The sequence below is a fragment of the Rhodobacter sp. NSM genome (genome assembly GCF_052244495.1).
Lineage (GTDB): Bacteria > Pseudomonadota > Alphaproteobacteria > Rhodobacterales > Rhodobacteraceae > Cereibacter_A.
In genome coordinates this window covers 497,986-539,309 of the sequence record NZ_JBQPXH010000002.1, presented here as the reverse complement: position 1 = coordinate 539,309, position 41,324 = coordinate 497,986, and the positions used below count along the sequence as shown (strand labels likewise).

Below are 41,324 nucleotides of genomic sequence, written 5' to 3'. Positions count from 1 at the left end.
CCAGTTCTGCGAGCTTGCCGCCCACTGGCCTCCGTCTCGACGCAGCGCTTCAGGCGCTGCCCCGGCTGCTGAACACTTGCTCTCACCTCCGTCGGGGAGTCGTCACGCGCGAGCTCGCGCTGCACCGTGATCAGCGCCCGGCGCCTCGTGGGAGATGGAGGCCAAGATGCGGATCCTCTGCTTGGTCGAGCACCACGGCGGGTGGGCGGCTGGTCTTTGGAGGATTATGCTGACGGCTCGTCCATGCAGGCGCATGCGCTGCTGGCCTGAGTGCCCGGAAAATTTTTTTGTGGCTCTATAAGGCCCGCCCAAAGAGTTCCCCTTCTTAGGGGATCTCAATCATCGCTCACCTTGAAAGGGCGTCGCGGCACCTCAAGGCAAGCCTCTGCAGTGGAGAGTCGCCTGCCAGGAGGCGGCACAAACTCACGACGGAAGCGGGGAGCGGCCTCGACTAGGGCTGTGGAGTTCTGTACTTATCGGGCACAGTAATCGTCGCCCCCGCAGTGACATACGTCTCGTTGAGGCGCGCCTCGCGGATCCTGCCCTTGGAAAGTTGGAACAGCGGCTTCAGGGCGCGCGCCCTGCCCATGCGACCAGGAGGTGCAACGACATCAATCGATTTCGTGCCGCGGATCTGCCTAGCCATGTTTACGGCGGTCGTCAGATCCGAATCCGCTGTAATGACGATGGCGCGGTCAAAGCTGTCCTCAAACGTGTCGCGGATCAGGTGAATCGCAATGTTGACGTCGGTCTCCTTTTCTTCGTGCGTCTCGTACTGCGCCTTGCAGATCCGGCACCTGCAGAACTTCTTCTTGAATTGGCCCGCGATGAACTTCACGCCTTCTGCCTCTAGCGCCTGCACGTACGTTCGGTGCCGGGCATATGCGTCAGCATGCCATGTCGCGTAGGCAGAGAAGTACTTCACGGACCTCAGCGTCTCGTGTTCACCAATGATGCTCTGGCTAAGTCTTCGCAGACACAGCCACTTGAGGCTGTCTTCTCCAAGTTCGTCAATCGAATGGTAGAGGTTGAAGCCATCGACGTAGACGTTCACTCGACGCATGGGTCACCTGCACATGGAAAAGCCGCGCCTTTCGGCGCGGCCTATCTCGCAGGGCAAGCCATACGAGGTGGATGAGTCAAATATGGTCTCGGGCTCAGAGATGTCAACACCATTTCCTCGCCCGGACGGTGCGTCAACGTGTCGGTGAACTCGGGTCATCGTTGTGGTCCGGGTAACTCTTTCCCTTCCAGAATCACCGCTTGTTCCGCATGTGTTCTCGCATGCCCATCCGCGTACGAGACCTCGCGCACGAGCGAGTCAACCTGCTTGTCCGCTGCCGCCAGTGCGGCAGCGTCGTCCTATACTTCCCCGAGTTGCTCGAGAAGCGCTTCGGCGCGGACGCCCTGATCGGCGACCTGATGAGGCGGTTCCGGTGCCAGCGCGACGGGATGATTCCGGACGGGGTGATCGTGCTGGACTCGTCGGAGGCGAGCGCTGGGGCGGCCCGGCGTCAGCATCCATCAGCCGATGGTGAAGTGGTTGGACTGAAGAGTTGCGCGGCAGTGAACTACCTGGTTGCCGCCTCGAAGGCCGTGGCAAGCTGTCTGGCAAGCATGTTGCCGAGCAGATCTTCCATTTCGGGCAAGAGGTCGGCTGAGAACGTCCCACTCTCTGCAAATCGCGCATCAGCCGCTTCAAGCGCCTCATAGTACGGTACGCGGTTGCGCTGGATCTGCTCCGGGATCGTCTCTCGTCCCGGAAGCCAAGACTCGCTGTGGGCGCAAAGGACAAGATAGGAGGCCGCTCGGGATGTCCTGCCGTTGCCGTCGGTGAACGGGTGGATCCAGTTCAGTCGCCACATGACGAAAGAGGAGAGATGCACGGCGCACCTCGTCCTCCAGTTCTCGTTCACGTAGTCACACATCTCCTCAAGGAGGCTGTGCACAATCCCCGCTTCCGGCGGCTGATGCCGGCTCTCGCCGATCTGCACCGCCCCGGGCCTCGTAGTCCCAGCATAGGCGGTAAGCCCTTGGACGGCACAGCGGTTGAGTTCGAGGATGGCCGAAGGCCGCAAGCGGAATGGACGTCCGTCCAAGACGTCCATCACCATCTGGCGCACGCGTTCCGCCTGAACAAGCGCATTAGCCGCTTCCTGACGGGCGACTGCATCAGCGCCTTCGACTAGTACCGCTTCGTCAGCCTTGCTGTGGCGGACGGAAAACTCGTCACTCATGAACGTTCTCTCAGAGGCCCAGACGGTCGCCCTCTTCCTCAACCATACGCATCGTGATGGCCGGGTTCTCGAAGGCAGAGTTCCCGTAGGCAAAGCTGCGACGCTGCGCGGTCGCCTGTTCGGCGGTCATGGTAACCTTCTTCGCGCGCTCAATCAGCGCGTCGAGGTGCATGCTCTCTGTCTTCGTCATCGCCTGTCTCCCGTGGTCTCTGTCCGCCACCTGCGTTCGGAACCCTAACCTGATTTGTCGAAATCACACAGCGGTCTTTGCGCTGCAAAAAGTCGCTGTCGCGGCGGCCTACTACAAAATGCCTCCCGCAAGCCACACCAAATCGCGCTGTAACTTAACCAACGGATCGTGGCTCGGGTTCCTTAGAGGGCCAGACGGCTGCCGCCTGAGCCACATCTAGGGATCGCGCGAAGGTTCACTGAACCTTGCGAGACCGAGAAAGCGTGGTCAAAGCGGGAACATCTACCCATCTAGGGACAGCGCGCTTGGCTGAAAATCAACAGCTTGGGCGGAGCGCGCTGTCCTCCTAAGGGACCGCGCTAAGGTTCGGCGGCGAAGGTCGCCGCCGAACGGATCCATCACATGAGGCAGCGCCCCGAGTACGACCAGTTCAACGCGCATCGCACAAGTTGATCGTGGTCGAGCAGGCCAGCCTCCTCGATGTCAGTCCCTTCCACCTGGTAGGCCAAGGTGGGGTCCATGAACATGACGGCGAGAGGTCCAGGGATCTGGCACGTCAGAACAGGACCATCCAGATTGTCGCCGCGAGGGCGCCAAGCGGTGAGCAACGGCATGTTGCTTCTCCTTATGTGGATGAAGTTGCTTTGCGCGCGGGAGCCGAATCCGCGCCCCGGCGTCCGGGTTCATCGGCGTTTTCTGTTATCAGATATATGATGTCCTGAAAAGCAAAGGCACAAAAGGGCGCAAGCGAGCGCCGACCGACGATCGGATTGCCGAGCGGATCATCGGCTCTGCGTTTACATCGCCACTCGCAACCCATTGATCAGCGGTGCGTCCGCCCTCGGGTCGTTTACCTCGCAAGTGCCTGCATTGCCTCGGGTTGCGGCGTCCTGCCGGGGTCACCATCGGTCAAGGCGGAACCTGCCGGAAAACCCCATGACAGCTCGCGGGCATCCTGCTGCCCGGTACATGGCGCAAGTCGCTCTTCTTCCGGCTTGACCGAAGGCCCCGGAGATGCGTGCTCACCGCCCGACGGGAAAGGGGCGGCGTAGCCCTGCCGCTCACGGCAGCAGCAACGTCGGCCACCTCGCCACACTTCCTGGCCACTTCCCGCGCAGGCTCCTCGGCGCCGAATGGCGCGGCAGCGCACGGTCAGGTTCGGGAATCTCAATGTCCGGAAGCGATCACGCTTTGACGGAGGGCGCCGCTCGGGCGGCGTCCGATCCATCAGAGGAACCGCAATGGCAATCGATCCCGACATCACACCCCTGCTCGACGCGCTCTCCAACAAGGTCGCCGCCCTCGAAGGGCATCTGGCAACCTACATCCAGACCTCCGGCCAGCAGGCCGCGGATCTCGTGGCGCGGATCGACGGTCTGAAGGCCGAGGTCCTGACGCTGGAGACTCACGCCTCCGAGGAAAGCGCCCTCCTGCTGACGCGCCTCCTCGCGCTGGAGACGGCGCTACCGGGCATTGCCGAAAGCAGCACCTGCAGCGACACCGCGCTTTCCGCGCGCATCGACACCGTGAGCGGCAGCAGCATCGCGGGCGATGCGGCGCTCGACCTACGGCTGCAAGGGATGCAGTCAGCGGTGGATCAGCTCGGCAACAGCCTCACCGCGGCTCTCGGTCGGATTGCCGAACTCGAAGGGGGTGCGGTGGAGACACCGGTGACGGCGGCCTTCTTTGACGCGGACACGGGTGAAGCGCCGGCCGGCTGGACACCGGCGTGGAATGCGCTTGCCTGGATCGAAACGGGCGGCTGCCTGCAATCGCAACCGACGAGCACCGCCCGCTCGCTGCTCGCCTGCGATGCGCTGAACGGAACGACCGACGTCGAGGCGCTGGCGCTCTTCACCTTTTCCGAATCGGCAGGGTATGCCGGCATCGCCCTGCGCGCATCCGGCGGCGCCGGCACCGAAAGCGGCTATCGGGTGATGTTCAACAACAACGGAGCGGGACCCTCGATGCAGGTGGTCCGGTTCAACGCGGGCACTGCGACGATTCTGTCGAACCTCGCCTTCCCCCGCGCGGCATCGGGCGACTACTGGCTGCGCGTCCGGCTCATCGGGGCGGAGTTGTCCTGGAAGGCCTGGGCGCCGAGCACGGACGAGCCCGCAGCATGGACCGGCACCCTGGCGGATGCGACCCCCATCACGACCGGCGGATTGGCAGGGATCTGCGGTGGCTCGGGCGGCGGCACCGCCACCGTCCGGTGCCAGCAGTTCTCGTGGGCGTTCGGCGGCAGTTCCGCCGCGCCGGTTGCGGTCGCCGCGACGCCGGTGGAGACGACGGTCGAACCCAACCCGTGGGACCTTCTCGGCACGCTTCCCATGCCCGTCATCGCCTACGACGACCTGGCAACGAAGACCGTCTTCGTCCCGCCGGGGCAGCGCTACGCCTATATCAAGGTGACCGCCGACCAGCCGATCCGCATGACCGCGATCGGGCGCCCCACCGTCACGAATGTAAGCGGCGGAGGCATCAACGTCGGCGCCAACCAGCTTCTCTGGCTCGGCGACTACTGGCCGGTGTGGCGGCCGGGCGACGATCAGGAGCTCTGGCTGACGGTGGACATGCAGTATGGCCGGATCGCAGGCAACAAGGTCGCCTTCGCGATCGCCACGGACATGGGCGGCTGGCGCAGCGCCGTGCCGGTATCCGGCTACATCGAGATCAGGGACGGAGCGGTGAACGCGCTGCCTTCGATCCTGCCCCGCCACCGGCCGCCGATGCGCCTGACGGTCACGGGCAGCCCGAGGGCCAGTCTCGACGCCTCCACAGTGCAATGGTCCGACACCGGCTTCGTGGGCAATGCCGGGTCGGGCACGCGCTGCTGGCGCTCGAGGCTCGCCCATGGCTACACGCAGGACGGCAATGGCGAGGTCGGCCTCTACATGAATGCCGACGTCTGGCCCGTCCAATGCTGCGAGCCGCACGCCCGCGTCACAGACCAGCAGGGCCGGACGGCGATCCGCCTGCGCTCGTGCCGTCTGCCCGAGCCGGTGCAGGTCACGGTGAGCAATGTCGACCGGATCTTCTACCATCAGGCCTCGGCGCTCATCGCGCAGGACCTTCCTGAATGGCGCGGCAAGACCGGCGTCTGGACGGCGAAATGCGTCACGGCCAGCCGCCAGTTCTCCTGGCCGGCCTTCTGGCTGCTCGCGGACGGCTGGCCGCCGGAGTTCGACATCTTCGAGCATTTCAACGGGATCTACGGCACCTGGCCCGACGGCGGCTGGTCGACCTGCACCGGACACTCGGGCGCCTATGGCTCACTCTCGGTCCAGACCCGCGCGCCGCTGAAGTTCGACCTGCGCAGGCTGGGCTTCGAGAGCTTCGACGCCTATTCGCAGATCCACGAATACGCGGCCTACGTCGACCGCGACTGGATCTATGCCTTCATCGACGGGATCGAGGTCTACTGCGCGCCGAACATCGCGAAGCACCAGAACTGGGATGCCGCGTGGTCGCTCTACCCGATGTTCGACGTGGCGGCGAAGTTCTCGAACCCGTCCACCCATGCCTATGCGGACGGCTCCGGCGACATGCACATCTATGGCGCAGAGCACTATGAAACGTCGGCCGTGGCGCTCGCGCCCTGTACGGATGCGCGGCCGTGGCCCAACGTCCGGCTGCTGCCGGATCCGAGCTACTGACCGGCTGCCGCGGGCTCCGTGGCAGCAGGTTTGCGGCCTGCCGACGATGAACCGGCAAGGGTTCTTCCGGATCCTCCGGGCAGAGCATGAAGGAGCGCGGCGGCCGAAAGGTCGCCGCGTTCTGCTTGCGCCTCTCTCCTCCGGGCGGCTATGGCGAGGCTGCGCGAGGCGGAACGGAACGGCAGATGGACGCACTGGTGATCGGCGGAGGCCCCGCAGGCCTCATGGCGGCCGAGGAACTGGCGCGCGCCGGTCGCCGGACGGTGGTCTGCGAGGCAAAGCCCAGCCTCGGCCGGAAGCTGCTGATGGCAGGCCGGTCGGGCCTGAACATCACCAAGGATGAAGCGCGGGAGACCTTCCTCACCCGGTACGAGGAAGCCTCCGAGTGGCTGTCGCCGATGATCGGCGCCTTCGGCCCACAGGAAGTGCAGGACTGGTGCCGAGCGCTCGGCCAGCCGGTCTTCACCGGCTCGTCGGGCAGGATCTTCCCCGAAACGATGAAAGCCTCTCCGCTCCTGCGGGCATGGGTCGCGCGACTTGCGGGACTGGGTGTCGAGTTCCGCAGGCGCTGGCGTTGGGAAGGGTTCGGCGAGGGGCTGCGGTTCGCCACTCCCGACGGGCCGGTCGAGCTCGCGCCGCGCGTGGCGGTGCTGGCTCTCGGCGGAGCGAGCTGGTCCCGGCTCGGCTCGGACGGGGCCTGGGCGCCGTGGCTTGCTGCCCGCGGCGTCGGCATCGCCCCGTTTCGCCCTGCCAACATGGGGTTCCAGGTTGCCTGGACGCCGCACATGGCGCGGCATTTCGGCTCGCCCGTGAAGGGTGTTGCGCTTCTTGCCGGCGGTCGTCGCGAGCGGGGAGAGTTCGTCGTTTCGGAACGCGGACTCGAGGGCGGCGGGATCTATGCCGTCTCGCGGCTTCTTCGGGACGGTGCGCCGCTGTCGCTGGATCTGCTGCCGGATCTGCCCCTTGCCGAGGTCGAGGCCCGACTCGGGCGGGGCAAATCCGGCGACAGCCTCGTGAACCGGCTGAGGAAACTCGGCCTCGCGCCGGTGGCGGTGGCGCTGGTGCAGGAGTTCGGCCGCCCGATGCCGGAAGGCGCGGCGCTGGCGGCGCGGCTCAAGTCGCTGCCGGTTCCTCTGGAAGGTCCCCGGCCCCTCGACGAAGCGATCTCGACCGCCGGTGGCATCACCCGCACAAGCGTTACCGACGCTCTCGAACTCCGCGCGCTGCCCGGCATCTTCGCCTGCGGCGAGATGCTCGACTGGGAGGCGCCGACGGGCGGCTACCTCCTCACCGCCTGCCTCGCGACCGGCCGCCATGCCGGCCGCGCGGCGGCCTGCGTCACAGGCCCGGAGCGACAGCCGTCAGGTTCCGGCGGCTGAACATCGACCCGCGGCCGAAGTCGAAGCGCGCGCCGACGCCGACATAGGGCTCCGATCCGTCCAGACCGAGGTCGTCGGCATTGACCGTCCCGACCTCAGCCGTCAGCGCGAGGCCGTTCGGCAGCGTGTAGTCACCCGTCAGACCGACGCGGGTCGTGTCGAGTCCCTCGATGTCCAGATGATCGAGCTTGCCGCCCACGCCGAAGCCGCTCGAAAGCGCCACGCGTCCCTCGAGCCCCATCATCGAGCCGGTGAGACCCGAATTGTCGGCGCGGCCGACATAGGCCTCGACATCGAACAGGTCGCTTTTCTGGCCGACCTCGAAGCCGTAGAAGTCCACGCTGTCGCCGGCCAGTTCCTCGATGCCGTAGAAGGCACCGATGGCGGTTTCCGGGTTCACGTAGACCATGCCGTGCAGGGCAACCGATGTCGCATCGTCCTCGATGCCGTGCAGCTTCGCATAGCCAAGGTCGCCCTGAAGCCCGAAGCTCGGCCCCAGCGCATATTCGGCACTGCCGCCGAGGCTCGTCTTGGCCACGTCGCCGTCCTCGGTAAAGAAGGAGTGGCCGAAATCGAGGGTCGCGCCTGTCATCTGAGCCGCTGCCGGAGATGCCGCCAGCGCCGCCCCGAGGGCGAGCAGGAAAAGCCTGTTCATTGTCTGCTCCGAGTTTCTTGTTCTGCCTGACACAGGATCTAGCACGTTCCTGCGGCCGATTCACCCCCGGTGGTGGCTTTACCGGCGGAACCTGCGATAGCCGGACGTCAGCGGACGGTGCAGAGCCGGATGAGCGTGCGTTCCATGACCGCCATGGCCGGCGCACGGCTGGCCGAGCGCAGCGAAAGATCCGTCTCGACCAGCAGCGCCAGAGCGTCCTCGAGGCGGTTGACCCCCCATTGCCGGGCCTGACGCTGCATCCGCTCCTGCCGCGGGTTGAAGCCCCCGCGCGCGGCCTCCGCTCCGGCCGCCATCCGGTGCAGGCTGCGGAAATGCCGCATCGCGCCGATGCACAGCGCGACGGCGTTCACCCCCTGCGCCTCGAGGCGGCGCACGAGGGGCGCGACCTCGGTCCGCCGCCCCTCGGCCACGGCATGAACGACTTCGTCGACCTCGGCCTCGATCGAGGCGGGCGCCATCGCGGCGAGGTCTGCGACCGAAAGCGGGGTGGCGTCGCCCAGCTTGTAGAGAGCGAGCTTGTCGACCGTCTGCCGGAAATCACCGGGGTCGAGATCGCGCGAAAGCGCCGTGAGCCCGGCCATTGCCGCCGGTTCGACCTGCCCGAGACCGGCCTGCCGCAGCATCGTGTCGATCTCTTCCCGCGTCGGGGGATCGTCGTAGAGGCCGATGCAGACCGCGTTCGGATGCGCCTCGAAGAGCTTTTTCAGCGACGACCGGCCGGTGAGGCCCCCTGCGGTCACCACCACCTGCGCATCGCCGGGCCGCCACTCCTTCAGGACGCGTCCGATCAGGTCGGAGAGCCCGTCGGCCGCCTCTTCGACCAGCACGGCACGAGGTCCGTCGAAAAAGCCTTTTGCCGTCATGGCATCCATGAGAGCTGCCGGATCGCGTCGAAGGTCGGATGCCGGCAGTCGGCTGAGACGCATCTCGGCCGCGCCCTCGGGGCCAATCAGCCCCAGCACCGCTTCCTGCCGCTTCAGCGCTACGCGCATGGCATCCTGCCCGAAGATCAGCAGACCCGCGCGCGAGGGATCGGGCTTTGCAAGATAGCGCACGGCCTCGGCGCCGCGGAGGATCATGCGAGCCAGCGCCCGGAGGTCGCGATCAGCTGGGTCACGATCTGGTCGGCAAGGATGCGCATCAGCCGGTATTTCGCATCCTCTTCGGCCACCAGCGCCGCCACGGTCGATCCTGTCGCCGACCAGGAGGTAAAGTTGGCGACCGTTCCGCTTTCGACCACCTCGCCCGTGGTGCGATCTTCGACCGTAAAGGCGATTCGGCCGGTCAGGTTGTAGCGGGTGATCGAGTTTGCGCTCGTGATACCCACGCTGTCGATGTCGGTCAAAATCCGGTATCGCAGATCGAAACGCGGAGCCTCGGGGCGGCCGATCCGTTCCTCGAGCCGTTCGACGAGGTCGAATCCGTTCTTGTCGGTCGGATCGGCGACGCGGATCGCACCCTGCAGCGTCTCGGCCGGCCCGCCCGGACCGTAGGCCGGGCGGAAGCCGCAGCCGGCCAGCGCCAGGGCTGCGAAAACGAAGGTGCGGCGGTCAGAGGACGACATTGACGATGCGACCCGGCACGACGATGAGCTTCTTCGGAGCGGCGCCCCCGAGCGCCCGCTGCACAGCTTCGTCCGCCAGCACCAGCTTTTCAACCTCGGAAGCGGCCATCTCCTTCGGCACCGTGATTTCGGCGCGCCGCTTGCCGTTGACCTGGATCGGCAGCGTCACCGTGTCGTCCACGAGCAGCGCGGGATCGGCCACGGGCCAGGCCGCCTGCGCCACCAGCCCCTCGCCGCCGAGCATGGCCCAGACCTCCTCGGCCAGGTGCGGCACCATCGGCGACATGAGCTGCGCCATGACCCGCATGGCGGCCTTCTTTGCCTCGGCGCCCGCCGCCGAGCGCGACAGCGTGTTGGTGAATTCGTAGAGCTTGGCGATGGCCTTGTTGAAGGCGAAGCCCTCGATACCCTGGGTCACCTCGGCGATGGCCCGCGCCTGCGCCTTTTGCAGCGCCCCGTCCTCGGCCGTCGCAGCTCCGTCAGCCCGAGAGATCTCGTCGGCGAGACGCCAGACCCGCGCAAGGTGCTTCGAGGCCGCCTCGGCACCCGAGGCCGTCCATTCCACGTCCCGCTCGGGCGGGCTGTCCGACATCACGAACCAGCGCGCCGTGTCGGCGCCGAACTGGGCGATGATGTTCATCGGGTCGACGACGTTCTTCTTCGATTTCGACATCTTGGCCGAGGGGATGATCTCGACCGGCGTGCCGTCGGCCAGCTTCCCTTCGGTCACGTCCTCGGGCAGGTGATAGACCGGCCGACCCGCCGCGTCGCGGGTCAGGTAGATCTCGTGCGTGACCATGCCTTGCGTGAACAGCGCATTGAACGGCTCGATCGCCTTCGCGGGCAGGTGCCCCGTCTTCTGCATCGCGCGCGCGAAGAAGCGCGAATAGAGCAGGTGCAGGATCGCGTGCTCGATGCCGCCGATATACTGGTCGACGTTCATCCAGTAATCGGCTTCCTCGGCATCGGTGGGCGTCGCCGCCCGCGGCGCGGTAAAGCGCGCGTAGTACCAGCTCGAATCGACAAAGGTGTCCATCGTGTCGGTCTCGCGCCGGGCCTTCGCGCCGCACTTCGGGCAGGTGCAGTCGCGCCACGTCGGATGGCGGTCGAGCGGGTTGCCGGGAACGTCGAAGGTCACATCATCGGGCAGGCGGACCGGCAGGTTCTCCTTGGACTCGGCCACCACGCCGCAGGTCTCGCAGTGGATGACCGGGATCGGGCAGCCCCAGTAGCGCTGGCGGCTGATGCCCCAGTCGCGCAGGCGGTAGTTGGTGACGCCCCGGCCCACGCCCTGCGATTCGCAGAAGTCGATGGCGGCGGCGACGCCTTCCTCGCCGGTCTGGACCTCGGCGCCCGCGAATCCGCGGATGTAGCGCACGCGCTCGGATTTCATCGGCACGAAGGCCTCGGCCAGCGGCGCCTCCTCTGCGCCTTCGGCCACGAAGACCGGAGGGATCGGCAGGCCATACTTCGTGGCGAATTCGAAGTCGCGCTGGTCATGGGCCGGGCAGCCGAAGATCGCGCCGGTGCCGTAGTCCATCAGGATGAAGTTCGCGATGTAGACCGGCAGCTCCCACGCGGTATCGAAGGGATGGCGCACGCGGATGCCCGTGTCGAAACCCTTTTTCTCCGCCTTCTCCAGCGCCTCTTCCGAAGTGCCGACGCGGCGGCACTCGGCCACGAACTCGGCGACGCCGGCATCGTGCCGCTCCAGGTGCTTCGCCAGCGGGTGATCGGGAGAGATGGCGGCGAAGGACGCGCCCATCAGCGTGTCGGGCCGCGTCGTGTAGACCTCGAGCCGGTCGAAGCCGTCCGGCGCGCCAACGGTCGAGAAGGCGAACTGCAAGCCCCGCGACTTGCCGATCCAGTTGGCCTGCATCAGCCGCACCTTCTCGGGCCAATCCTTCAGCCCGTCCAGCGCCTCCAGCAGCTCGCCCGCATAATCAGAGATCCGGAAGAACCACTGCGTGAGTTCCCGCCGCTCGACCGGCGCGTTCGACCGCCAGCCCTTGCCGTCGATCACCTGCTCGTTCGCCAGCACCGTCATGTCGACCGGGTCCCAGTTCACCACCGCATTCTTGCGGTAGATGAGGCCCGCCTCCATCATGTCGATGAACATGGCCTGCTGCTGCCCGTAGTATTCCGGATCGCAGGTCGCGAACTCGCGGCTCCAGTCGATCGACAGGCCCAGCGGCTTCATCTGCGCGCGCATGTCGGCGATGTTGCCGTAGGTCCAGTCCTTGGGATGGCCGCCCCGTTCCATCGCGGCGTTCTCGGCCGGCATCCCGAAGGCGTCCCAGCCCATCGGATGCAGCACCGAATAGCCCGCGGCGGCCTTCTGCCGCGCCACCACGTCGCCCATCGTGTAGTTGCGGACATGGCCCATGTGGATGCGCCCCGACGGATAGGGGAACATCTCGAGCACATAGTATTTCGGGCGAGAGGGATCGTGCCGCGCCGTGAAGACGCCCGCCTCGTCCCAGGCGGCTTGCCAGCGGCTTTCGGTTGCAGCGGGATCGTAACGCGACATGGCGGCCTCTTCGGAAGGGATCGCCCGCAGTTACACCGAGGCGCGGCCCGAGGTCCAGAGCCGCCCCCTGCTTCTTCCTGTCCGGAGACGATGTCTCAGAGGCGCGAGTCGCGCAGGCGCAGCTGACGGGCGCGGGTCAGGATCGCATCCTCGACCGCGCGCTGGGTCTCGGCCGAGACCGGACCGCCCTGCCCCTGCAGCGCGACCTTGAGAGAGCGCGCGTCGAGCGCAGGATCCTGAACGTAGACGGTGGCACGGTAGGCACGCCCGCCCCCCGGCGGCACGCCATAGCCCGTGGAGATCACGCCGGTGAAGGGATCGACCGACTGCACCGGCAGGAAGTTCAGCACCTCGAGCGCCGCGTTCCAGATGTACTTGTTCACTTCGACGGTGGTGTTGGGGTCGTTCTTCGTGCCGAAGAGATCCCACACGCTCGAGCGTGACGTCCCGGCAGAGGCGGTCCGGTTGGCTTCGGAATACTCCGCAGTCCGGGTCGCTTCTCCGGCCGCGATCTGCTGATCCGCCCCCGGACCACTCCCCCCGCCCATGATGCCGCCGCAGGCCGAAAGCGAGAGCGAGAGCCCGACGGGCAGCGCGGCGCGCGCGAGGCGATGGAAGGTCATGAAGTCCCCCGTGTGTGACGTCCCGTGCTGTCTAGCCGAGGCTCCAACCCGTGCCAAGGTATTTCAGGCGCGGGTGCGGGTGGATGCGGGAAAGCGGATGTTTTCCGGACCCTTGCAGCGGCTTTCCCCGCCCCGGGAGAGACTGTGGCAAGACTGCACCATCATCTACGTTCTTCCCCTGCCCACCCCCGTTCCAATTGCAATCGGGGTCGTCCGGAGAGAAACAGAGGCAGGCCCACTCGGATTCCCCTGAGCTGGGGCGCAGACGAGACAAACGAGGGAAACTATGAAACAGATTCTTCTTGCGACCACGGCTCTGGTCATGACCGCGGGCGTGGCTGCGGCCGAAATCAGCTTCTCGGGCTACGCCGAGATGGGCATCGTGGGTGGCGGCGACAACGCTCCGCTTCCGGCTGGCCGTGACACCAACGAGACCCAGTTCCACAACGACTTCAACCTCAAGGTCACCATGACCAGCGAGACCGACACCGGCCTCGCGTTCGGCGCCAGCGTCGAAATCTCGAAGGATGAAGGCGACTCGAACGGCGACTTCACGGCCGACAACGAAGCCGCTTTCATCTCGGGCGCCTTCGGCACCCTGACCATGGGCGAAATCGACGGCGCCATGGACTGGGCGATGACCGAGAACATCGGCAACCCGGGCTCGATCGGTGACGACGAAACCACCCACGCCGGCTACTTCGGCGCCTACGGCGACGGCAAGTACGACAACCAGATCGCCCGCTACGAATACAGCTTCGGCGACTTCGGCGTTGCCGTGTCGGCCGAACTGGATGACGAAGTTGACGGCGCTGACACGAACTACGCTGTCGGTATGAAATACAGCGGCGACTTCGGCGGCTTCGGCATGGGCCTCGGCCTCGGCTACCAGTCGTTCGAAACCGCTGGCACCGGCCTCGGCAGCCAAGGCGCCGCCGTCGTTGCTGGTGACGTCGACCTGATCGGTGCGTCGCTGACCGCCAACTTCAACAACGGCTTCGTGGCCGGCGTTGCCTACACCGACATCAGCTCGGATCTGCAGGACGGCAACCACCTCGGCATCTCGGCCGGCTTCACCGCCGGTGCGTTCGAAATCGGCGCCAACTACGGTGTGTTCGACATGGACGTCCAGGACGACGTCAAAGGCTACGGCATCGCCGCTGCCTACGACCTCGGCGGCGGCCTGAAGCTGCACGGCGGCTACGGCGACTCCGACTTCGGCGCCGGTGCTGACGACGACAACGAGACCTACTCGGTCGGTCTGTCGATGTCGTTCTGATCGGATCCCCGATCCTGAACGGAGAGAGCGGGCCTCGGGCCCGCTCTTTTCATTTCGGCGCCGTTCTCGCGGTGAAAGGGCCTGCAATTCCGCTCCTGCGGTGCAAGCCGAGGGGGTCCGGCGGGCGTGAGAGCGGCTGACCATGACAGCCAGCGCGCTCAGGCTTTCCCGGCCGTCACCCCCTCGCTGGTTCGACAGCGGCGTCCGGCCGTGCTAGTCGCTGCGGCAGACCCTGCGGAAGCGGAACCCATGCTGCCCCTGAACCCTGCCCAACTTCCCCGCCTCCTGTCCGAAGCCCTTCGCCTGCACGAGGCAGGCCGCCTTGCCGAAGCCGAAGAACGCTATCGCGCCGTGCTCGCCGTAGCGCCCGAGGAGGCGGCAGCGAATTTCCACCTCGCCCGTCTCCTCGCCACGCGCCGGGCGCCCGAGGCTCTGGACAGGTTCGAGGCGGCCGTGCGCGCCCGCCCGCAGGAGCCTGCGGGCTGGCAGGCCTGGACCGCCGCCACCGCAGGCTTCGGCGACCAGAGCGCCCGCAGCAGGGTTCTCGCGGCAGCACGGGCCGCGCGCCTGCCCGCACCGCTTCTCCATGAGATCGAGGCGAGGCTTTCAGGCCGGCCGCCGAAGCCCGTGACGCAGCCGCGTATCGGCCGCGCGGCGCCCACCGAGATCAAGGCGCTGCTCGCCGACTACCGTGCGGGCAAAATGGCCGCTGCCGAGAGGCGCGCGGTCGCGATCCTGGCCGCGGCCCCCGATTGCGCGCTGGCCGCCGACGTCCTGGGCAGCGCGCGCATGGCGCAGGGTCAGGCCGCCACCGCTCTGGCCGCGTTCCAGCGCGCCACCTCGCTCGAGCCCGGCTGGCCGGACGGGCACCTGCATCTGGCGCAGGCGCTGCTGCGCCTCGGGCGCCCGGCCGAAGCGCTCGATCCGCTGGCACGCGCCGCAGCTCTGGACCCGAGGCCCGCCCGCGCCCTCATCCTGCTTGCCCTGGCGCTGGCGCGGATGGGGCGGCATCCGCAGGCTCTCGCCGCCCTCCGCCGAGCGGTCGAGGCAGAACCCGGCAATGCCGAGGCGCAACTCCAGCTCGGCATCCTGCTGACCGACCTGCGGAACTTCCCTGAAGCCGAGGCGGCCTTCCGCGCGGCCGAGGCCGCAGGCGATCGGTCAGCCGAGGTGAAGCTCCGCCTGGGTCAGGTGCTGCTGCTGCAGGGCGACGAAGCCGGCGCCGCCGCGGCCTATGACGCAGGGCTTGCCCGCGAGCCGGACAATGCGATGCTGATGTCGCGCAAGGGCCTGCTGCTGCAGGGCCGCGGCGACTTCGCCGGGGCCGAGACTCTGCTGCGCCACGCCATCGAGCTTGCGCCGGGAACGGGCGAATTCTACCGCATCCTGTCCGCTAGCCTGAAGATGACGCCGGAGGATCCGCTGCTTCCCGAGATGCAGCGCCGCTTCGACGATCCCGCCACGCCCGAAGCGGACCGGATGCACCTCGGCTTCGCGCTGGCGAAGGCCATGGACGACCTGAAGCGGCCAGAGAGCCTCTTCACCTACCTGCGGCCCGCCAACCAGCTCATGCGCAAGGCCCATCCCTACGACATTGCAAGCCGGAGGGCCGAACTCGACGGGATCTTCGCGGCCTTCGCGGACTTCTCCGCCGGGCCGGCCCCCGGCGCCACGGAGTACGCACCGATCTTCGTGACCGGCATGCCACGCTCGGGCACCACCCTCGTCGAGCAGATCATCGCGAGCCACAGCCGGATGACCGGCGCGGGCGAGGCGGGCGTTGCCGCGCGCGAGGTGCAGAAGGTCATCCTCGACGCCGGGGGCCGCTATCGGCGCTGGAGCGAGATTGCTGGCGATGAGGTCGCCGCCATGGGCCGCCGCTACGAGGAGGTGCTCCGCCGGCGGTTCCCCGAGGCGGTGCAGGTCACCGACAAGTCGATCCAGACCCATGCCTGGATGGGTTTCATCGCCGCCGCCCTGCCGCGGGCCCGCTTCGTCGTGGTGCGCCGCGATCCGCGCGACACCGCGCTCTCGATCTATCGCAACGTCTTTCCCGAGAGCACGCATCTCTACGCCTATGATCTGCGCGACCTCGGGCTCTACTTCCGCATGTTCGAGGAACTGATCGCCTTCTGGCGCGAGAAGCTTCCAGACGGCTTCCACGAGGTCCAGTACGAGGATCTGGTGGACCGCCCCGAGGAGGAGTCGCGGAAACTGATCGAGGCCTGCGGCCTGCCCTGGGAAGATGCCTGTCTCGACTTCCACGACAACAAGCGCCGGGTTCAGACCCTGAGCCTCTATCAGGTGCGCCAGCCGATCTACCGCAGCTCGGCCCGGGCCTGGGAACGGCATGCGGAGGAGTTGAAGGAGTTCACCGACGCGCTGGAGGGCAAGAATGCTTGAGACCATCCTGAACCGCATCGCGGCTGCCGAAGCCGCCGCCGGCCGCACCCCCGGCTCGGTCGAGTTGATCGCCGTCTCGAAGGTGCAGCCGCTCGAGCGGGTGGTGGCAGTGCTCGGGCAGGGCCACAGGATCTTCGGCGAGAACTACGTGCAGGAGGCGCAGGGCAAGTGGCCCGACCTTCGCCACCGTTTCGGACATGTGTCGGTCCACATGATCGGACCGCTCCAGACCAACAAGGCGAAGGCGGCCGTGGGCCTCTTCGACGCGATCCATACGGTCGACCGGCCGTCGCTGGCCGAGAAGCTGGCGCGGCTCGCGCAGGAGAGGGGCGCCTCGCCCGAGTTCTTCGTGCAGGTGAACACGGGCGAGGAGCCGCAGAAGGCCGGTGTGCTGCCCGCCGAAGCCGATGGCTTCATCGCCACCTGCCGCGGGATGGACCTGCCGGTCCGCGGCCTCATGTGCATCCCGCCCGAGGATCAGGACAGCAGCCCGCATTTCGCGCTTCTGGCCGAGATCGCCGGGCAGAACGGACTCGGCGGCCTCTCGATGGGCATGAGCGGCGACTTCGAGGCGGCGATCGCGGCGGGCGCCACCCATGTCCGGGTGGGCTCGGCCATCTTCGGCGCGCGCGACTACTCCGCGCAAAGCCGCGGCTAGCCGAGGCTCCCTGCCCGGCCGGCCGCCTCCGGAATGCCCGGTCCTCAGCGGACGACCAGCCTGCTCTCGGGGGTGAGGCTCCGCGCCAGCCACAGCAGATCCTGCCGGGCGAAGGCCACGCAGCCTGCCGTCGGGTAGCGCGGCCGCCGCCAGCTGTGCAGGAAGATTGCCGAACCGCGCCCCGGCACCGCCTCGGGCCAGTTCCAGTCGGTGAGCAGGATCACGTCATAGAGCGGATCGGGCCGGCTCAGCCGCTCGTGGCTGTGGGCATGGGGTGCGCGGACCATCTGGTTGTAGTCCACGTCGCGCGGATCGTCGGACCAGAGATCCGAGGGGCCGAAGGGCTGCGCCCAGTCGGGCAGCTCCGAAGGCGCCACGCGGTCCGGCCGGTAGAGCAGCCCCGCAATCCGGTGGATGCCGCGTGGCGTCGCTCCGTCGCCCTCGCGCTTGGCGTCCGTGACGCCGCCGCGTCCGATCGAACAGGGCAGGAAGCGGCGCCCGAACCGCGCGCCCCACCTTCCGACCACGAGATCCGTCATGCAAGATGCCCCGACTTGGCGGCCTTGGTGGCAAGATAGGCCGCGTTGAACTCGTTTCGGCCGACATGCAGCGGCACGCGCTCGGTCACGCGGATGCCGTTCGCCTCCATCATGCGGATCTTGGCCGGGTTGTTGGTCAGCAGCCGCACCGCCGAGAAACCCATCTGGCCCAGGATGCCCGCACCGATGCGGAAGTCGCGCTCGTCATCCTCGAAGCCAAGCCGGTGGTTGGCTTCGACCGTGTCGAACCCCTGATCCTGCAGGGAATAGGCCCGCATCTTGTTGGCAAGCCCGATGCCCCGCCCCTCCTGGTTCAGGTAGAGCAGGACGCCCGCGCCCTCCTCGCCCATCCGCGCCAGCGCCGAGCGGAGTTGCGGGCCGCAGTCACACTTGAGGCTGCCAAGGACGTCGCCGGTGAAGCAGGCCGAGTGCAGGCGCGCGAGCACGGGCTGGCCGCGGTCGGGGCGCCCGATCTCGATGGCGTAATGCTCCTCGCCCCCGTCCTCGGGGCGGAAGACATGCACCCGCCCCGCCTGCGAGGCCACCATCGGCACCCGCGCCGAGACGACGGGATGGAGCGGCGAGCCACGCGTAAGCTCGGGCCCGGCTTCGGCCAGTGGAAGGAGCGTCAGCGCATGCTCGGCGGCAAGGGCCAACGGCTCCGGCACGGCGACGAGAAGCGCCGCAGGCAGCAGATGCGCCGACTTGGCGAGCGCGAGCGCCGCCCGCGCAAGCCCGGCACCTCCGCCCCGCAAGGACCGCAAGGGCCCCTTCATGGGCAGCCTGAGGTCGTCCGCCGGGTCGGCCACCGCCTTCAGCCAGTCGACACCCGCCGCATCCGGCAGTTCGATCCGCGCGAGATCGCCGTCATAGACGCGGGCCTTCAGCGTCTCGGCGCGCCTTGCGGTTATCGCCAGGACCGGCTGGCCCAGAAGGCGCAGTTCGGCCAGGCGGCCGGGCTCGAGCGCCTCGACCGCCACGGCGAGGAGGCCCGCCCCTTCGTCCGTCAGCACGACGGGCACCCCCATCCGCAGGTCTCCCCGCGCGCGGTTCAGGCGTTCGACGATGCTCGGAGCAAGCGGCATGGGTGGCCTTCCTTTCCGCTTCTTCCTAGCCGCCCCTGCAGGAAAATGAAACATTCCACCCTCTTGCGACACGACCGCGTGAGAAATCGGCAGCAGAGCTTGCCGCGCGGAAGATGCACGCACATGTGATCGCGAGGAACGAAGGAGTGACCGATGGCTACCCTTAAGAAGATCCTCTTGGTGGACGATGACGACGACCTTCGCGAGGCTCTGAGCGAGCAGCTGGTGATGACCGAGGACTTCGACGTGTTCGAGGCAGCCTCGGGCAGCGAGGGCATGGAGAAAGCCAAGGCGGGTCTTTACGACCTGGTGATCCTCGATGTGGGCCTGCCGGACACCGACGGGCGCGAGCTCTGCCGCCGGATGCGGAAGGCCGGCGTGAAGTGCCCGGTCCTGATGCTGACGGGACATGATTCGGACAGCGACACCATCCTCGGCCTCGATGCCGGCGCAAATGACTATGTGACGAAGCCCTTCAAGTTTCCGGTGTTGCTTGCGCGCATCAGGGCCCAACTTCGTGCGCACGAGCAATCGGAGGATGCGATCTTCCAGCTCGGTCCCTACAGCTTCAGGCCCGCCCAGAAAATGCTGGTGGACGAGAGGGAGAGAAAGATCCGCCTGACCGAGAAGGAAACCAACATCTTGAAGTTCTTGTACAGGGCCTCACAAGGTGTTGTGGCTCGCGAGGTGCTTCTCCACGAGGTATGGGGGTATAATGCGGGCGTTACAACCCACACGTTAGAGACGCACATCTATCGGTTGCGCCAGAAGATTGAACCGGATCCGTCCAATGCACGCCTTCTCGTGACGGAATCCGGGGGATACAGGCTTGTTGCGTGAGATCAAATTAAGGATCACACTCTTTGATATAGACTGATTGCAGATCGGCGGGCTCGCTCGCCGCGCGAGTTCCCTCCCGTGTCGGGGTGATTGACACGGACCCTCCCTGTTGGATCTGGCCGGGCCTCGTGCCCGGCCTTTTTTCACGCATCGCGAGTCGCAGCGGACCCGTGCGCGAGCCTTCTGTCCTGCACCGCGAGTGGTGGACCCTCTCTGTCGGCCGGGCTAGGAAGAACCGCCAGTCCGGAGCTTGCCATGACCTTCACCCTCGCCACCTGGAACATCAACTCGGTCCGCCTGCGCGAGGCGCTCGTGGCGCGGCTGCTGACCGAGGAGATGCCGGACATCCTGTGCCTTCAGGAATGCAAGAGCCCGGTCGAGAAGATGCCGCTCGAGGCGTTCCGGGCGCTCGGCTACAACTGGTGCGTCGCGCGCGGGCAGAAGGGCTACAACGGGGTGGCGATCCTGTCGAAGCTGCCGCTGGTGGACGCCGGCGACCACGACTTCGCCGACCTCGGCCATGCGCGGCACGTCTCTGCGACGCTCGGGAACGGCGTCACCATCCACAACTGCTATGTGCCTGCGGGCGGTGACATCCCGGATCGCGAGCAGAACGTGAAGTTCGGGCAGAAGCTCGACTACCTCGCTCGGATGCGCGACTGGTGTCGTGCAGATACGCCGACGAAGGCCATCCTCGTGGGAGACCTGAACATTGCTCCGCGCGAGGACGACGTGTGGAATCACAAGGCGCTGCTGAAGATCGTGAGCCACACGCCGATCGAGGTGGACCACCTGAACCAGGTGATGGAGGCGGGTGCCTGGGTGGACGTGACGCGCAAGGATCTGCCGGAGGGGCGGCTCTATTCCTGGTGGTCCTATCGCTCGCCGGACTGGGACAGCGCCGACAAGGGTCGCAGGCTGGATCACATCTGGGCCACCCCGGACATTTCGAATGCAGCGCATGGCAGCCGGATCCTGCGCGCCGTCCGAGGCTGGTTGCAGCCGTCGGATCATGCGCCGGTCTTCGCCACCTTCGATCTCTGAGCCGCGGGCGGCAGCCGGAGTTGCCGCCATTCACGCCGCGGATGGATCGACTGACGTCGGTGATGCGCGGCGTGGCTTCCGCGCGCGGAACCGGAAGGTCCCGCATGGCGGATGCGCCCGGGCGCCGTGCAATCCTGCTCAGGGCTGGGGGGCGTATCGGGCGAGGAACATCTCGACCGCTCCTTCGGCCACACGGCGCCGCTCGTCCTCGCCCACTTTCTCTCCGACGCCGAACACGATGCGATTGAAGAGATCCGCCTTGCAGAGTTCCGCGAACTGATCGGCCGCAAGGTCCAGGTCACCGATGACCAGCTCGTTCCGCGAGACGGCCGATGTGAGGTAATCGACGATCCGCTGACGAACGAGGGCAGGCCCGCTCTGGTAGAATTCGTGGCCGAGTTCGGGGAAGCGGTCCGCCTCGGCCACGCAGATGCGATACGTGCGGATGCCGAAATCCGACAGCACGAAGGCCACAATCCGCGTCGCGGCGAGCGTCAGCACGGCCCGCGGACCGAGATCGGCCGAGATGAGCGCCACGGTCTCCTCGGCCTGCCTGAGGCATTCGGCCTTCGCGACCTCGAGGAAGAGCAGCCGCTTGTCGGGAAAGTAGCTGTAGAGCGTGGCCTTCGACACGCCCGCCTCGCGGGCGATGTCGTCCACGCTCGCCCCTTCGAATCCGTCTCGCAGGAAGATGGTGCGGGCGCCCTCGAGCACCTGGGGCATCTTGCGTCCCTTGCGGACGGGGATCGTGTCGGCTGGCATGGAATCCTCCCGCCCGCGACCATAAGGGCCGGGCGGGAGCCGCTGCAAGCAGGTGCCGGTCAGCGTCCGCAGTTCGTGCAGCTGTCGGGCCAGGTCAGGTGAGGCATGTCGAGCGGCATTGCGTAGGACGGCGTTGCGAGACCAAGGACCAACATCGTCGCTGCAAGGGTGAAGCTCAGCCGTTTCATCTTGTTTCTCCGATTCCAAACCGTTCGGTTCACCAGAATATGAACCGTTCAGTTTAGTTGCGCAAGTGCATTCTGAACTGAACCGTTCACCTCGCAATCTCATGACTTGCCAGCCTTCACGATCGCCTCTAGTTTAGAACTGTTCTAAATAGGTGACCGGATGATTCAGGGTTTCTCGTCAAGACGCCGCTTCAGGGACCTCTCCGAGGCCGAGATTCTCGCTCTTGCCATCTCTTCGGAAGAGGATGACGCCCGGATCTACCGCTCCTACGCGGACCGTCTCCGCACCCCCTACCCAAGTACGGCGGCCATCTTCGAGGCGATGGCGGCCGAAGAGGACGGGCATCGCCGGCGCCTGATCGAGCGGTTCCGCGCCCGCTTCGGCGAGACGATCCCGCTGATCCGTCGCGAGCATGTCGAAGGCTATCCGGCGCGGAAGCCTGTCTGGCTCCTCGAACACCTGCCGCTCGAACGCGTCCGCTCCGAGGCCTGGGAGATGGAGAACGCCGCGCGGAGCTTCTACGAGAAGGCTGCCGGGCATGTTTCGGATGCGGCGACGCGCAAGCTTCTGGGCGATCTCGCCGCGGCCGAGGCCAGGCACGAGCATCGGGCGGAGACGCTGACGGGCCAGCATCTCACCGACGAGGCGAGGGAAGAGGAGGACGAGACGGCCCGTCGCCAGTTCGTCCTGACCTGGGTGCAACCGGGCCTGGCCGGGCTGATGGACGGATCGGTCTCGACTCTCGCCCCGATCTTCGCCACCGCCTTCGCCACGCAGGACCCGGCCACGACCTTTCAGGTCGCACTCGCCGCCTCGGTCGGTGCGGGCATCTCGATGGGGTTCACCGAGGCCGCGCATGATGACGGGGTGCTCTCGGGCCGGGGAGCCCCCTGGAAGCGCGGGCTCGCCTCGGGGGTCATGACGACGGCGGGCGGGCTGGGCCACGCCCTGCCCTATCTGATCCCGGACTTCGCCTGGGCCACCGGAATTGCCATCGCCGTGGTGTTCTTCGAACTCTGGGCGATCGCCTGGATCCAGAACCGCTACATGGAGACGCCTTTCCTCCGCGCAGCCCTCCAAGTGGTGCTGGGTGGCGGGCTGGTGCTGGCAGCGGGGATCCTGATCGGCTTCGGCTGAGCGCGCACGGGCGCTGTCTGCCCCCGCCTCCGGCAGGGCCGGAGCCTCCGCCGGGAAACATTTGAACGGAATGAGGAACGCTTGGCTTCGCACGCCGGCGCGGCACCGGGCACCGGGCACCGGGCACCGGGCACCGGACACCGGACACCGGACACCGGACACCGGACACCGGACACCGGACACCGGACACCGGACACCGGACACCGGAGGTCTTGTCAGGGCATGCGGACATGTAAAGGACGTATCGACCAGCGGGCAACGAAGAGCGGCGGGCGGCGGATCCGGCATGCATCGAGCAGCGGCACCACGGATCCCTCGGGGAGATGGCGCGCGCGAGGCGCCCGGGTCCAGGTGCCCTGCATCCGGGAAGCAGCCACCAGGCAGGGCCTGCGCGAAGCACAAGCGCGCGGCTCGGGCGCGACTCTTCTCTGGTGGATCTCAGCGCCCTGCGAGCGCTTCCGACGATTGGCCGAGCTTGCATCCGCTCCGGCGGCATGAAACCTTGACCGCGACCCGAGCCGAAAGCCTGAGATGCTGCCCGTCCTCCTCAAGACCCTGCCCTTCTTCGCTCTGATCGGCACGGGCTACATCGCCGGGCGCGCAAGGTTCTTCACCCCGGAGGCGACCGCGTGGCTGACGAAGTTCGTGTTCTACTTCGCGCTCTCGGCAATGCTCTTCCGCTTCGCGGCGAACCTCTCGCTGGCCGCGATCTGGTCGCCCCCCTTCGTCATGGCCTATCTGTCGGGCTGCACGGCGGTCTATCTCCTTGCGACGCTCGTGGCCCGGCTGCGCCGGGTGAGCGCCGAGGAGGCCGCCATCGAGGCGCAATGTTCCGTGATCGGCAACACGGGCTTTCTCGGCGTGCCGATGCTGGTGCTGCTCCTCGGGCCGGAGGCCGCGGGCCCGGTGCTGATGGTGCTGGCCATCGACCTGATTGTCTTCTCGTCGCTCTTCACGCTGATCATCACCGGCCTGCGCGAGGGCCACATGAGCCTGCGCATCGTGAAGGTGCTGGCGATGGGGCTGCTGCGGAATCCGATGATCGTCTCGATGGTGGCAGGGCTCGGCTGGTCCGCGACCGGTCTCGCCGTGCCGGCGCCGGTCAACGACTTCCTCGCGCTGCTGGGGGGTGCGGCCACGCCGGGCGCCCTCTTCGCCATCGGTGCCTCGCTCGCCACGAAATCGGCCGAGCGCATCGAGGTCGCGGCCTGGCTCTCGTTCTGCAAGCTCGTGCTGCATCCGCTGGCCGTCGCGGTCGCCGCCCTCGCGGTCTTCCCGGTCGAGCGACAGGCGGCGGGCGTGATGATCGCCGCGGCGGCCCTGCCGGTGGCGGGCAACGTCTATATCCTGGCACAGCATTACGGGGTCGCGCCGCAGCGCGTCTCGGCCTCGATCCTGATTTCCACCGCGGTCAGCATCCTGACCATCACCGGCGTGATCGCCTGGGTCACGACCTTCTGAGGAGAGGAGACCACCATGAAGACCCTATCCGAGAGCCGTTGCTTCGGCGGCACGCAGGGCGTCTACAGCCACACATCGCAGGTCACCGGCTGCGACATGACCTTCGGCCTGTTCCTGCCGCCCGAGGCCGAGAACGAGGCGGTGCCACTCGTGTGGTATCTCTCGGGCCTCACCTGCACCCATGAGAATGCGATGGTGAAGGCGGGCGCGCAGAAATGGGCGGCGCAGGAGGGGCTGGCGCTGGTGTTTCCCGATACCTCGCCCCGCGGCGAGGGGGTGCCGGACGACGAGAACTACGCGCTGGGACAAGGTGCGGGCTTCTATGTCAACGCGACCGAGGCGCCCTGGTCCGCGAACTTCCGCATGTGGGACTACATCACCGAGGACCTGCCGCGCGTCCTCTTCTCGGCCTTCCCGCTCGACGAGAGCCGGCAGTCGATCATGGGCCACTCGATGGGCGGGCATGGCGCGCTTACCATCGCGATGAGCTTCCCGGGCCGCTTCCGCTCGGTCTCGGCCTTCGCGCCGATCACCAACCCCACCGCCTCGGACTGGGGGCGCAAGCAGCTGACGGCCTATCTCGGGGCCGACGAGAGCAAGTGGGCGCCGCACGACTCGGTCCTTCTGATGAAGAAGCGCGGCTTCGACGGGCCGATCCTGATCGATCAGGGCGCGTCCGACCAGTTCCTCGACGCGCTGAAGCCCGAGGCGCTGGCCGAGGCGATGATGGCGCGCCGGCAGCAGGGCATCATCCGGATGCAGCCGGGCTACGACCACAGCTATTTCTTCGTCGCAACCTTCATGGAGGACCACATCCAGTTCCACGCCGAAGCGCTCTATGACTGAGCTTTACGTCGATGCCGACGCCTGCCCGGTGAAGGCCGAGGCGGAGCGGGTCGCCGTGCGGCACGGGGTGCGGATGTTCCTCGTGTCGAACGGCGGCATCCGGCCTCCGGCTCATCCGCTGGTCGAGAGCGTCTTCGTGCCCGAGGGGCCGGACGTGGCCGACATGTGGATCGCCGAGAGGGCCGGGACCGGCGACGTGGTGGTGACCTCGGACATCCCGCTCGCCGCGAAGGTCGTGGCGGCGGGGGCGGTGGTGGTCAAGCCGAACGGCGAGACGCTGACCACGGCCAACATCGGCAATGCGCTGGCCACGCGCGACCTGATGGCGGACCTGCGATCCGCCGACCCGTTCCGGCAGGGCGGCGGCCGGCCCTTCTCGAAGGCCGACCGGTCGCGCTTTCTCGACACGCTGGATCGTGCGATGCGGAAGGCGCAGGACGCGGCACGCGCCGCCACCGGAGGAAGCGAGGCAGGACCATGAGTATCGAGATCATCGGCCCCGAGGCCGAGGCCCATCTGAGCTGGGACGGACTGACGACGGCGCTGGCGCAGGGTCACAAGCTGCCGCGGGCCGAGGTGGCCGACGTCTTCCTCTACCGTGGCAAGGACACGGTGCTGTCGCGCGCGGCCTGGATCGACGGGCTGGGCCAGCTCGTGAAGACGGCCACGATCTTTCCGGGCAACGCAGCCGCGGGCAAGCCCACCGTCAACGGCGCGGTGAACCTCTATTCGGACCGGGACGGCACGCTCGAGGCGCTGGTCGACTTCCACCTCGTGACCAAGTGGAAGACGGCAGGCGACAGCCTGCTTGCGGCAAAGACCCTCGCGCGGCGTGACAGTCGCGAGATCCTGCTGGTGGGCGCCGGCAACGTGGCACGCTCGATGATCGGGGCCTACGGGAGCCTTTTTCCCGACGCGCGCTTCACCGTCTGGAACCGCTCGGCCGACAAGGCCCGCGCGATGGAAGGACCGCGGGTGCGGGCGACCGAGGACCTCGAAGGGGCGGTCCGGGCGGCGGACATCATCTGCACCGCCACCATGAGCCACGAGCCGGTGGTGAAGGGCGAATGGCTCAAGCCCGGCACGCATCTCGATCTGATCGGCGCCTACCGGCCGGACATGCGCGAGGTGGACGACGAGGCGCTGCGGCGCGCGACGATCTTCGTTGACTCGCGCAGGACCACCATCGGCCATATCGGCGAGATCCAGGACCCGCTCGACCGTGGCGTCATCACCGAGGCCGACATCCGCGCGGATTACTACGACCTCGCCTCGGGCCTCTACGCGCGGGGCTCGGACGAGGAGATCACGCTGGCCAAGAACGGCGGCGGGGCGCATCTCGACCTGATGACGGCCGCCTACATTGCGGCGATGTGGCGGCTGCGCTGAGGGCTCAGCCGTCCGGTCCCTCGCGGGTGAGGCGCAGCGTGAAGAGCGCGGCGCCTCCGAGATAGGGGAGAAGTCCCGCCACCGCCATCATCGCCCCCCCGAGCCGCTGGTTGCCCAATGGATCCAGCCCGAAGGCGCTGCCACAGATCTCGGGCGCATAGAGCAGCCGCGGCGCGAGGGTGAGCAGCACGCCCAGCATCGTCATGTGCATGAGCGAGAAGAGCATGGTGAGCAGCCCGGCCGCTGCGGCCGCCCGGCCCGGCGCAAGGCCCGGCAGCCAGACGAGCACGCCCGCCAGAAGGAAGCTCGCCTGCTGCACCCGGAAAAGCATGGGATCGAGCGCCGCCGCCTCGTGCAGGCGTGGCGCGTGCCAGCCCCAGACGACGGCCAGTTCGGCGAGCGAGGCCACGACAGCGAAGACGATAGGCCAGCCGAGGCTCAGCGGCGCGATCCGCGAAAGGCCCAGGGCGATCAGCGGCGCCGCCGCGAGGATGACGCCCAGGTGCAGGATCATGTGCCAGGAGAAGGAGATCCGTGCGAGATCCGGCAGCGGCCCGGCCCACAGAGCCAGCAGGATCACGAGGCCGGCACCCAGCGCCAGCACACCGGGGGCGCTGCGCCTCCTGATCCGAATGCTGTCCTGAGTGCCCGTCACTTCCGCCTCCCGTTCGCCGTCGTTACCAGCTAGCGCGGTGCCGGGCGGGGAAAGCCCCCACAGGCGACGCCCGGACGGAAAGGCGCGCCTCCGTCACGTTTCCGTTGCCTGCGGAGACTAGAAGGCTGCCAGCCATCCCGGAGGTTTTCCCAGTGCCCCAGTCCGCCCTGACCGCCCTGCCCGCGCCGAAGGTCGCACGCCAGATAGGTGCCGCCGTCCACCGCACGCCCTTCCTCAGCGCCGACGGGCTGATGGAGCGGATGTTCTCGCGCCTGTTCCACGGTCTGGTCTATCCGCAGATCTGGGAGGATCCGGCGGTTGACATGGCGGCGCTCGGCATCCGGCCCGGCCATCGGCTGGTAGCCATCGCCTCGGGCGGATGCAACGTGATGTCCTACCTCACGCAGGCGCCGGCCGGGATCCTCGCCGTTGATCTTTCGCCCGCCCATGTCGCGCTGGGGCGGCTGAAGCTCGCCGCGGCGCGGACGCTGCCCGACCATGACACCTTCTTCGACTTCTTCGGGCGGGCGGATCAGCCCGGCAACATCGCGCTCTACGACCGCCACATCGCCCCCGCGCTCGACCCTGCAAGCCGGCGCTACTGGGAGGCGCGTGGCCCGTTCGGTCGCCGCATCGGCGTCTTCTCGCGCGGGTTCTACCGGCACGGCGCGCTCGGCCGCTTCATCGGCGCGGGCCATGCGGTGGCCCGGCTCACCGGCACGGACCTGCGAGGCTTCCTCGACTGCCGCGACATGGAGGAGCAGCGGAGCTTCTTCTATGCGAAGATCGGGCCGCTCTTCGAGGCGCCGCTGGTGCGGGCGCTGGTGCGACAGCGCGCCTCGCTGTTCGGGTTGGGCATCCCGCCTGCGCAATACGCCCTGCTGGCCGACGACGGCGATGGCGACGTGCTGCCGGTGCTGCGCCAGCGCCTCCACCGGCTGCTCTGCGACTTTCCGCTGCGCGAGAACTATTTCGCCTTCCAGGCCATCGCCCGGCGCTACCCGCTTCCCGGCGAGGGCGCGCTGCCGCCCTATCTCGAGCCCTCGGCCTTCGAGGCCCTGCGCGAGGGCGCGCCGCAGGTCCGGATCGAGAACCGCTCGCTGACCGAGGCGCTGGCCGCCGAGCCCGAGGGGTCGCTCCAGGGCTTCAGCCTGCTCGACGCGCAGGACTGGATGACGGATGCGCAGCTTGCCGCCCTCTGGCGGCAGGTGACGCGAACCGCAGCGCCGGGCGCCACGGTGATCTTCCGCACCGGCGGGGCCGCCGACATCCTGCCGGGGCGGGTGCCGGACGAGATCCTCGGCCGGTGGCGCGCCGACCGCGCGGCCGGTCGCGCGGGATTTGCGGCCGATCGGTCCGCGATCTACGGTGGCTTCCACGTCTACCGCCGGCGCGACGCATGAGCGGCAGCGCCGCCCATGCCGCGCTGATGGATGCCACCTACCGCCACCAGCGCCTGATCTACGACGCGACGCGACGCTACTTCCTTCTGGGGCGCGACAGGCTGATCGAGGAGCTTGCACCGCCGCCCGGCGGCGCCCGCATACTCGAGATCGCCTGCGGCACGGGGCGGAACCTCGACCTCATCGGCCGCCGATGGCCGGATTGCCGGCTTTTCGGCCTCGACATCTCGAGCGAGATGCTGCGGTCGGCCCGCGCCCGTCTCGGCGGCCGCGCCACGCTGGTCGAGGCCGATGCGACCGCTTTCGACGCACAGGCGCTGTTCGGGACCGACCGGTTCGAGCGGATCGCCATCTCCTACGCGCTGTCGATGATCCCCGACTGGCGCGGCGCGCTCTTCCACGCCGCAGCCCATCTTGCCGAGGGCGGCGAATTGCACGTCGTGGATTTCGGAGATCAGGCCGGGTTGCCCGGCTGGTTCCGCAAGGGGCTGCGCGGGTGGATCGGCCGGTTCCACGTCTCGCCGCGCGAGAACCTGAGCGCGGCGCTGGCCGAAGTGGCCACTGGTATCGGGGGCACCAGCAATTGCCGACCGCTCTGGCGGGGCTACGCGACCCTGGGGGTGGTCCGGAAGCCCTGACCGCGGCAGCAGTGTCATGCGCCTGTTGCATCCCTGTGCCGCCGCGCGCCTGAGTGTTGTCAACTCCGACGTGCCGTCGCCCGGCCACGGCTCAGCGGTCTCGCGCGCCGCCGCCAGAGGTTCAGCCGCCTCACGGCCGGCCAGAACAGGCCGGACCATCGCCGAGCCATCGCCTGTCGCAGCAGGATCCGGGTGCTGAAGAGGGCATCGCCCGTGATCTCGTCGCCAAGCCAGTCCGGTCGCTGGAAACTCGTGCCGCTGTCGGGCAATTCGATCTCTGCGGTGGTCAAGCCGCTGAGAAGCCCCTGATAGACGTCCACTTCCCAGACCAGTTGTCCGTTCGGAATGAAATGGCGGGTCTTTTCGACCATCTGTCCCGGCAGGCGGCAGTGCTCGGCCATCATGGCCTCGGCATCCGCGAGCGGGATCTCGTATTCGAATTCGGAGCGCGCGATGCCCTTTCGCGGTCCCTTCACCGTCAGGGTCGCGGCGTCACCGGCAATGCGGACCCGCACCTTCCGGCCGCCCCGGATCGCGATCAGGCCATCCCTGAGCCTGACGGCACGCGAAACCTCGTGCTTCCACTCGTCGTTGGCGACCAGAAACTTCCGCTCGATTTCGAAAGGCATGCTCTCCAGCCATGCAGTTGGCGCATGACGAAGTAAATGGCTGCCGCAGCGCAGAATCAAGCACCTCCGATCTGGCAAGGCGTCGCACCGCGTGAAGGGCCGTTCGGCGTATTGCCCGCATCTTGTGCGGGATGACCGGGTAGTCGCGCTTCTTCGACCTGTCGAGCGTCACCCGCCTTGTCCCGCCCACGCCACCGGCGGAAGAGAGGCTAACCGTGGAACCCTGTGCCGCCGATCATGCAGCGGCGTCGAGCGCCCGAGAGTGGACGCTACCGCACGCGCAATCATCTGTTGCTGCCAACGGTGAGCGGGCATGGTCCGCGCGTTCCGAGGCCGGGGCAGGGTGCCGGCCGATTCCCCCCGCTGCCCTGATGGTGCCGAGTCGTGCCCGGCAAATGACCGGATGCTTCGGGAAAACTGGCCGAATGGTGGGGGAATTCGCCTGCCAGACCTGACGGAAGAGCGGACACGGCAGTGCGAAAGACGCGCATGGATAAGCAGAAGTATGTAGCCGCGGCCTTTTCTTGACCCAAGTGCAGTCGCGGTAGTGTACAATAGGTGCCGGTGAAATGCCGGGATGCACACGGCCCACTCAGCCGCCCGCCGCCCCCGCTTGCTGGCGAGTACCAAGGCCGCCGCGCATCGGGACTGCCCTGCAATCCTGTATGCTGGCCGAGGCTGAACGCGCGCATCGCCGACCTCGTGGCTTCGCTTGATGCGGTGGAGACGACGGTTGAGAAGACATCTGCACATCGGTCGGAGCACATCGCTCTACCTCCTCATACTCGCATCGACCGGGCTCAGCCTGTACTTGAGCATCCACTTCGAGGCGTTCGAAGCCTTCGCGGCCCTGAGCCGCTCTCACGAGGACTGGGAGCTCGACGAACTCGCCATGCTCTCGGTGAATGCGATCGTCTGTCTTGTGTTCATGCTCGCCATCCGGTCGCGCGAACTCGCGCGCACGGCGAAAGAGAGGGATGCGGCCGAGCGCGAGGCCAAGCTTCTCGCGCGACACGACCCTCTGACGGGGCTGTTGAACCGCAGGGGCTTCTTGGATCACATGTCCTCGGACAGTGCGGCCCACGAGGTCACGATGATGATGATCGATCTCGATCGCTTCAAGGTCATCAACGATCTTCATGGGCATGCCTGCGGCGATCATGTGCTCGAAGAGGTCGCTTCCATCATCACGTCAAACCTCGGCGAGGGCGACGTCGCCGCGCGTCTGGGGGGTGATGAATTCGCGGTGATCCTGCGCCCGGGCACATCGGTGGATCGCGCACAGCACGTTGCCCGACGCATCATCGCGTCGATCGCGCAGCCCATCCGACGGGACGAGAGCCGTCTCCACATCGGCGCGAGCATCGGACTTGCGCGAATGCACGAGGGGCAGACCACGTCGGTCGTGCTGCACTCCGCCGATCAGGCGCTCTATCTCGCGAAGCGCTCGGGGCGCGGCAGGTTCGCCTGGTACGACCAGGAACTCGACCGTGCCGCGCAGGAGCGCACGCAACTCGAGCAGGATCTGCGCGACGCCATGGGACGCGACGAGATCGCCCCCTACCTGCAGCCCGTCTACAGCATCGCGGACGGCTCGCTCAGGGGCTTCGAGGCGCTGGCACGCTGGAACCATCCGGTGCGGGGCATGGTATCGCCCGAGATCTTCATCCCGATTGCCGAGGACATCGGCGTCGTAGCCGAGGTCGGCTGGATGATCCTGCGGAAGGCCTGTGTCGCCGCTCAGAGCTGGGACCGGCCCCTGACATTGTCGGTCAACTTCTCGCCGACCCAGTTCCGCAACCCGCATCTGGCAGAGACGGTGCGCGAGATCCTGGCAGAAACCGGCTTCGACGCGAACCGGCTCGAGGTCGAGATCACCGAGAGCGCGATCATGCTGGACTTCAACCTTGCGCGCATGCTGATCGAGCGCCTGCAGGGCATGGGCGTGTCACTGGCGCTGGATGATTTCGGCACCGGCTTTTCGTCGCTGTCGCATCTGCGGCAGCTTCCGTTCGATCGCATCAAGATCGACCGAAGCTTCATCATGGGCATTCAGGAGCAGCCGGAGAACCAGAAGATCGTCACCGGCATTCTTGCGCTCGCGCACAGCCTGAAGCTCGCTGTCACCGCCGAAGGTATCCAGAGCGAAGACGATCTTGCCTTCCTCAAGTCGCTCGACTGCGAACTGGGACAGGGATTCCACCTGTCGCATCCTCTCGACCTTCGGGATGTCGGTCCGCTGCTCGCCTCGCTGAACAAGAATCGGTTCGATGCCGCGTAGGCTTAGGACCCACTGTCTTCGGCGGTGCGCGTGGTCCAGGCCACGCGATGAGATCTGATCGAGAAGCACCCTCGACTAGCTGTCCGAGGCGCAGATGGAGCGCATGAAGCCGTTCCTGACATCCATGACCATCGCCGCATCGACGACCGCCCTCGTGCTGGGCGGCATTATCTTCATCAACCGCTAACAAGGCTCGTGCCCGCCGCCGCGACCACGGGCGGACGCCGGGCTTCAGGAGCCAGATGGGCGAGAGCGTGAGGGCGGGGGAGGCAGGATAAACCGGCCAAGCCGCGTCCGACAGGTGGCCCTTCGGAACGAAGGGAAACTGTCTGGGATACTGAAACCGGGAAACTGGTCGGAGCGAGAGGATTCGAACCTCCGACCCCCTGCTCCCGAAGCAGGTGCGCTACCAGGCTGCGCTACGCTCCGACCGTGGCGTGCGGATTAAATGGTCGCGGATGTGAATGCAAGGGGGTCCGCAAGCTTTTCGCTAGGGCGTGTCACGAGTCTCGCGGCGGCGCAGCAGCCGCGGCATCAGTCCGACCTCGGGTCGCAGCCGGGTCTGGCTTGCCGGCCGGTTCTCCGACACATTGCGGCGCGACTCCCGGCCGACGATGTAAAGGCCGCTCGCGATGATCACCCCGGCACCGACCCAGGTCCAGAGGTCGGACCGCTCGCCGAAGATCAGCCAGCCGAAGAGCGCGGCCCAGACCATCTGCGAATACTGCATCGGCGCCACGATAACGGCCTCGGCCATGCGGTAGGCGATGATCGTAAGCAGCATCGCAACGAAGCTGAAGGCGGCGATGATGCCCATCATGCCGAGATGTTCCACCGGCATCGGGCGGTAGACGAAGGGCAGCGCGGCCCCGAGAACGAAGAAGTTCGCAACCATGGGATAGAGGAGCAGCACCACCGAACGCTCGTCCTGTCCGATCTTGCGCACGATCACCGAGCCGAGCGACGAGGTGGCGGCCGCAAGCAGTGCGGCGACATGTCCGAGGCTGAGCGGCTCGGCGCCGGGGCGCAGCACGATCAGCACGCCGGCGAGACCTGCGGCGATGGCGAAGCCGCGGTGCGGCCCGATCGTCTCGCCCAGCAGCGGGATGGCGAGCAGCGTCACGAGGAGCGGCATGGTGAAGAGGATCGCATAGGTCTGCGCCAGCGGCAGCACCGAGAAGGCGTAGAAGGCGCAGAGCCCGGTCGTCACGATGCAGGCGGTCCGGATCAGCACCCACCAGGGATGACGGGGCCGCAGGTTCCCGTCCATCCGGTCGCGCATCAGCATGAGAGAGGCGAGCGGGAAGCCCAGGAGCGTCGCGAAGAAGAGGATCTGGACGGCGGTGTAGTCGCGGCCCAGCACCTTCACCACGACGTCGTGGGTTGCATAGATGGCGAATGCAAGCAGCGCGAGAAGCGCGCCGCGCGTGTTCGATTTGGCCACGTAGGAAGATCGCCGCTTTGCTGGTGGGAATTTCGTCGCACCTTCGCCCGGAACGGGTGCGAGCGCAAGCGGCCGAGGGAGAAAAGGGGCGGTTTCCCGCCCCCAATTCGGCGCCTCAGAGGCTCGCGTCCAGCGCCGCGAGGATCGCGTCACCCATGCCCGAGGTCGAGACCGGGGTGCCGCCCTCGGGGCCCATCAGGTCGGCAGTGCGCACGCCATCGGCCAGCACCGCCTCGACCGCCTTCTCGAGCCGCGTGGCTTCCTCGCCCATGTCGAAGGAGTAGCGCAGCGCCATGGCGAAGCTCAGGATGCAGGCGATCGGGTTCGCCTTGCCCTGCCCCGCGATGTCGGGCGCGGAGCCGTGCACGGGCTCGTAGAGCGCCTTCGGCCGGCCGTTCGCCATCGGCGCGCCGAGCGAGGCCGACGGCAGCATCCCGAGAGAGCCCGTCAGCATCGCCGCGCAGTCCGACAGGATGTCGCCGAACAGGTTGTCGGTCACGATCACATCGAACTGCCGCGGCCAGCGCACGAGCTGCATGGCGCCGTTGTCGGCATACATGTGGCTGAGCTCGACATCGGGATATTCGTTGTCATGGACCCACTGCACCTCCTCGCGCCAGAGGATGCCCGACTCCATGACGTTGGCCTTCTCCATCGAGCAGACCCGGTTGTTCCGGCGGCGGGCCAGCTCGAAGGCCGAGCGGGCGACCCGGCGGACCTCCTCGGTGGTGTAGCGCTGGGTGTTGACGCCGACGCGGCCGCCCGCGCCGTCGGCAGAGATCCCGCGCGGTTCGCCGAAATAGACGCCCGAGGTGAGCTCGCGCACGATCATGATGTCGAGCCCGGCGACGATGTCGCGCTTCAGACTGGAGAAATCGGCCAGAGCGTCGAAGCACTGGGCAGGGCGGAGGTTGGCATAGAGGTCCATCTCCTTGCGCAGGCGCAGCAGCCCCCGCTCGGGCTTCACCGAGAAATCGAGGACGTCATACCTGGGCCCGCCCACAGCGCCGAGCAGCACCGCATCGACCGCCTGCGCCTTCGCCATTGTCTCGTCCGCCAGCGGCACCCCATGCACGTCGTAGGCCGCGCCACCGACGAGATCCTCGGATACGTCGAAGGTCACGCCCCGCTTCTCGCCGAGCCAGCCGATGATGCGTTTCACCTCGGCCATGACTTCGGGGCCGATGCCGTCGCCGGCGAGGATGAGGAGGGAGGGGTTGGCCAAGATGCGCTCCTGCTATCACTGGGGTTTGCCGTGGCCTACGCCGTCGCCCCTGCCCGGTCAAGCATCTGGCAGAAAAGGACGGCACCGGTCGGGCCGTGCCGAAGAGGCGCAGGATGCCCCCGCATTTCCGGAACGGCAGAGGTCAGGGCACCTCGATCTCGACCCAGACCGGTCGATGACGGGACGCAGCCGCGGCGACCGGGGCGAGCGGGTCGCCCGGCGGCGGCCACAGGACGCCGGAGCCGGTCACGCGCAGCCCGCGACCCGGAAGGATGTAGTCCGTCCGCAGCCGGCCCGGCCCGCCCGCCTCGCGGAAATCGGCGGTTTCGGTGGCGTCGTCGGGACCGGTCGGGGCGGGATCCTGCAGCAGCCGATGGGTCAGCAGCGAGGTGATGGCTTCGTGAAGCCCGTCCCCCGCCACCGGATCTATGTTGGCCTTGCCCATGAGCAGCACCGGGTGCTCGGGCGGTGGCATCGGCAGGCGTCCCTCGATCAGCCGCGTCCAGAACAGTGCCTCGTCGGCGGAGCGGCGGCCGTTCCGGTCCTCGGGGCCGTCGAAGACCGGCGGCGTGGCCGACCAGAGGAGCAGGCTCAGCCGCGCATCGCCCGGCAGTCGCAGTGGCACCTCCCAATGGCCGGTGGTGGAAAGGCGCTGGACCGCGGCCACCTCGGGCGGCAGGGGCGGCAGGTTCGCGCCGGGCAGGTTCGCGCCGGGCAGGTCGCGCCAGAGAAAGCCGGAGAAGTCGCGCGGGTCCTCGAGGGGCAACCGCGAGAGCAGCAGCATCCCGCCCTGCCCCGCAAAGCGGCCCCAGCCCTGCGCATCACCCGGCCCGCCCCGCCGTCCGTCTCCGTCGAGGTCGAGGCCGGTGCTGCGTCCGGTGTTTGGCCTCAGCGCGAACAGGTGAGGATAGGCCTCTCCCGCGAGGGCCCGAGCCGCGAGCAGGCCTGCGTCGTAATCGACGCCCAGCAGAAGCAGCACGTCCGCGTCCAGCGCCTCGATCATCCGGCGCACGGCGTCGATCTGCGGATCCTCGGCCTTCAGGATGTCGCGCAGCAGGAGGCCCGGCCCCTTCCGGGACAGCTCCGTGTCCCAGACGGCGAAGCGGATGCTGTCGGCGGCGGCGGCCAGCGGCAGAAGCAGGAGGAACGCGAGGAGAGCCGTCAGACCGGGACGAAGCCGGAGTTTCCAATCACCTCGCCCATGCGGCGCTTCTCGCGGATCATCTCGGCGATGCGGGCCATGCCCACGCCGCGCATGAAGAGGCTTGCCGGAAGAAATGCCCATGCCGCCGTCGTCCAGACCAGGGTCTGTGGTGAGGCCAGCGTCAACGGATCAAGCCCGCTGCTGCCGATCTTCACCACCGTGGGGATCAGGAATGGCAGCAGAAAGCCTAAGGCTACGTTAATGCGCGCGTCCCGCAGCAGCCTTTGAACCACGTCGCCGCCCGCGGTGGCCTCGAACGTGGGCAGGTTGACCCAGACGTTGAAGGCGGCGTGGCGCGACGGCCAGCGGTTCAGCCGGATCACCACCACGAAGATCGCGATCGCCGCCGTGGCGATGAGATAGGCCATGCCGGCGGCATCGCGCACCGCCTCAATGTCCTCGGTCGTGGCGGCATCCGACAGCATCAGGGTGGCGAGACGGACCGGGCTGTACGAGAAGTCCATCGCCCCGCCGAGTGCGGAGCCGAGTTCGGAGAACAGCATCGTGAGCGTCGAGGGATCGCTGGTCTCCCGCTGCATCAGCGTCAGCGAGACCACCATCACGAACAGGAGCGCATACCGCAGACGGTTGAACGGAGGCGCGTCCCGGAACTCGACGAGACCGGGATAGGTCGCATTGTATTCGACGAAGGTGAGAACCCCGCCGAAGAGGGCGACGAGAGCGACCATCTGCTTTCCGTCCGGACCCACGCCGGGCAGAAGGATCGAGGGTGTCGCCAGAAGAATGACGACGAGGAAAGCGCGCATCAGCGCGCCCGCAAGCCTTGAAATCACTTCTTTCCCACCCTTCATCCGGATCGCTCGGAGCGACGACTCCGACCTGGTTCCGAAGGCTCCCCGCCTTTTCTGGCGGGTTGTCGTATCTCTGCCCAAACCGTGCCTTCTTTCACCTTCAGCCGCAATCTGGCGTAAGAGTAAGCTAACCTTTGTGACGTAATCGGGGAGATTGTGTCGCCGAACTGCATCAAAAGGGGGAAAGAAAAAGGCCGCCCGAGGCGGCCTTTCATCTTGAGGTAGAAACGACCTCAGACCCAGGGTCTCAGGGTTGATGCTTTCTTCTCGAAGACGTCGATCGCAGACACTTTCTCGAGCGTCAGGCCGATGTCGTCGAGCCCGTTCATCAGGCAATGGCGCCGGAACGAATCGATCTGGAACGGGAAGGACTGCCCGTCCGAGGTCGTGACGGTCTGCGCCTCGAGGTCCACCGTCATGCGGGCGTTGGCGCCCTTGCGGGCGTCCTCCATCAGCATCTCGACCACCTCGGGCGGCATGACGATGGGCAGGATGCCGTTCTTGAAGCAGTTGTTGTAGAAGATGTCGGCGAAGCTCGTGGAGATCACGCAGCGGATGCCGAAGTCGAGCAGCGCCCAGGGCGCATGTTCGCGCGACGAGCCGCAGCCGAAGTTGTCGCCCGCCACGATGATCTGCGCATCGCGATAGGCGGGCTGGTTCAGCACGAACTCCGGGATCTCGCTGCCGTCGGGCCTGTAGCGCATCTCGTCGAAGAGGTTCTTGCCGAGGCCCGACCGCTGGATCGTCTTCAGGAACTGTTTCGGGATGATCATGTCGGTGTCGATGTTCACCAGCGGCATGGGAGCCGCGACACCGGTCAGTCTGGTAAATTCTTGCATGGCTCAGGGTTTTCCGGATTTTCTGAGGGCAAAGCCCATGGCGACGAGGGTGGTGCCCATGACGATCAGTTCGATCGCGACCAGGGTGCCGAGGAGGACGAGGCTCGCCTCGGGCAGCCGGAGCAGGATGAACAGACCGAGCCCGGCCGAGATCAGGCCGGAGAGCACCATGAGCCAGAACATGTCGGTGCCGCGCCAGGTGGCGAGGCTCAGCCCCAGCCGGACCACGCCCGAGACGAGGAAGAGCGCGCCCACGATCAGCGTGAGCGACACCATCCCGGCCAGCGGGTTGGCCAGCATCCAGACCCCGAGGACGAGGCTGATGAGGCTGAAGAGCGCGGTGGCCCAGCGCGAAGGCATCACCCGGTCCGACCACACCGCCCAGAGCCCCACCGCCCCGCTCGCCACGAAGACGCAGCCCGCGAGGACCGTGACGGCGAGCGAGACCGGGAGGGGGAAGATCAGTGCGACGAACCCGCCCACGAGGGCGAGGACGCCGGAGACGATGAGCGAGGACGTGCCTTTCATGCCGACGATCCTGACAGTTTATGAAAGCCTGCAGGCGCGCCCGGACCGGACGCGCCCGACGGAGGTCACGCCGGCTCGACCTGCGTGGCGATCAGGTCGCGCACATCGGTCAGGTGCCCGGCAACCGCGGCAGCGGCGGCCATTGCCGGACTCACGAGATGGGTGCGTCCGTTGCGGCCCTGACGGCCCTCGAAGTTCCGGTTGGAGGTCGAGGCGCAGCGCTCGCCGGGGCTGAGCTGGTCCGGGTTCATCGCGAGACACATGGAGCACCCGGCAAGGCGCCACTCGAAGCCCGCGTCGATGAAGACCTGCGCCAGGCCCTCGGCCTCGGCCTGCTCTCGCACGAGACCCGAACCGGGCACCACCATGCCGCGAACGCCGGGGGCGATCTTCTTGCCCTTCAGCACTTCGGCCGCCGCGCGCAGATCCTCGATCCGGCCGTTGGTGCAGGAACCGATGAACACCGCGTCGATCGTGATGTCCGTGAGCTTCATGCCGGGCGTCAGGCCCATGTAATCGAGCGAGCGCCGCGCGGCCTCGACCTTGCCGCCGGTGAAATCCTCGGGGGCCGGCACGGTGCCGGTGATCGGCAGCACGTCCTCGGGCGAGGTTCCCCAGGTCACGACCGGCGCGATGTCTTCGCCGCGGATCGTCACCACCTTGTCGAAAACCGCGCCCTCGTCGGTGAAGAGCGTCTTCCAGTAGGAGAGCGCGGACTCCCAGGCCGCGCCCTTGGGCGCATGCGGCCGACCCTTGACATAGTCGAAGGTCTTTTCGTCCGGTGCGATGAGGCCGGCGCGCGCTCCGCCCTCGATCGCCATGTTGCAGACCGTCATCCGGCCTTCCATCGAGAGCTCGCGGATCGCCTGCCCGCAGTATTCGATGACATAGCCGGTGCCGCCGGCGGTCCCGGTCAGGCCGATGACGCTCAGCGTGATGTCCTTGGCGGTGACACCGGGGAGAAGGCTCCCGGTGATCTCCACCTTCATGTTCTTCGACTTCTTCTGGATCAGCGTCTGGGTGGCGAGCACATGCTCCACCTCGGAGGTGCCGATGCCATGCGCCAGCGCCCCGAAGGCGCCATGCGTGGCGGTGTGGCTGTCACCGCAGACCACCGTCATGCCCGGCAGCGTCCAGCCCTGCTCGGGTCCGACGATGTGGACGATGCCCTGCCGGATGTCCGACACCGGATAGTAGTTGATGCCGAAGTCCTTCGCGTTCCGGTCGAGCGCCTCGACCTGGATGCGCGACTCCTCGTTGTCGATGCGGGTATCGCGGCCTTCGGTCGTCGGCACGTTGTGATCCGGCACGGCGATCGTCTTCTCGGGGGCGCGCACCTTGCGGCCCGTCATGCGCAGGCCCTCGAAAGCCTGCGGGCTCGTCACCTCGTGGACGAGATGGCGGTCGATGTAGAGCAGGCAGGTGCCGTCTTCGGACTGGTGGACGACGTGGTCGTCCCAGATCTTGTCATAGAGCGTTCTCGGAGCGGTCATGGCTCTCTCGCGATGGCTGTGGGATTTGGGATGGGGAAGGCAGGCGAAAGCCGCACGCCGACTCAAAGTCGGGCGAGGATCGAGAGGCTCGCGCCGTAGAACCGCCAGGGCAGCCGCGCGCGATCGTCCATGTCGAAGATGCGTTCCATCAGCGGGACTTCTACGCCGGATTCCTCCCGCAGGCAACATCGGCGTGAACCGACGGGCGGTTCCCGGCGTTGATCTCGACCTTCGGGATGAGGAACCTTCAGATGAGTGAAGTGGTCGGATACAAGGGATACGAACAGCCGCAGTATTCCGTCGAGGCTGCGGAAGCCTCGACAGAGATCCGAAGCTACGCCTCGCATCTCGCGGCGGAGGTCGCCATCGCCGGCGACCGATCCACCGCGATCACGCGCGGGTTCCGGGTGCTTGCGCGCTACATCTTCGGGGGAAACGCGTTGCAGCGGAAGATCGAGATGACCGTCCCGGTCAGCCAGTTCCCGCAAGGCACCGATGGCTGGGTGGTGCGGTTCATGATGCCCGCCGGCAGCAGCCGCGCCACCCTGCCCGCACCGAACGACAGCCGCATCCGCTTCGTCACGGTGCCTCCCTCGCGTCAGGCGGTGCGCCGTTTCTCGGGCTGGCCCACCTCGCACACGCTGCAGTGTCAGGCCCGCGATCTTGCCGACTGGATGGCGGCACGAGGTCTCGACCAGCGCGGCGGTCCGTTCTTCTATTTCTACGACTCTCCCATGACCCTGCCCTGGCAGCGGAGGAACGAGGTTGCCTTCCGCCTCGGCGAAGGCTAACGGCAGGCCGCCCGCATTGAGATTTCACGGCGGCGATGTTACCTTGACTGCATGGCCCGGCGCCGGGGCTTGTCGGCGCGCCACACGGGAGGACGACCCTGTCACATTCTGACCCCGCGACCGGACTTCCGGTCGGGCAGCGGCCGGCTCGGACGAGCACCGCGAACGAACCCGCCACCGAGCCCTCGAGCGAGGAGCTTCTTCAGGCCGTGCTCGCCTCGCTGGAAGACGACAAGGCCGAGGACATCGTGCAGATCGATCTTCGCGGCCGCTCGGACATGGCCGACTACATGGTCATATGCTCGGGCCGCTCGTCGCGCCAGGTCGCCGCCATCTCGGAAAAGCTGATGGACCGGGTCAAGCAGCAGTTCGGCCGGCTGTCCAAGGTCGAGGGCAAGGAAACGGGCGACTGGGTGCTGATCGACACGGGCGACGTCATCGTCCACGTCTTCCGTCCCGAGGTCCGAGAGTTCTACCAGCTCGAGAAGATGTGGATGCCGGGCGGCGCTCAGGGCCTGTCGCGCGCCTGATGAAGCTGCAGCTCTGCGCCGTCGGGCGGCTGAGGAGCGGGCCTGAACGCGATCTTGTGGAAGATTACCTCGGCCGGTTCGAGCGAACCGGCAAACCCCTCGGCCTTCCGGGGGTGCAGCTCGTCGAGCTGGAGGACCGCAAGGGCGGCGGGATGGAGGCCGAGGCCGAGCTGATCCTGAAGGCGGTGGGTCCCGGTGCCGCGCTCGCTGTGCTCGACGAGCGTGGGCGCACCCTGTCTTCGCCCGAATTCGCCGAACAGATCGCGCGCTGGCGCGACGCCGGCCGCGATGTGGCGCTCGTGATCGGCGGCGCGGACGGCCTCGCCCCGCGCCTGCGCGAGAGGGCGGATCTCGCCATCTCG

40 protein-coding genes and 1 tRNA gene (1 of these 41 running past the window's edge) are annotated in these 41,324 nt (G+C 67.2%); 18 read left to right on the top strand and 23 right to left on the bottom strand.

Annotated elements, in window-relative coordinates:
- Window positions 1-451: 451 nt before the first annotated feature.
- The 4 genes from ACTVZP_RS07090 to ACTVZP_RS07075 all read right to left on the bottom strand — a co-directional run bounded on the left by ACTVZP_RS07090 (window position 452) and on the right by ACTVZP_RS07075 (window position 3,041).
- Window positions 452-1,054, bottom strand: coding sequence for an NYN domain-containing protein (locus ACTVZP_RS07090; protein WP_443211429.1), 603 nt, complete (start codon window positions 1,052-1,054; stop codon window positions 452-454).
- Window positions 1,055-1,571: 517 nt separating this feature from the next.
- The gene (locus tag ACTVZP_RS07085; RefSeq protein WP_443211428.1) at window positions 1,572-2,237 is read right to left on the bottom strand and encodes a Fic family protein; all 666 of its coding nucleotides are present in this window, start codon (window positions 2,235-2,237) and stop codon (window positions 1,572-1,574) included.
- A 10-nt stretch (window positions 2,238-2,247) separates the two neighbouring features.
- Window positions 2,248-2,427, bottom strand: coding sequence for a hypothetical protein (locus ACTVZP_RS07080; RefSeq protein ID WP_443211427.1), 180 nt, complete (start codon window positions 2,425-2,427; stop codon window positions 2,248-2,250).
- A gap of 398 nt (window positions 2,428-2,825) precedes the next feature.
- The gene (locus ACTVZP_RS07075; RefSeq protein ID WP_443211426.1) at window positions 2,826-3,041 is read right to left on the bottom strand and encodes a hypothetical protein; all 216 of its coding nucleotides are present in this window, start codon (window positions 3,039-3,041) and stop codon (window positions 2,826-2,828) included.
- Window positions 3,042-3,668: 627 nt separating this feature from the next.
- Between ACTVZP_RS07075 and ACTVZP_RS07070 the strand changes: the two genes are divergently transcribed.
- The gene (locus tag ACTVZP_RS07070; protein WP_443211425.1) at window positions 3,669-6,086 is read left to right on the top strand and encodes a hypothetical protein; all 2,418 of its coding nucleotides are present in this window, start codon (window positions 3,669-3,671) and stop codon (window positions 6,084-6,086) included.
- Between the two features lie 185 nt (window positions 6,087-6,271).
- On the top strand, window positions 6,272-7,465 hold the full coding sequence (locus tag ACTVZP_RS07065) for a TIGR03862 family flavoprotein (RefSeq protein ID WP_443211424.1): 1,194 nt from the start codon (window positions 6,272-6,274) through the stop codon (window positions 7,463-7,465).
- Here the strand turns inward: ACTVZP_RS07065 and ACTVZP_RS07060 are convergent.
- From ACTVZP_RS07060 to ACTVZP_RS07040, 5 genes are all read right to left on the bottom strand, one after another.
- Complete coding sequence (locus tag ACTVZP_RS07060) at window positions 7,425-8,120, bottom strand: outer membrane beta-barrel protein (protein WP_443211423.1); 696 nt, start codon at window positions 8,118-8,120, stop codon at window positions 7,425-7,427. The two genes, ACTVZP_RS07065 and ACTVZP_RS07060, sit on opposite strands and share 41 nt — an antisense overlap.
- 107 nt (window positions 8,121-8,227) lie before the next feature.
- On the bottom strand, window positions 8,228-9,220 hold the full coding sequence (gene holA, locus ACTVZP_RS07055) for a DNA polymerase III subunit delta (protein ID WP_443211422.1): 993 nt from the start codon (window positions 9,218-9,220) through the stop codon (window positions 8,228-8,230).
- Window positions 9,217-9,705 carry an LPS assembly lipoprotein LptE gene (lptE, locus tag ACTVZP_RS07050; RefSeq protein ID WP_443211421.1) on the bottom strand — a complete coding sequence of 163 codons (489 nt, stop codon included), beginning with the start codon at window positions 9,703-9,705 and terminating at the stop codon, window positions 9,217-9,219. The genes holA and lptE overlap by 4 nt, the downstream gene beginning before the upstream one ends.
- Window positions 9,692-12,235, bottom strand: a complete 2,544-nt coding sequence (leuS, locus tag ACTVZP_RS07045) for a leucine--tRNA ligase (RefSeq protein ID WP_443211420.1) — start codon at window positions 12,233-12,235, stop codon at window positions 9,692-9,694. Before leuS ends, lptE begins: the two co-directional genes overlap by 14 nt.
- A gap of 95 nt (window positions 12,236-12,330) precedes the next feature.
- Complete coding sequence (locus tag ACTVZP_RS07040) at window positions 12,331-12,858, bottom strand: DUF3576 domain-containing protein (RefSeq protein ID WP_443211419.1); 528 nt, start codon at window positions 12,856-12,858, stop codon at window positions 12,331-12,333.
- Between the two features lie 286 nt (window positions 12,859-13,144).
- Between ACTVZP_RS07040 and ACTVZP_RS07035 the strand changes: the two genes are divergently transcribed.
- The 3 genes from ACTVZP_RS07035 to ACTVZP_RS07025 all read left to right on the top strand — a co-directional run bounded on the left by ACTVZP_RS07035 (window position 13,145) and on the right by ACTVZP_RS07025 (window position 17,198).
- Window positions 13,145-14,137: a porin gene (locus ACTVZP_RS07035; protein ID WP_443211418.1), complete on the top strand. Its 993-nt coding sequence runs from the start codon at window positions 13,145-13,147 to the stop codon at window positions 14,135-14,137.
- A gap of 249 nt (window positions 14,138-14,386) precedes the next feature.
- Entirely contained in the window at window positions 14,387-16,540 is a 2,154-nt protein-coding gene (locus tag ACTVZP_RS07030; RefSeq protein WP_443211417.1) for a sulfotransferase, read from the top strand.
- Entirely contained in the window at window positions 16,533-17,198 is a 666-nt protein-coding gene (locus ACTVZP_RS07025; protein WP_443211416.1) for a YggS family pyridoxal phosphate-dependent enzyme, read from the top strand. Before ACTVZP_RS07030 ends, ACTVZP_RS07025 begins: the two co-directional genes overlap by 8 nt.
- Before the next feature lie 44 nt (window positions 17,199-17,242).
- Here ACTVZP_RS07025 and ACTVZP_RS07020 read toward each other — a convergent pair whose 3' ends face one another.
- Both ACTVZP_RS07020 and ribA read right to left on the bottom strand, forming a co-directional pair.
- On the bottom strand, window positions 17,243-17,737 hold the full coding sequence (locus tag ACTVZP_RS07020) for a L,D-transpeptidase family protein (protein ID WP_443211415.1): 495 nt from the start codon (window positions 17,735-17,737) through the stop codon (window positions 17,243-17,245).
- A complete protein-coding gene (gene ribA / locus ACTVZP_RS07015) occupies window positions 17,734-18,822 on the bottom strand; it encodes a GTP cyclohydrolase II (RefSeq protein WP_443211414.1) in 1,089 nt (362 codons plus the stop codon). Before ribA ends, ACTVZP_RS07020 begins: the two co-directional genes overlap by 4 nt.
- Window positions 18,823-18,975: 153 nt before the next feature.
- Between ribA and ACTVZP_RS07010 the strand changes: the two genes are divergently transcribed.
- Window positions 18,976-19,662: a response regulator transcription factor gene (locus ACTVZP_RS07010; RefSeq protein WP_443211413.1), complete on the top strand. Its 687-nt coding sequence runs from the start codon at window positions 18,976-18,978 to the stop codon at window positions 19,660-19,662.
- A gap of 255 nt (window positions 19,663-19,917) precedes the next feature.
- A complete protein-coding gene (locus ACTVZP_RS07005; RefSeq protein WP_443211412.1) occupies window positions 19,918-20,706 on the top strand; it encodes an exodeoxyribonuclease III in 789 nt (262 codons plus the stop codon).
- 138 nt (window positions 20,707-20,844) lie between these two features.
- On the opposite strand, the gene ACTVZP_RS07000 is transcribed toward ACTVZP_RS07005, so the two are convergent.
- A complete protein-coding gene (locus tag ACTVZP_RS07000; protein WP_443211411.1) occupies window positions 20,845-21,468 on the bottom strand; it encodes a TetR/AcrR family transcriptional regulator in 624 nt (207 codons plus the stop codon).
- 59 nt (window positions 21,469-21,527) lie between these two features.
- Window positions 21,528-21,656 carry a hypothetical protein gene (locus ACTVZP_RS06995; RefSeq protein WP_443211410.1) on the bottom strand — a complete coding sequence of 43 codons (129 nt, stop codon included), beginning with the start codon at window positions 21,654-21,656 and terminating at the stop codon, window positions 21,528-21,530.
- Window positions 21,657-21,816: 160 nt separating this feature from the next.
- Here ACTVZP_RS06995 and mbfA point away from each other — a divergent pair, with 160 nt between their 5' ends.
- The 5 genes from mbfA to ACTVZP_RS06970 all read left to right on the top strand — a co-directional run bounded on the left by mbfA (window position 21,817) and on the right by ACTVZP_RS06970 (window position 26,490).
- A complete protein-coding gene (gene mbfA, locus ACTVZP_RS06990) occupies window positions 21,817-22,794 on the top strand; it encodes an iron exporter MbfA (RefSeq protein ID WP_443211409.1) in 978 nt (325 codons plus the stop codon).
- A 531-nt stretch (window positions 22,795-23,325) separates the two neighbouring features.
- Window positions 23,326-24,255 (top strand): AEC family transporter, encoded by a 930-nt coding sequence (locus tag ACTVZP_RS06985; protein WP_443211408.1) that lies wholly within the window; start codon window positions 23,326-23,328, stop codon window positions 24,253-24,255.
- A 15-nt stretch (window positions 24,256-24,270) separates the two neighbouring features.
- A complete protein-coding gene (gene fghA, locus ACTVZP_RS06980) occupies window positions 24,271-25,101 on the top strand; it encodes an S-formylglutathione hydrolase (RefSeq protein WP_443211407.1) in 831 nt (276 codons plus the stop codon).
- Entirely contained in the window at window positions 25,094-25,582 is a 489-nt protein-coding gene (locus ACTVZP_RS06975) for a YaiI/YqxD family protein (RefSeq protein WP_443211406.1), read from the top strand. Before fghA ends, ACTVZP_RS06975 begins: the two co-directional genes overlap by 8 nt.
- Window positions 25,579-26,490, top strand: coding sequence for an ornithine cyclodeaminase family protein (locus ACTVZP_RS06970; RefSeq protein WP_443211404.1), 912 nt, complete (start codon window positions 25,579-25,581; stop codon window positions 26,488-26,490). The genes ACTVZP_RS06975 and ACTVZP_RS06970 overlap by 4 nt, the downstream gene beginning before the upstream one ends.
- Window positions 26,491-26,494: 4 nt before the next feature.
- Here ACTVZP_RS06970 and ACTVZP_RS06965 read toward each other — a convergent pair whose 3' ends face one another.
- Window positions 26,495-27,145: a cytochrome c oxidase assembly protein gene (locus tag ACTVZP_RS06965; protein ID WP_443211403.1), complete on the bottom strand. Its 651-nt coding sequence runs from the start codon at window positions 27,143-27,145 to the stop codon at window positions 26,495-26,497.
- Window positions 27,146-27,297: 152 nt separating this feature from the next.
- Between ACTVZP_RS06965 and ACTVZP_RS06960 the strand changes: the two genes are divergently transcribed.
- Together ACTVZP_RS06960 and ACTVZP_RS06955 are read left to right on the top strand one after the other, a co-directional pair.
- The gene (locus ACTVZP_RS06960) at window positions 27,298-28,548 is read left to right on the top strand and encodes a DUF3419 family protein (RefSeq protein WP_443211402.1); all 1,251 of its coding nucleotides are present in this window, start codon (window positions 27,298-27,300) and stop codon (window positions 28,546-28,548) included.
- Window positions 28,545-29,186, top strand: a complete 642-nt coding sequence (locus tag ACTVZP_RS06955; protein WP_443211401.1) for a class I SAM-dependent methyltransferase — start codon at window positions 28,545-28,547, stop codon at window positions 29,184-29,186. The genes ACTVZP_RS06960 and ACTVZP_RS06955 overlap by 4 nt, the downstream gene beginning before the upstream one ends.
- 59 nt (window positions 29,187-29,245) lie before the next feature.
- Here ACTVZP_RS06955 and ACTVZP_RS06950 read toward each other — a convergent pair whose 3' ends face one another.
- Complete coding sequence (locus tag ACTVZP_RS06950; protein ID WP_443211400.1) at window positions 29,246-29,815, bottom strand: CYTH domain-containing protein; 570 nt, start codon at window positions 29,813-29,815, stop codon at window positions 29,246-29,248.
- An 811-nt stretch (window positions 29,816-30,626) separates the two neighbouring features.
- Here ACTVZP_RS06950 and ACTVZP_RS06945 point away from each other — a divergent pair.
- Window positions 30,627-32,096: a putative bifunctional diguanylate cyclase/phosphodiesterase gene (locus ACTVZP_RS06945; RefSeq protein WP_443211399.1), complete on the top strand. Its 1,470-nt coding sequence runs from the start codon at window positions 30,627-30,629 to the stop codon at window positions 32,094-32,096.
- A 352-nt stretch (window positions 32,097-32,448) separates the two neighbouring features.
- Here ACTVZP_RS06945 and ACTVZP_RS06940 read toward each other — a convergent pair.
- From ACTVZP_RS06940 to leuC, 8 genes are all read right to left on the bottom strand, one after another.
- Window positions 32,449-32,525 (bottom strand) — tRNA-Pro (locus tag ACTVZP_RS06940).
- 61 nt (window positions 32,526-32,586) lie between these two features.
- Window positions 32,587-33,540 carry a DMT family transporter gene (locus tag ACTVZP_RS06935; protein WP_443211398.1) on the bottom strand — a complete coding sequence of 318 codons (954 nt, stop codon included), beginning with the start codon at window positions 33,538-33,540 and terminating at the stop codon, window positions 32,587-32,589.
- A 115-nt stretch (window positions 33,541-33,655) separates the two neighbouring features.
- Complete coding sequence (leuB, locus tag ACTVZP_RS06930) at window positions 33,656-34,765, bottom strand: 3-isopropylmalate dehydrogenase (protein ID WP_443211397.1); 1,110 nt, start codon at window positions 34,763-34,765, stop codon at window positions 33,656-33,658.
- Between the two features lie 142 nt (window positions 34,766-34,907).
- Window positions 34,908-36,044 carry an endonuclease/exonuclease/phosphatase family protein gene (locus ACTVZP_RS06925; RefSeq protein WP_443211442.1) on the bottom strand — a complete coding sequence of 379 codons (1,137 nt, stop codon included), beginning with the start codon at window positions 36,042-36,044 and terminating at the stop codon, window positions 34,908-34,910.
- Window positions 35,927-36,736 carry a hypothetical protein gene (locus ACTVZP_RS06920; RefSeq protein ID WP_443211396.1) on the bottom strand — a complete coding sequence of 270 codons (810 nt, stop codon included), beginning with the start codon at window positions 36,734-36,736 and terminating at the stop codon, window positions 35,927-35,929. The genes ACTVZP_RS06925 and ACTVZP_RS06920 overlap by 118 nt, the downstream gene beginning before the upstream one ends.
- A gap of 278 nt (window positions 36,737-37,014) precedes the next feature.
- The gene (gene leuD / locus ACTVZP_RS06915) at window positions 37,015-37,620 is read right to left on the bottom strand and encodes a 3-isopropylmalate dehydratase small subunit (RefSeq protein WP_443211395.1); all 606 of its coding nucleotides are present in this window, start codon (window positions 37,618-37,620) and stop codon (window positions 37,015-37,017) included.
- 3 nt (window positions 37,621-37,623) lie between these two features.
- Window positions 37,624-38,148, bottom strand: a complete 525-nt coding sequence (locus tag ACTVZP_RS06910) for an HdeD family acid-resistance protein (protein ID WP_443211394.1) — start codon at window positions 38,146-38,148, stop codon at window positions 37,624-37,626.
- Between the two features lie 65 nt (window positions 38,149-38,213).
- Window positions 38,214-39,641, bottom strand: coding sequence for a 3-isopropylmalate dehydratase large subunit (gene leuC, locus ACTVZP_RS06905; RefSeq protein WP_443211393.1), 1,428 nt, complete (start codon window positions 39,639-39,641; stop codon window positions 38,214-38,216).
- Between the two features lie 251 nt (window positions 39,642-39,892).
- On the opposite strand from leuC, the gene ACTVZP_RS06900 reads away from it, so the two are divergent.
- From ACTVZP_RS06900 to rlmH, 3 genes are all read left to right on the top strand, one after another.
- Entirely contained in the window at window positions 39,893-40,432 is a 540-nt protein-coding gene (locus ACTVZP_RS06900; protein ID WP_443211392.1) for an SOUL family heme-binding protein, read from the top strand.
- A gap of 209 nt (window positions 40,433-40,641) precedes the next feature.
- Window positions 40,642-40,962: a ribosome silencing factor gene (rsfS, locus tag ACTVZP_RS06895; RefSeq protein ID WP_443211391.1), complete on the top strand. Its 321-nt coding sequence runs from the start codon at window positions 40,642-40,644 to the stop codon at window positions 40,960-40,962.
- A protein-coding gene (rlmH, locus tag ACTVZP_RS06890) for a 23S rRNA (pseudouridine(1915)-N(3))-methyltransferase RlmH (protein ID WP_443211390.1) crosses the window boundary here: on the top strand, window positions 40,962-41,324 show its 5' portion. The gene runs 105 nt beyond the window's last position; the window shows 363 of its 468 coding nt (coding positions 1-363); it begins with the start codon at window positions 40,962-40,964; its stop codon lies beyond the right edge, outside the window. Before rsfS ends, rlmH begins: the two co-directional genes overlap by 1 nt.

What these genes read in the sequence shown, in the direction of transcription:
- ACTVZP_RS07085 (WP_443211428.1), bottom strand. Translation starts at nt 2,237, where the DNA reads ATGAGTGACGAGTTTTCCGTCCGCCACAGCAAGGCTGACGAAGCGGTA.
- ACTVZP_RS07080 (WP_443211427.1), bottom strand. Translation starts at nt 2,427, where the DNA reads ATGACGAAGACAGAGAGCATGCACCTCGACGCGCTGATTGAGCGCGCG.
- ACTVZP_RS07075 (WP_443211426.1), bottom strand. Translation starts at nt 3,041, where the DNA reads ATGCCGTTGCTCACCGCTTGGCGCCCTCGCGGCGACAATCTGGATGGT.
- ACTVZP_RS07070 (WP_443211425.1), top strand. Translation starts at nt 3,669, where the DNA reads ATGGCAATCGATCCCGACATCACACCCCTGCTCGACGCGCTCTCCAAC.
- ACTVZP_RS07065 (WP_443211424.1), top strand. Translation starts at nt 6,272, where the DNA reads ATGGACGCACTGGTGATCGGCGGAGGCCCCGCAGGCCTCATGGCGGCC.
- ACTVZP_RS07060 (WP_443211423.1), bottom strand. Translation starts at nt 8,120, where the DNA reads ATGAACAGGCTTTTCCTGCTCGCCCTCGGGGCGGCGCTGGCGGCATCT.
- holA (WP_443211422.1), bottom strand. Translation starts at nt 9,220, where the DNA reads ATGATCCTCCGCGGCGCCGAGGCCGTGCGCTATCTTGCAAAGCCCGAT.
- lptE (WP_443211421.1), bottom strand. Translation starts at nt 9,705, where the DNA reads ATGTCGTCCTCTGACCGCCGCACCTTCGTTTTCGCAGCCCTGGCGCTG.
- leuS (WP_443211420.1), bottom strand. Translation starts at nt 12,235, where the DNA reads ATGTCGCGTTACGATCCCGCTGCAACCGAAAGCCGCTGGCAAGCCGCC.
- ACTVZP_RS07040 (WP_443211419.1), bottom strand. Translation starts at nt 12,858, where the DNA reads ATGACCTTCCATCGCCTCGCGCGCGCCGCGCTGCCCGTCGGGCTCTCG.
- ACTVZP_RS07035 (WP_443211418.1), top strand. Translation starts at nt 13,145, where the DNA reads ATGAAACAGATTCTTCTTGCGACCACGGCTCTGGTCATGACCGCGGGC.
- ACTVZP_RS07030 (WP_443211417.1), top strand. Translation starts at nt 14,387, where the DNA reads ATGCTGCCCCTGAACCCTGCCCAACTTCCCCGCCTCCTGTCCGAAGCC.
- ACTVZP_RS07025 (WP_443211416.1), top strand. Translation starts at nt 16,533, where the DNA reads ATGCTTGAGACCATCCTGAACCGCATCGCGGCTGCCGAAGCCGCCGCC.
- ACTVZP_RS07020 (WP_443211415.1), bottom strand. Translation starts at nt 17,737, where the DNA reads ATGACGGATCTCGTGGTCGGAAGGTGGGGCGCGCGGTTCGGGCGCCGC.
- ribA (WP_443211414.1), bottom strand. Translation starts at nt 18,822, where the DNA reads ATGCCGCTTGCTCCGAGCATCGTCGAACGCCTGAACCGCGCGCGGGGA.
- ACTVZP_RS07010 (WP_443211413.1), top strand. Translation starts at nt 18,976, where the DNA reads ATGGCTACCCTTAAGAAGATCCTCTTGGTGGACGATGACGACGACCTT.
- ACTVZP_RS07005 (WP_443211412.1), top strand. Translation starts at nt 19,918, where the DNA reads ATGACCTTCACCCTCGCCACCTGGAACATCAACTCGGTCCGCCTGCGC.
- ACTVZP_RS07000 (WP_443211411.1), bottom strand. Translation starts at nt 21,468, where the DNA reads ATGCCAGCCGACACGATCCCCGTCCGCAAGGGACGCAAGATGCCCCAG.
- ACTVZP_RS06995 (WP_443211410.1), bottom strand. Translation starts at nt 21,656, where the DNA reads ATGAAACGGCTGAGCTTCACCCTTGCAGCGACGATGTTGGTCCTTGGT.
- mbfA (WP_443211409.1), top strand. Translation starts at nt 21,817, where the DNA reads ATGATTCAGGGTTTCTCGTCAAGACGCCGCTTCAGGGACCTCTCCGAG.
- ACTVZP_RS06985 (WP_443211408.1), top strand. Translation starts at nt 23,326, where the DNA reads ATGCTGCCCGTCCTCCTCAAGACCCTGCCCTTCTTCGCTCTGATCGGC.
- fghA (WP_443211407.1), top strand. Translation starts at nt 24,271, where the DNA reads ATGAAGACCCTATCCGAGAGCCGTTGCTTCGGCGGCACGCAGGGCGTC.
- ACTVZP_RS06975 (WP_443211406.1), top strand. Translation starts at nt 25,094, where the DNA reads ATGACTGAGCTTTACGTCGATGCCGACGCCTGCCCGGTGAAGGCCGAG.
- ACTVZP_RS06970 (WP_443211404.1), top strand. Translation starts at nt 25,579, where the DNA reads ATGAGTATCGAGATCATCGGCCCCGAGGCCGAGGCCCATCTGAGCTGG.
- ACTVZP_RS06955 (WP_443211401.1), top strand. Translation starts at nt 28,545, where the DNA reads ATGAGCGGCAGCGCCGCCCATGCCGCGCTGATGGATGCCACCTACCGC.
- ACTVZP_RS06950 (WP_443211400.1), bottom strand. Translation starts at nt 29,815, where the DNA reads ATGCCTTTCGAAATCGAGCGGAAGTTTCTGGTCGCCAACGACGAGTGG.
- ACTVZP_RS06920 (WP_443211396.1), bottom strand. Translation starts at nt 36,736, where the DNA reads ATGCGCGCTTTCCTCGTCGTCATTCTTCTGGCGACACCCTCGATCCTT.
- leuD (WP_443211395.1), bottom strand. Translation starts at nt 37,620, where the DNA reads ATGCAAGAATTTACCAGACTGACCGGTGTCGCGGCTCCCATGCCGCTG.
- ACTVZP_RS06910 (WP_443211394.1), bottom strand. Translation starts at nt 38,148, where the DNA reads ATGAAAGGCACGTCCTCGCTCATCGTCTCCGGCGTCCTCGCCCTCGTG.
- leuC (WP_443211393.1), bottom strand. Translation starts at nt 39,641, where the DNA reads ATGACCGCTCCGAGAACGCTCTATGACAAGATCTGGGACGACCACGTC.
- ACTVZP_RS06900 (WP_443211392.1), top strand. Translation starts at nt 39,893, where the DNA reads ATGAGTGAAGTGGTCGGATACAAGGGATACGAACAGCCGCAGTATTCC.